Origin of the sequence: Arthrobacter sp. YD4 (assembly GCF_030410515.1) — a bacterium.
Lineage (GTDB): Bacteria > Actinomycetota > Actinomycetes > Actinomycetales > Micrococcaceae > Arthrobacter.
In genome coordinates, this window is record NZ_JAUHHD010000007.1 from 1 (window position 1) to 57041 (window position 57041).

At 69.1% G+C, this 57041-nt stretch carries 51 protein-coding genes (1 of these 51 running past the window's edge); 22 read left to right on the forward strand and 29 right to left on the reverse strand.

Annotation, left to right across the window (positions count from 1 at the left end; all coding sequences use genetic code 11):
* Positions 1-149: 149 nt before the first annotated feature.
* Positions 150-1100, reverse strand: a complete 951-nt coding sequence (locus tag QWJ39_RS15620; protein WP_290258806.1) for a family 16 glycosylhydrolase — start codon at positions 1098-1100, stop codon at positions 150-152.
* 326 nt (positions 1101-1426) lie between these two features.
* On the opposite strand from QWJ39_RS15620, the gene QWJ39_RS15625 reads away from it, so the two are divergent.
* Positions 1427-2257 carry an SDR family NAD(P)-dependent oxidoreductase gene (locus QWJ39_RS15625; RefSeq protein ID WP_290258807.1) on the forward strand — a complete coding sequence of 277 codons (831 nt, stop codon included), beginning with the start codon at positions 1427-1429 and terminating at the stop codon, positions 2255-2257.
* A gap of 51 nt (positions 2258-2308) precedes the next feature.
* On the opposite strand, the gene QWJ39_RS15630 is transcribed toward QWJ39_RS15625, so the two are convergent.
* The 8 genes from QWJ39_RS15630 to QWJ39_RS15665 all read right to left on the reverse strand — a co-directional run bounded on the left by QWJ39_RS15630 (position 2309) and on the right by QWJ39_RS15665 (position 13365).
* Positions 2309-4123 carry an EAL domain-containing protein gene (locus QWJ39_RS15630; protein WP_290258808.1) on the reverse strand — a complete coding sequence of 605 codons (1815 nt, stop codon included), beginning with the start codon at positions 4121-4123 and terminating at the stop codon, positions 2309-2311.
* 154 nt (positions 4124-4277) lie between these two features.
* A complete protein-coding gene (locus tag QWJ39_RS15635) occupies positions 4278-6377 on the reverse strand; it encodes a bifunctional diguanylate cyclase/phosphodiesterase (protein ID WP_290258809.1) in 2100 nt (699 codons plus the stop codon).
* A gap of 92 nt (positions 6378-6469) precedes the next feature.
* Positions 6470-8257, reverse strand: a complete 1788-nt coding sequence (locus QWJ39_RS15640; RefSeq protein WP_290258810.1) for a GGDEF domain-containing phosphodiesterase — start codon at positions 8255-8257, stop codon at positions 6470-6472.
* Positions 8258-8347: 90 nt separating this feature from the next.
* Positions 8348-9718 (reverse strand): UDP-glucose/GDP-mannose dehydrogenase family protein, encoded by a 1371-nt coding sequence (locus QWJ39_RS15645; RefSeq protein ID WP_290258812.1) that lies wholly within the window; start codon positions 9716-9718, stop codon positions 8348-8350.
* A complete protein-coding gene (locus QWJ39_RS15650; RefSeq protein WP_290258813.1) occupies positions 9715-10884 on the reverse strand; it encodes a glycosyltransferase family 1 protein in 1170 nt (389 codons plus the stop codon). Before QWJ39_RS15650 ends, QWJ39_RS15645 begins: the two co-directional genes overlap by 4 nt.
* A gap of 81 nt (positions 10885-10965) precedes the next feature.
* Complete coding sequence (locus QWJ39_RS15655) at positions 10966-11214, reverse strand: hypothetical protein (RefSeq protein WP_290258814.1); 249 nt, start codon at positions 11212-11214, stop codon at positions 10966-10968.
* A 9-nt stretch (positions 11215-11223) separates the two neighbouring features.
* Entirely contained in the window at positions 11224-12711 is a 1488-nt protein-coding gene (locus QWJ39_RS15660; protein ID WP_290258815.1) for a flotillin family protein, read from the reverse strand.
* Positions 12712-12897: 186 nt separating this feature from the next.
* Complete coding sequence (locus QWJ39_RS15665) at positions 12898-13365, reverse strand: DUF4383 domain-containing protein (protein WP_290258816.1); 468 nt, start codon at positions 13363-13365, stop codon at positions 12898-12900.
* 131 nt (positions 13366-13496) lie between these two features.
* On the opposite strand from QWJ39_RS15665, the gene QWJ39_RS15670 reads away from it, so the two are divergent.
* A complete protein-coding gene (locus tag QWJ39_RS15670; RefSeq protein WP_290258817.1) occupies positions 13497-14840 on the forward strand; it encodes a DUF6350 family protein in 1344 nt (447 codons plus the stop codon).
* A gap of 17 nt (positions 14841-14857) precedes the next feature.
* Here QWJ39_RS15670 and QWJ39_RS15675 read toward each other — a convergent pair whose 3' ends face one another.
* Positions 14858-15250, reverse strand: a complete 393-nt coding sequence (locus QWJ39_RS15675) for a hypothetical protein (protein ID WP_290258818.1) — start codon at positions 15248-15250, stop codon at positions 14858-14860.
* Positions 15251-15289: 39 nt separating this feature from the next.
* On the opposite strand from QWJ39_RS15675, the gene purN reads away from it, so the two are divergent.
* The gene (purN, locus tag QWJ39_RS15680) at positions 15290-15859 is read left to right on the forward strand and encodes a phosphoribosylglycinamide formyltransferase (protein ID WP_290258819.1); all 570 of its coding nucleotides are present in this window, start codon (positions 15290-15292) and stop codon (positions 15857-15859) included.
* A 379-nt stretch (positions 15860-16238) separates the two neighbouring features.
* Entirely contained in the window at positions 16239-17120 is an 882-nt protein-coding gene (locus tag QWJ39_RS15685) for a hypothetical protein (protein ID WP_290258820.1), read from the forward strand.
* Between the two features lie 91 nt (positions 17121-17211).
* Here QWJ39_RS15685 and QWJ39_RS15690 read toward each other — a convergent pair whose 3' ends face one another.
* On the reverse strand, positions 17212-18564 hold the full coding sequence (locus QWJ39_RS15690) for an MFS transporter (RefSeq protein ID WP_290258821.1): 1353 nt from the start codon (positions 18562-18564) through the stop codon (positions 17212-17214).
* Positions 18565-18752: 188 nt separating this feature from the next.
* On the opposite strand from QWJ39_RS15690, the gene purH reads away from it, so the two are divergent.
* Positions 18753-20438 (forward strand): bifunctional phosphoribosylaminoimidazolecarboxamide formyltransferase/IMP cyclohydrolase, encoded by a 1686-nt coding sequence (gene purH, locus QWJ39_RS15695; RefSeq protein ID WP_290258822.1) that lies wholly within the window; start codon positions 18753-18755, stop codon positions 20436-20438.
* A 241-nt stretch (positions 20439-20679) separates the two neighbouring features.
* Here purH and QWJ39_RS15700 read toward each other — a convergent pair whose 3' ends face one another.
* A complete protein-coding gene (locus QWJ39_RS15700) occupies positions 20680-21681 on the reverse strand; it encodes a hypothetical protein (RefSeq protein WP_290258823.1) in 1002 nt (333 codons plus the stop codon).
* A gap of 261 nt (positions 21682-21942) precedes the next feature.
* Between QWJ39_RS15700 and QWJ39_RS15705 the strand changes: the two genes are divergently transcribed.
* On the forward strand, positions 21943-24162 hold the full coding sequence (locus QWJ39_RS15705; protein WP_290258824.1) for an NADP-dependent isocitrate dehydrogenase: 2220 nt from the start codon (positions 21943-21945) through the stop codon (positions 24160-24162).
* A 96-nt stretch (positions 24163-24258) separates the two neighbouring features.
* Here QWJ39_RS15705 and QWJ39_RS15710 read toward each other — a convergent pair whose 3' ends face one another.
* From QWJ39_RS15710 to purU, 12 genes are all read right to left on the reverse strand, one after another.
* A complete protein-coding gene (locus QWJ39_RS15710; protein ID WP_290258825.1) occupies positions 24259-24876 on the reverse strand; it encodes an SRPBCC family protein in 618 nt (205 codons plus the stop codon).
* Between the two features lie 127 nt (positions 24877-25003).
* Positions 25004-25540 (reverse strand): mucin-associated surface protein, encoded by a 537-nt coding sequence (locus QWJ39_RS15715; protein WP_290258826.1) that lies wholly within the window; start codon positions 25538-25540, stop codon positions 25004-25006.
* Positions 25537-26829, reverse strand: a complete 1293-nt coding sequence (locus tag QWJ39_RS15720) for a serine/threonine-protein kinase (protein WP_290258827.1) — start codon at positions 26827-26829, stop codon at positions 25537-25539. Before QWJ39_RS15720 ends, QWJ39_RS15715 begins: the two co-directional genes overlap by 4 nt.
* 536 nt (positions 26830-27365) lie before the next feature.
* Positions 27366-28634, reverse strand: coding sequence for a hypothetical protein (locus tag QWJ39_RS15725; RefSeq protein WP_290258828.1), 1269 nt, complete (start codon positions 28632-28634; stop codon positions 27366-27368).
* Positions 28635-28777: 143 nt separating this feature from the next.
* The gene (locus QWJ39_RS15730; protein WP_290258829.1) at positions 28778-29854 is read right to left on the reverse strand and encodes a Gfo/Idh/MocA family oxidoreductase; all 1077 of its coding nucleotides are present in this window, start codon (positions 29852-29854) and stop codon (positions 28778-28780) included.
* A 254-nt stretch (positions 29855-30108) separates the two neighbouring features.
* On the reverse strand, positions 30109-31209 hold the full coding sequence (locus QWJ39_RS15735) for a sugar-binding protein (protein WP_290258830.1): 1101 nt from the start codon (positions 31207-31209) through the stop codon (positions 30109-30111).
* Between the two features lie 63 nt (positions 31210-31272).
* Complete coding sequence (gene mmsB / locus QWJ39_RS15740; RefSeq protein ID WP_290258831.1) at positions 31273-32541, reverse strand: multiple monosaccharide ABC transporter permease; 1269 nt, start codon at positions 32539-32541, stop codon at positions 31273-31275.
* 43 nt (positions 32542-32584) lie between these two features.
* Positions 32585-34141, reverse strand: coding sequence for a multiple monosaccharide ABC transporter ATP-binding protein (gene mmsA, locus QWJ39_RS15745; RefSeq protein WP_290258832.1), 1557 nt, complete (start codon positions 34139-34141; stop codon positions 32585-32587).
* A gap of 130 nt (positions 34142-34271) precedes the next feature.
* Entirely contained in the window at positions 34272-35462 is a 1191-nt protein-coding gene (locus QWJ39_RS15750; protein WP_290258833.1) for an ROK family transcriptional regulator, read from the reverse strand.
* Between the two features lie 120 nt (positions 35463-35582).
* Positions 35583-36101, reverse strand: coding sequence for a gamma carbonic anhydrase family protein (locus QWJ39_RS15755; RefSeq protein WP_290258834.1), 519 nt, complete (start codon positions 36099-36101; stop codon positions 35583-35585).
* Positions 36102-36165: 64 nt separating this feature from the next.
* Entirely contained in the window at positions 36166-36591 is a 426-nt protein-coding gene (locus QWJ39_RS15760; RefSeq protein ID WP_290258835.1) for a class I SAM-dependent methyltransferase, read from the reverse strand.
* 54 nt (positions 36592-36645) lie between these two features.
* A complete protein-coding gene (gene purU / locus QWJ39_RS15765) occupies positions 36646-37506 on the reverse strand; it encodes a formyltetrahydrofolate deformylase (RefSeq protein WP_290258836.1) in 861 nt (286 codons plus the stop codon).
* Positions 37507-37748: 242 nt separating this feature from the next.
* Here purU and glyA point away from each other — a divergent pair, with 242 nt between their 5' ends.
* From glyA to QWJ39_RS15815, 10 genes are all read left to right on the forward strand, one after another.
* Entirely contained in the window at positions 37749-39050 is a 1302-nt protein-coding gene (gene glyA, locus QWJ39_RS15770) for a serine hydroxymethyltransferase (protein ID WP_290258837.1), read from the forward strand.
* A gap of 17 nt (positions 39051-39067) precedes the next feature.
* Positions 39068-39961 carry a bifunctional methylenetetrahydrofolate dehydrogenase/methenyltetrahydrofolate cyclohydrolase gene (locus QWJ39_RS15775; protein ID WP_290258838.1) on the forward strand — a complete coding sequence of 298 codons (894 nt, stop codon included), beginning with the start codon at positions 39068-39070 and terminating at the stop codon, positions 39959-39961.
* Positions 39962-40213: 252 nt separating this feature from the next.
* The gene (locus QWJ39_RS15780; protein WP_290258869.1) at positions 40214-41089 is read left to right on the forward strand and encodes an ATP-binding cassette domain-containing protein; all 876 of its coding nucleotides are present in this window, start codon (positions 40214-40216) and stop codon (positions 41087-41089) included.
* A 10-nt stretch (positions 41090-41099) separates the two neighbouring features.
* A complete protein-coding gene (locus QWJ39_RS15785; RefSeq protein ID WP_290258839.1) occupies positions 41100-41972 on the forward strand; it encodes an ABC transporter permease in 873 nt (290 codons plus the stop codon).
* Positions 41969-42820, forward strand: coding sequence for an ABC transporter permease (locus tag QWJ39_RS15790; protein WP_290258840.1), 852 nt, complete (start codon positions 41969-41971; stop codon positions 42818-42820). The genes QWJ39_RS15785 and QWJ39_RS15790 overlap by 4 nt, the downstream gene beginning before the upstream one ends.
* Before the next feature lie 109 nt (positions 42821-42929).
* Positions 42930-43499, forward strand: coding sequence for a hypothetical protein (locus tag QWJ39_RS15795; protein WP_290258841.1), 570 nt, complete (start codon positions 42930-42932; stop codon positions 43497-43499).
* A gap of 10 nt (positions 43500-43509) precedes the next feature.
* Positions 43510-44343 carry an exodeoxyribonuclease III gene (locus tag QWJ39_RS15800; protein WP_290258842.1) on the forward strand — a complete coding sequence of 278 codons (834 nt, stop codon included), beginning with the start codon at positions 43510-43512 and terminating at the stop codon, positions 44341-44343.
* A gap of 16 nt (positions 44344-44359) precedes the next feature.
* Positions 44360-45457: a tryptophan--tRNA ligase gene (trpS, locus tag QWJ39_RS15805; protein ID WP_290258843.1), complete on the forward strand. Its 1098-nt coding sequence runs from the start codon at positions 44360-44362 to the stop codon at positions 45455-45457.
* A 4-nt stretch (positions 45458-45461) separates the two neighbouring features.
* On the forward strand, positions 45462-46139 hold the full coding sequence (locus QWJ39_RS15810) for a 2'-5' RNA ligase family protein (RefSeq protein ID WP_290258844.1): 678 nt from the start codon (positions 45462-45464) through the stop codon (positions 46137-46139).
* 55 nt (positions 46140-46194) lie between these two features.
* Positions 46195-47238, forward strand: a complete 1044-nt coding sequence (locus QWJ39_RS15815) for a YihY/virulence factor BrkB family protein (RefSeq protein WP_290258870.1) — start codon at positions 46195-46197, stop codon at positions 47236-47238.
* On the opposite strand, the gene QWJ39_RS15820 is transcribed toward QWJ39_RS15815, so the two are convergent.
* The 5 genes from QWJ39_RS15820 to sdhC form a co-directional block, all read right to left on the reverse strand.
* The gene (locus QWJ39_RS15820; RefSeq protein WP_290258845.1) at positions 47195-47965 is read right to left on the reverse strand and encodes an alpha/beta hydrolase; all 771 of its coding nucleotides are present in this window, start codon (positions 47963-47965) and stop codon (positions 47195-47197) included. The two genes, QWJ39_RS15815 and QWJ39_RS15820, sit on opposite strands and share 44 nt — an antisense overlap.
* Before the next feature lie 128 nt (positions 47966-48093).
* On the reverse strand, positions 48094-48876 hold the full coding sequence (locus QWJ39_RS15825; RefSeq protein WP_290258846.1) for a succinate dehydrogenase iron-sulfur subunit: 783 nt from the start codon (positions 48874-48876) through the stop codon (positions 48094-48096).
* A 1-nt stretch (position 48877) separates the two neighbouring features.
* Positions 48878-50677 carry a succinate dehydrogenase flavoprotein subunit gene (sdhA, locus tag QWJ39_RS15830; protein ID WP_290258847.1) on the reverse strand — a complete coding sequence of 600 codons (1800 nt, stop codon included), beginning with the start codon at positions 50675-50677 and terminating at the stop codon, positions 48878-48880.
* 117 nt (positions 50678-50794) lie between these two features.
* Positions 50795-51277: a succinate dehydrogenase hydrophobic membrane anchor subunit gene (locus QWJ39_RS15835; RefSeq protein ID WP_290258848.1), complete on the reverse strand. Its 483-nt coding sequence runs from the start codon at positions 51275-51277 to the stop codon at positions 50795-50797.
* 2 nt (positions 51278-51279) lie between these two features.
* Complete coding sequence (sdhC, locus tag QWJ39_RS15840; RefSeq protein WP_290258849.1) at positions 51280-51660, reverse strand: succinate dehydrogenase, cytochrome b556 subunit; 381 nt, start codon at positions 51658-51660, stop codon at positions 51280-51282.
* A 256-nt stretch (positions 51661-51916) separates the two neighbouring features.
* Here sdhC and QWJ39_RS15845 point away from each other — a divergent pair, with 256 nt between their 5' ends.
* From QWJ39_RS15845 to QWJ39_RS15870, 6 genes are all read left to right on the forward strand, one after another.
* Positions 51917-53071, forward strand: a complete 1155-nt coding sequence (locus QWJ39_RS15845; RefSeq protein WP_290258850.1) for a mannose-1-phosphate guanylyltransferase — start codon at positions 51917-51919, stop codon at positions 53069-53071.
* A 130-nt stretch (positions 53072-53201) separates the two neighbouring features.
* On the forward strand, positions 53202-54410 hold the full coding sequence (locus QWJ39_RS15850) for an amidohydrolase (RefSeq protein WP_290258851.1): 1209 nt from the start codon (positions 53202-53204) through the stop codon (positions 54408-54410).
* 209 nt (positions 54411-54619) lie between these two features.
* A complete protein-coding gene (locus QWJ39_RS15855) occupies positions 54620-55090 on the forward strand; it encodes a MarR family transcriptional regulator (RefSeq protein WP_290258852.1) in 471 nt (156 codons plus the stop codon).
* A 64-nt stretch (positions 55091-55154) separates the two neighbouring features.
* Entirely contained in the window at positions 55155-55586 is a 432-nt protein-coding gene (locus QWJ39_RS15860) for an organic hydroperoxide resistance protein (RefSeq protein WP_290258853.1), read from the forward strand.
* Positions 55583-56608 (forward strand): NADP-dependent oxidoreductase, encoded by a 1026-nt coding sequence (locus QWJ39_RS15865; protein ID WP_290258854.1) that lies wholly within the window; start codon positions 55583-55585, stop codon positions 56606-56608. Before QWJ39_RS15860 ends, QWJ39_RS15865 begins: the two co-directional genes overlap by 4 nt.
* 322 nt (positions 56609-56930) lie before the next feature.
* Positions 56931-57041, forward strand: the beginning of a protein-coding gene (locus QWJ39_RS15870; RefSeq protein ID WP_290258855.1) for a BMP family ABC transporter substrate-binding protein. Its footprint extends 1002 nt past the window's final position; only the first 111 of its 1113 coding nucleotides appear in the window; it begins with the start codon at positions 56931-56933; its stop codon lies off the right edge, out of view.

Below are 57041 nucleotides of genomic sequence, written 5' to 3' on the forward strand. Positions count from 1 at the left end.
TAAGACCCACAGCGCCGATGGTACTGCACCCGGGAGGGTGTGGGAGAGTAGGTCACCGCCGGAACATCATTTAGGTCGAGAGCCTCCAACCACCAGGTTGGAGGCTCTCCCACTTTAACCACCCATACAGGGTTCAGACAGAGCGCCGGTTACTCCCACACCCGTACGTAGTCCACCCGCATCGCCCCGGCCTCACCGAGAATCCTGGCCCCCCGCCACACCCCGATGTTCAGCAGCAGGTAGTGCGGGCTGACGTTGTCGCTGGTGGCGTAGGAGTGGACCAGCACGCCGTCGTAGTACACCTCGTTGGCACCCGGCTTACGCAGTACCCCGTACGTGTGATAGCCGCCGGCCCAGCACCCGGGAACGATCCGGCTCTTCTTCCACGCCGCGGAGTGGTACACGCTCCACATGTCCCCGGCGAGCGGTTCGGCGATATCGATCTCCCCGGTAGAGGGATAGGCCTGGCCGGCGGTCCACCAGGCGCCCCAGTTCCTGATGCTGGTCTCGCAGGTGCCCGGGAAAAAGATCCGGGCCTCCGCGTAGCCGGTGGTGAACTGGAAACCGGTGTGCCCGGCCACGCCGTCGTTCGGATTGGTGGAGAGCAATGCCCCCGAGGAGACGTCGCTGAGCTGCAGCACGGCCTCGCCGTTGGCGACGCGGACATTGCTGGAGCAGGTCTTCACATTGTTCTTGACCGACTTGAGGTCGCAGTCATCGAACCAGTACGGCGTCCAGGCCGCGGTGTTCAGGGAGTTGAAGTCGTCGTTGAAGACCAGGTTCCAGCTCCCGGGCACACCCACCGGGTTCGGGGGAGGGGGAGCGGCTACCGCCGGGGCGGCCATGGAGTCCGCCGCGGGAGCCTTGATGGCCGCGGGGGCGGGCGGCACCACGGCCGGCGCCGCGCCGACGGCCTGGGGCGCGTCCGGTCCGCCGCCGAGCGCGCCGCTCATGGGTGCGGGCGCGTTCGCTCCGGCGTCGCTGGAGACCTCGGGCGGCGGAGCGGCGGCGGGACCCGGCGCGGCGGTGGGCAGGGCACTGCTGGAGAGCACGGCGGCGGCGACCAGGCAGACGATCCAGGGGACTGAGCGGTGCTTCATGGGACCACCCTCTCGAGGGTGAGGGCAGCGACAGACAGCTGCCGGTGACGTTTTGCCCTGACGACCGGTGTCCCCCCAGTCAGACCGAGCAATGTGAGGGCTGAGCGCACGATGATCCCTTCTCTCGTGTCCGGGCCGGCCCGGTACTCCCACTAGCCTTCAGGCTATGAGCGGATCGGCCCTACGTCAGGCGTACCGACTACTTGCCCCGCACGGCGGACCTCTTGGATCCACCGCCCGGACTACCTGCCCCGGAACAGCTCAGAAGCCCCGCGCGTTGACTACCCTTGAGTAACACCAGACAGCAGCAGCCACGGGAGGCCATCTTGAGTGCACGGACCATTATCATCACCGGCGCCAGCGACGGGATCGGCGCGTCCGCGGCCCGCACCTTGGCGGCGCAAGGCGAGAACGTCGTCGTCGTGGGGCGTTCCGCCGCGAAAACGGCGCAGATCGCCGGGGAAATAGGTGCCGACCACTTCGTGGCCGACTTTGCCGAGCTGGCCCAGGTCCGCCGGCTCGCCGCGGAGCTGAAAGAGAAATACCCGCGGATCGACGTGCTGGCCAATAACGCCGGTGGCATCATGGGAGACCGGCAGCTCACCGTGGACGGCCACGAGAAGACCTTCCAGGTCAACCACCTGGCGCCGTTCCTGCTCACCACCGAGCTGCTGGACGTGCTCACCGCCAGCCGCACCAAGGTCATCAACACCTCCAGCGTGGCCAACTCAATCTTCGCCCGCTTCGACATCGACGACCTGGACGCGGCGCGCAAGTATTCGACCAACCGGGCCTACGGCAACGCCAAGCTCGCCAACATCCTCTTCACCAGCGAACTGCACCGCCGCTACCACGAGGCCGGGATCTCGACGGCGGCCTTCCACCCCGGCGGGGTCGCCACCAACTTCGCGGCCGAGTCCACCAGCCCCATGCGCGTCGCGTACACGAGCTTCCTGAAGCGCTTCATGCTGACCCCGGAGCAGGGCGCGGACACCCTCGTCTGGCTCGCCAACGGCACCCCGGGCACGGACTGGACCTCCGGCGGGTACTACGCCAAGCGGGCGCTCTCCAAGGCCAACAAGCTGGCGTACGACGGCGGGCTGGCGCAGCAGCTGTGGGACCGCAGCGAGGCCATGGTGGCCCCGAAGGGCGACTGACCCGTGCGGCGGGCCTAAACCGGAAGGCGCCTAAACCGGCTCCGGGGAGGTTTACCCGGCCGCCTCGACGGTGTCGATCGCGTCCAGGGCGCTGCCCATGGTGCCGGCCAGGTCGCTGGCCGGGGCGGGCTTGGCGAACAGGTAGCCCTGCAGCGCATCGCAGCCCAGATCCATCAGGTACTTGGCCTGCGCGGGAGTCTCGATGCCCTCGGCCGTGACCTTCAGGCCCAGACCCTGCGCCGCGTTGATCATGGTCCGGAAGAACGGCAGGTGTTCCTTGCCGGTCTTGATCATGGCCACGAAGGACCGGTCGATCTTGACCTGGTCCAGCGGCAGCTCCCGGAGCCGGCCCAGCGAGGAGTAGCCGGTGCCGAAGTCGTCCATGGCGATCCGCACGCCCGCCTCGCGCAGCTGGTGCAGCTGGCGGATGACGTCCGAGTCGGCGTCGAAGAACACGCTCTCGGTCAGCTCAAGCATCAGCTGGCGCGGATTCACCCCGGTGGACGCGGCAATGCCGAGCACATCGCCGGCGAAGTCGCGCTGCTGGAACTGCAGGCCTGACACGTTCACGGCCACGCTGTAGGCGGCGTCGCCGGCCAGCCACGGGCGGATCTCGGCGCAGGCGCGGCGCATCACCTCGTCCCCGATCTCCCGGATCAGGCCGCTTTGTTCGGCCACCGGCAGGAACTGGTTGGGCGGCACCAGCTTGCCGTGCCGCTCCCAGCGGGCAAACGCCTCGAACTGGACCACGGCGCCGAGGCCGGGGGAGACCACCGGCTGGTAGTGCACCGAGATCTGGCCCAGCTCCACCGCCTGGCGCAGCCCGGTCTCGCCGCCGGACTGGTGCGTGGGCGTCGCGAGCATCTCCGGCCGGAACTCCAGCCAGGTGTTCTTCCCGGCGGCCTTCGCCGCGCTCAGGGCCGAGTCGGCCTGCCGCAGCAGCTCCGCCCCGTCCTGCGTCTGCGCCGTCCGGGACGCCAGGCCCATGCTCGCCGCCGGCCGGACCGTGGACCCGCCGATCCGTGCCGGGGCGTACAGGGAGTCGGAGATCCGCTTGGCCACCGCGGAGATGCTGTGGCAGTCCGTGAGCAGCACAACGAACTCGTCGCCGCCGAGGCGGGCCACGGTGTCGTGCGGTCGGATGCAGTTCCGCAGCCGGCTGGCGACCTCCACCAGCAACTCGTCCGCGGCGGAGCGGCCCAGCATGTCGTTGTAGGTGCGGAAGTCGTCCACGTTGATGATCACGACGTCCACGGAGTCCTCGCGGCGCAGTGCCGCGGCCAGGCGCTCGTTGAACAAGGTGCCGTTGGGCAGGCCGGTCAGGGTGTCGCGGAGAACGGCGGCCTTCAGTTGGTCGTCATGTTCCACCGGCGTGAGCCGCGGCAGGACCCCGGTGGTGCCGGGCACCAGCTGGGACTCCAGCGTGCCCGGGCGGCCGGCAACGGCCTGGCCCGGCGCCAGCGGTGCGGGCCGTGCCGTGGTTGCTCGCGGTGCGGCGGCGCGGGCGGAGAGGGCGACGGCGGCCGGGCCGCCGCCGGGAAGCGCGGCGACGGTGATCTCCACCGGGAACTCGGAGGCGTCCGCCCGGCGGCCCGCGCCGGCGAACACCGGGACCGTAACGTTGGCGCCGGCCGTGGCGCCGTCGTCGTGCGCTGCGCCGAGCACCCCGGACACGGTGGCGTGCAGGCCCTCACGTGCCGCCTCGGCCAGCAGCAGGCTGTAATCCGCGCCCAGCAACTGGGCCCGGGGGTAGCCGAAGAGCCGCTCCGCGGCGCGGTTCAGGAAGGTGACGGAGCCGTCGGGGGCAAGCAGCAGCAACGCGTCCGGGATGTGGTCCAACACGGTGTGTGCGAATGCTGAGTCCATAGTGGTGCTGTCCCCCCGGAAGCAAGTGTTTCGATGAATATCCGCCCCATCATATGCGCCAGCCGGCATACCAGCCCCGCGCCGCGGCACTTATTTCCAAAGCCCCCGAATGTGTCGTCCGGAGTACCGGACAAGGGGCCGTGGCGGGCCGTCCTCAGTACGCGACGAGCGGTTCCAGCAGCGCCTCGATGGCCTCCACAGACTGTGCCAGTGCCGCCCCGCGCTGCACCCCGGGCGCGGGCCGGGAGAACAGGTAGCCCTGCAGCGCGTCGCACTCGTGCTCGATCAGGTACCGGCCCTGGGCGGGCGTCTCGATGCCCTCCGCGGTGACCCGCAGGCCCAGGCTGTGCGCCATGTGGATCATGGAGGTCAGGATGGGTAGCCGCTCTTCGCCGGTGCGGAGCATGGAGACGAACGACTTGTCGATCTTCACCGCGTCCACCGGCAGTTCCTGCAGCCGCCCCAGCGAGGAGTAGCCGGTGCCGAAGTCGTCCAGTGCCACGCGGATGCCGGCGGCGCGGAGGTGGCTCAGCTGGGCGATCACGTGCGAGGCCGGGTCAAAGAAGACGCTCTCGGTGACCTCCAGGACCAGCTGGTGCGGGTCCACGTTGCTCCAGGCGGCGATGTCCAGCACCCGTTCGGCGAAGTCCTTGTGCTGCAGCTGCACCCCGGAGACGTTGACGGCCAGGGTCCGGCCCGGATCCTCGGCCAGCCAGGGCTGCAGTTCGGCGCAGCTCTGCCGTAGCACCTCCGCCCCGATGTCCCGGATCAGGCCGCTGCGTTCTGCGGTCTGGATGAAGGTGTCCGGTGCCATGATGACGCCGTCGCGCTCCCAGCGGGCCAGCGCCTCGAACTGCACCACCTCACGCCGGTTGGCGGAGACCACCGGCTGGAAGAACACCTTGATCTGGCCCAGTTCCACCGCCTGGCGCAGCCCCGCGGTTAGCTGGGTGCGTTCCATCAGGGTGGCCAGCATCTCCGGCTGGAAGTGCACGTAGCAGTTTTTCCCGGCCTCCTTCGCCGCGTACATGGCGACGTCGGCCCGGCGCAGGAGTTCTGCGGAGGATACTTTGTCCTCGCCGCGCTTGGCCACGCCCAGGCTCAGGCTGGGTCGCAGCAGCGCGCCCTCGATGGTGACCGGGGCGTTGAGGGTCTTCACGATCCGCTGCGCGACGGCGTCGGAGTCCCCGCAGCCTTCCAGCAGCACCACGAATTCGTCCCCGCCCAGGCGGGCCACCGTCCCGTGCGGGCCCACGCAGTTCTGCAGCCGGCGGGAGATCTCGACCAGCATCTGGTCGCCCGCGTGGTGGCCCAGGATGTCGTTGACTTCCTTGAAGTCGTCCAGGTCCAGCAGCAGCACGGCCACGGAGCCGGGGGAGTCCAGCGCGGCGGAGGCCCGCTCGTTGAAGAGCATGCGGTTGGCCAGGCCCGTCAGCGGGTCCTGGAAGGCCAGGGCCTTGAGCTGGTCCGCCTGCTGCGCCAGTTCCTCCAGCGCGCGCCGGGCCTGGTCCTCCGCCAAGGCCCGGGAGGTGATGTCCCGGAAGTTCCAGATCCGGCCCACCACCTCGCCGGCCACCCTCTGCGGGCGCGAGTCCAGCTCCACCGTCCGGCCGTCCTGGAATTCCAGGACGTCCTGGCTGTGGAGCTCATGGTTGGCGTAGAGCTCCGCGACCTTGGCCTTGAAGCAGTCCGGGCGCTGCAGTTTCGTGGCGATGAACTTCACCAGCGCGTAGGCGTCGTTCTCGGCCAGGATCTCCCTCGGCATGCCCCAGAGGCGCAGGTACTGTTCGTTGACGCCGGTGATCTGCCCGGAGTTGGAGACCACTACGATGCCATCCGCCGTCGTCTCCAGCGTCGCGTCCAGCATCGAGACGGCATGCCGCCGCCCGGCGTCGGCGTCCCGGAAGGCTGTCTGCCGGACCGCGACGGCCACCGAGGTTTTGGTCCCGGTGGTGACCAGCGAGCAGGTCAGCTCCAGCTGGATCTCGCTGCCGTTCCGGTGCAGCCCGATGCCCGGGAAAGGTTTCGTGCCGAAGGTGCTGTCTCCGCCCATCCGGCCCAAGGTGCGCAGGAAGCCGCCGCGGTCGTCCTTGGCCAGCAGCATGGTGTGTTCCTGGCCCACCAGGTCACAGGCCTCGTGGCCGAAGAGCTTCTCGGCGGCGGGATTGACGTAGGAGATCATCCCCGAGGTGGTCAGCAGCAGCAGCGCATCCGGACCCTGCGTCAGCAGGGTCTCTGCGAGTCCTTGTTCCACGGTGATGCCAGCCCCCAGGCTTTTGATGTCAAGTGCCGCCGGCCGCGCGGTGGCCAACAACTTTCAAGCATCATAGGGCCATGAGAGCCAAATCACAGTAACGGGGACCTCCGGGCCGCGGTGTCGCCGCGCAGGGCGGCCGCGGCGGCCTCCGCCAGGGCCAGCGCCGCGGGCAGGTTCGCCGCCGGCTGCGGGGTGGAGAGCATGTAGCCCTGCAGCGAATCGCAGCCCCGCTCCACCAGGTACCGGGCCTGCTGCAGCGTCTCGACGCCCTCCGCGGTGACGGTCAAGCCCAGGCCGTGGGCCATGCTGATCATGCAGTTGAGGATGGGCAGGTGCTCGGTGCCGGTACGGATCATCTGGACGAAGGACTTGTCGATCTTCAGGGTGTCCACGGGCAGGTCCTGCAGCCGGCCCAGCGACGAGTAGCCGGTGCCGAAGTCGTCCAGGGCCACCCGGACGCCGGCGCCACGCAGCTCCACCAGCTGGCGGTGGACCTGGCAGTCGTCGTCGAAGAAGACACTCTCGGTCACCTCCACCACCAGCTGCCGCGGGTCCACCCCGCACGCGGCCGCGGTGGAGAGCAGTAGCTCCGGGACGTTGCCCTGCTGCAACTGCACGCCGGAGACATTCACCGCCAGGGACCGGGCCGGGTCCGCGGCCAGCCAGGGCTGCAGTTCCGTGCAGCCGCGCAGCAGCACCTCGGTGCCGATCTCCACCACCAGGCCGCTGCGTTCGGCGGCGGGGATGAACTGCTGCGGCGGCACCAGGACCCCATTGCGCTCCCAGCGGGCCAGCGCCTCGACCTTGACCACGCGGCCGAGGCGGGCGGCGACAATCGGCTGGTAGTGGACGGTGATTTCCCCGCGTTCGACGGCGGCGCGCAGCCCGGCCTCGAGGTCCGCACGTTCCAGCAGCGCGGTCATCATCTCCGGCTGGAAGCGCAGGTAGCGGTTCTTGCCGGCGGCCTTCGCCGCGTACATGGCGATGTCCGCCCGGCGCAGCAGCTCGGAGGCGTCGTAGGCATCGGCGCTGATCGAGGCCAGGCCCAGGCTGAGGCTGGGCCGCAGCATGGACCCGTCCACCCAGAGCGGCTCCTTCAGCGACTCGACGATCCGGGCCGCCGCGGCGTCGGCGTCGAGCGATCCCACCATCAGCACCACGAACTCGTCGCCGCCCAGCCGTGCTACAACGTCGGAGGGGCGGACGCAGGCGCGGAGCCGGCGCCCCACCTCGATCAGCATCTGGTCCCCGGCGTGGTGGCCGTGGATGTCGTTGACTTCCTTGAAGTCGTCCAGGTCAAGGAGCAGCACGTCGACGGCCGTGCCGCATGGGCCGGCCAGGGCGTGGGCCAGCTGGTCGTTGAAGAGCTGGCGGTTGGAGAGCCCGGTCAGCGGATCGTTGAAGGCCAGGGAGCGCAGCTGGCCGGCCTGCGCGGCGAGGTCCGCCATGGCCTGGGTGATGCGTTCCTGGTCGCGGCGTGCCTGGCTGACGTCGCGGAAGCTCCAGACCCGGCCGGCCACCCGGTCGCCCACCTTCTGCGGGCGTGAGTAGCGTTCGAAGGTCCGGCCGTCGCGGAAGGAAAGCACGTCGTGGCTCTCGGCCTCGGGGTCCGCGTAGAGGGCGGTGACCTTGGCCAGGAACGCCCGCGGGTCCGAGAGCTGGCCCAGCACGAAGCCCATCACGGCCTCGTCGTCGCCGGTGTCTACCAGGGCCCGGGGGACGCCCCACATGGAGAGGAACTGGTTGTTGACGGAGGTGATCCGGCCGTCACCGCTGACCACCAGGATCCCGTCCGCCGTCGATTCGAGGGTGGCCGCGAGCAGCGACATGGCCTCGCGGAGCCGGGCGTCCTCCTCGGAGCGCGTTGAAATGGTCATGCGGCCGGGACCGCGCGACTGTGAGACCGACGTTGGTGCAAAGTAGTTCCTCCCCTCAGTGATCATAGGGGCCGACGACGGTCCCGGCCGTCAGCGGGGCAGCGCGGCGCCGTGTGCAGACCCGGCCCCGGCACGGCCGAGCCCCCGCACCGTCCAGCCGGCCGCGGTCCAGGCCCCGGCGTCGAGCGCGTTCCGGGCATCCAGCAGGACCCGGCGGCGGACCCGGTCCCCGGCGGCACGGGGGTCCAGGGTCCGGTACTGCTCCCATTCGGTCAGCAGCAGCACCAGCTCGGCGCCGTCGAGGGCCGCGTCCGTGCCGGCCTCGAAGCGCAGCTGCGGGTGGTGCAGCCAGGCGTTGTTGACGGCCGCGGGGTCGGTGACGGTGACGTGGGCGCCGTCGTCGGCGAGCCGTCGGGCGACGTCCAGGGCGGGGGAATCCCGGATGTCGTCGGTGTCCGGTTTGAACGCCGCCCCAAGCACCGTGACCCGGCGTCCGGCCACGCTGCCGCCGCACAGCTCCCGGGCCGCGGCCACCGTCCGGGAGCGCTGGTTGCGGTTGATCCCGTCCACCGTGGCCATCCAGTCGTCCACCGAGTCCACGCCCAGCTCCCGGGCCTGGACGCGGAGCGAGCGGATGTCCTTGGGCAGGCAGCCGCCGCCGAAGCCCAGGCCCGCGTGCAGGTACCGGCCGCCGATCCGCGGGTCCAGGCCCATCGCGGCGCCCAGCTCGGTGACGTCCCCGCCGGCGGCCTCGCAGAGCTCCGCCATGGCGTTGATGAAGCTCAGCTTCGTGGCCAGGTAGGCGTTGGCGGCGGACTTGATCAGCTCGGCCGTGGCGAAGGTGCAGACCAGCCGGGGGATCCCGGCCGTCAGCAGCGGGGCGTAAACCGCGTCCAGGGCCGCGGTGACGGCGGCCGCTGCGCTGTCCGGCTGCTCCGCCGCGTGCGCCCCGCCGGGGACGCCGTACACCAGCCGGTCCGGGACCAGGGAGTCCTTGACCGAGGTGCCCTGGCGCAGGAACTCGGGGTTCCAGCCCAGCAGCACGTCCGGCCGGCCCGCCAGCACCCCGCCGAGCATGTCCACGGTGCCCACCGGGACGGTGGATTTGCCGACGACGGCGGACCCCGGGGCGAGGAACGGCAGCAGGGCCTCGGTGGCGGCGATCAGGTAGCTGAGGTCGGCGCCGTCGGAGGTCTTCGACTGCGGGGTGCCGACGCAGAGGAAGTGCAGCTGCGCCCCGGCGGCGTCGGCGAAGCTGGTGGAGAACGTGAGCCGGCCGTTGGCCCGCCCGTCGCGCAGCAGCTCGTCCAGTCCCGGCTCGTGGAAGGGCGCGGTGCCGCGATCCAGCTGGGCGACCTTGGCGGCGTCGACGTCGATCCCCACCACGCTGTGGCCCATCGAGGCGAGGGTGGCGGCGTGCACGGCGCCGAGGTAGCCGCAGCCAATCACGGAAATTTTCACAGGGTTGCTCCTCTTCCGGGGCGGGTGGCGGAGGCGGCGCCGGCGGGTGCCGGTGCGCCGGTGGAGACCTCGCGGTAATGGGTGACGAGTTCCTCGCCGAGGGCGTGCCAGGTCCGGCCCTGGACCGCGGCGTGGGCGGCCTCCGCAAAGGCCCGGCGCTTGGCGCCGTCGCCTGCCAGGTCCGCCACCCGTGCGCGCAGCCCGGCGAGGTCGCCGGGCTCGTACAGCCAGCCGGTGCGGGAGTTCTCCACCAGGTCCAGCGGGCCGCCGCGGCCGGTGGCGACCACCGGCACGCCGGACGCCATGGCCTCCTGGATGGTCTGGCAGAAGGTTTCGAATTCGCCGGGGTGGACGAACAGGTCGAAGGAGGCCACGGTCCGGGCGAGGTCCTCGCCGCCCAGGAACCCGGTGAACAGGGCGCCCGGCAGCGCCGCCTCGAGGGCCGCCCGCTGCGGGCCGTCGCCCACGATCACCAGCCGGGTGCCGGGGAGGTCCGCCAGCACTGCCAGGTCCTCCACCTGCTTTTCGGCCGCGAGCCGGCCCACGTAGCCGATGATGCGCTCGCCGGCCGGGGCGACGGCCGCCCGCCAGCCGTCGTCGCGCTTGGCCGGGTGGAACCGTGCGGTGTCCACGCCCCGGCGCCACATCTGCACCCGGGGGATGCCGCGCCCGCGGAACTGCTGCAGCGCGAAGGTCGAGGGAACCAGGGTCCGGGTGGCCAGCAGGTGGATCTGCTCCACCCGGTTCCACGCCCAGTTCTCCAGGTAGGGCACGCCGTACCGGGCCGCGTAGCCGGGGACCTCGGTCTGGTAGATGGCCACGGTGGGGATGCCGAGCTGGTGTGCTGCCTGCACCGCCCGCCAGCCCAGAACGAACGGGGAGGCGAGGTGGACGACGTCGGGCGCGTAGCCGGCAAGGATTCGCTTGACCCGGGCCACGCCTCCCATCGCCACCCGCACGTTGGAGTAGCCGGCCAGGGGGAGCGCGGGGAGCCGGTGGATCCGGGCCCCGTAGACCTCGTCCGGGACGCCGGTGTCCTGTCCGGAGGGGCAGATCACCAGCACCTCGTCGCCGCGGGACTGGAGATGCTCCAGGACCCGCAGGATGGAGTGGGTGACCCCGTTCATCTGGGGCAGGAATGATTCGGCGACGAGTGCGATCCTCACCCCTCCACCGTGGGTGCCGCGGCTGACGGCCCGGGGTGGCGGGCGTGGCGTGCGGGGGAAGACTGGGTTAACAGGCGGGGATCAGGGCCGGCTGCCGCCGCGGAGCACGTCGGGGAGTTCGTCCACGTAGACCGTCTGGGGAGGCTCGTAGTAGATCACCAGGACCTCCTCGCCCACCGCGAAGCTGCTTTCCTTGTCGAAGGGGTGGGCGTGGAAGGCGCTGATGCCGCCGCGGAACGGCAGCATCACCTCACCGAGAGTCCCCGGGCCTACCCGGCCGGAGACCCGGCCGATCCGCCCGGTCAGGCTCCGGTCGACGTTCCTGGGCATGCTGCGTTCCTAGCTGCCCGGCGTCGGCTGCTTCGGGGCGGTGCGGCCCTGGGGTCCCGGTGTACCGTCCGCCCGCGTGCCGTCCGCCCGGGCGCCGTCGCGGCCGTTCTTCAGCGAGCTCCGCAGCGCCGGGAGGTAGTCGCCCACCTGGGCGAGGATGCCACCGACCATCCGGTTCAGGCCTTCGCCGCCGTTGAGCACCGTCAGCTGCCCGACGTGCGCGAACGGCTCCGCGGCCGCGGCGACAATGCCGGGCATGTTCTCCGCGAGTTGCTGGGAGATGACCGCGTCCTGGTTGGTGCCCAGGGCCTCGCCCCGGGCCTTGATGCCCTCTGCCTCGGCGAGGGCCTTGGCCTTGATGGCCGACGCCGCCGCGTCACCGCGGGCCTTCGTGGCCGCTGCCTCCGCCTCGCCGGTCACCCGGGTGGCGCCTGCGGCGGCGGCCGCGGCGTTGGCGTTGGCCTGCGCCTGCAGCTCGGTGCGCCGGGCGTTGGCCTGGGCCTCGAGTTCGGTGCGGCGGGCCAGGGCCTCGGCGGCGCTGATGTCCGCGGACTTCTGGCCCTCCGCCTCGGTCCGTTTGGCGTAGGCCTTCGCGTCCGCGGGTTTGCGGATGGTGGTCTGCAGCTTCTGCTCCTCCCGGTCCGCCTCCAGCTTGGCCACCTCGGTCTCCTGCACCACCACCTGTTGCCGGGCGGTGGCGTCCGCGAGTGGCCCGGCCTGGGCGGCGTTGGCGCGGGCGCGTTCGGCGTTGGCCTGTGCCTCGGACTGCTTGATGGCGGAGAGGCTCTGGGCGTCCGCGATCTGGGCGGCGGCCTCGGCCTCCCGTTCCGCGGCCTCCCGGTTGCGGGTGGCCTCGGCGATCCGGGCCTCCATTTTGACCTGGGCGATGTGCGGCTTGGCGATGTTCTGGATGTAGCCGGTGGGGTCCTGCAGGTCCTTGATCTGCAGCGAGTCCACCACCAGGCCCAGCTTCTCCATCTCCACGCCGCTGGCGCTGCGGACCTGGGAGCCCAGCTTGTCCCGCTCGCGGATGATCTCCTCCACGGTCATGCTGCCGATGATCGAGCGCAGGTGGCCCTCGAAGACGTTGTAGACCTGGCTCTGCATCTTGGGCTGCTGTCCGAGGAAGCGGCGGGCGGCGTTGGCGATGAAGGGAGGCGCGTCGCCGATCTTGTAGATCACCACGCCCTCGACGATCACCTGGATGCCCTGGGAGGTTACGCAGGAGACCTTGAGTTCGGTCTCGTTCAGGGTCAGCGAGAGGGCCCGGACGGTCTGCAGGCCGGGCACCACCAGAGCGCCCTTGCCGGTGACGATCTTGAAGTCCATGCCGTCCCGGGTTTCCAGCGTTCCCCGGGTCAGCCCGGAGATGATCAGCGCCTCATTCGGCTCCGCCACCTTCCACATCAGCTTCACCGCCACCCAGATGAGGGCGACGACGACGATCACCCCCGCGACGACGGCGAAGAACGGGATGAGGGACGTGAGATCAGGCATGGCCAACCTTTCGCGACGGTGCGTCAGGCCAGTCTGGGGTGACGGCGCCGGGTAAGTCCAGCATTTGGGCAAAAGAAGGCTGGTGCGGGCTTCGGGACGCTGCCCGGGCCCGCACCAGCGGGTACTACGACTTATCGGATTAGTTGAACTCGCTCCTCATTCGCGGCTCCCTTTCCCGGTGGTGGTTTACCGGGTATCTGCGTCTTCGGCCAGGTGCCGTGAGAGCAGCCAGCCGGCGCCAATCATCGCCACGCCCAGCACCATGTGGGTCCAGTTATCCATGGTGTTGAAGGCCAGGAAATTGGCCGCCGAGCCGACGCCCACGATCAGCCCGTAGACGGCGAAGATGATGTACAACAGGCCAAATCCCATCAGGTAATTCCGGGCCCCCATGCTGTTGCGGGACATGACGTATCCGGTCCCGCCGATCGCGAACTGCACGATGTTCAGCAGCATCGACACCTGGAACAGATTGAGGAACATGGCATTCGAATCCGGTCCCAGGAACCGGAGTTCGCCGTAATGCGTGGTGATGCCCGGAATGAATCCCAGGACACCCACGACCATGAGGACAATACCCACACCCATGCCGACGTTCTGGACGTCTGTCCGTCCGAAATGGACGCCGTGTGCATGTGGGGATGCGGTAGTCATTTTCTGCCTCCAACCACTGATTGCGGACAGTTCAATTTTACGGCGGAGGGGCCAAAAAAGCGCCGGGAATCGGGCCCCGGACGCCTGTCGGAACCCGGCTCCGAGGCCGCCGCGTGGCACGATGGATCACGATGAAACTGCGCGCTGATCAGACCGGGGACCGTGGCCTTCCGATGCCGTTGTGGCTGCAGGGGGCGCTCGAGTCCGCGCAGGCCGCGGTGATCTCCGCGTTGGTGGTGATCGCCCCGATCGTGGCCGTCTGGGCCGGCGCCGGATTCCGCGAGAACGGCTTCGAGTTCCTGGCCCGCCTGGCCGGCCAGGCCTGGCTGCTGATCCACGGGGTCCCGCTGCTGCTGAACGGGGTCGGGGCCGACGCCGCCGCCCGCCCGGACGCCGGCACCCTCACCCTGATCCCGCTGGGCCTGACCCTCATCCCGTTCCTGCTCGCCTGGCGGGCCGGCCGCCGGCTGGCCCGGGCCTCCTACACGGACCAGCTCTGGCAGGCACTCGTCGGGTCCTGGCTGACCTACGCCGCGTTCGGGTTCGCCACCGGCTTCCTCTGCCGCACCGCCGAGGTGGGGGTGAGCCTCTGGGCCGCCTCCGCCGTCCCGCTGATTCCCTACGCCCTCGGCATGGTGGTGGGTGCCCGCCGCGAGGCCGGGTCCTGGAGCCGGCTGATCGGCGTCGACGCCGTGGCCTGGATCAGCCGCACCAGCCAGCACTCACGCTGGGCCGGGTCCTACCTGGGCTCCGCCATCAAGGCCGGGTTCGTCGCCGTGATGGCCACCCTGGCGATGGCCGCGGCGCTGCTGGCCGTGGACCTGCTGATCCACTGGAACCTGATCATCGACGTCTACGAGGCCCTGAATGCCGGGCCGGTGGGCGGGGCTGCCCTGACCATCGCGCAGCTGGGCTACCTGCCCAACATGGTGGTCTTCGCCCTCGCGTGGGCCTCCGGGGCAGGCTTCGCCCTCGGCGTCGGGTCCCAGGCCGGGCCGCTGGCCACCGCCGTCGGGCCGCTGCCGTCCATCCCCGTGTTCGCCGCGCTGCCCTCCGGCCCGCTGGACTACGCCCTCGTGGCGCTGGTAGTCCCAGTCCTGGCCGGAGCCCTGGCCGGCTGGTGGTTCCTGCGCGAGGGGGAGAACCACTTCGACGAATGGCTCTCCATCAAGGTCAAGGCCCGCTGGTTCACCGCCACCTTCTCCACGCTGGTCCTCGGCGCGCTGATCGGCGTCGTGGCCGGGGCGCTCGCGGCCGGGCTGGCGTGGCTGGCCCGCGGTTCTGCCGGGATCGGGCGGCTGACGGACATCGGGCCGGACCCGGTGGTGACGGCGCTGTTCGTCGCCTCCGAGGTGGGCGCCGGCGTCGTCATCGGCTACGCCGCGGGGCCGTGGCTGGAACGCCGGCAGCGGCTGCAGGAAGCTGACCTCTCGGCGTCGACCGCCTCTTCGTCCTCGTCAGCCCGGAGCAACTGAGCCCGGACGCGGGTGTCCTAGCGGAGCGGGGCCGGCAGGGATTTCTCCAACGTCACCCGGCAGGTGGAGGCCGCCTGCTCGGTCAGGGCGTGCCGCGCGCACTGCTGGTAGTCGCGGATCTGGGTGTAGAACACTGAACTGACCAGCAGCATCAGCACCATTACGGTGGAAACCACCAGCCCGGAGATCGTCCCAAAGAGCACCATCCGGGACTCCCGGAGTTTCAGGGCCCGCACCAGCAGGACGACGCCGAGCACCACCCCGCAGAGGGTGAGCAGCGCGGCCAGCCACAGGTAGGCGACGTCGAGCTGGAAGACGAAGAACGAGCCCAGGACCACGACGATAAAAGCGCGGAAGAGGTTCAACGTTCGCAGCCGCGACTCGGCCTTACCGCCCTGGGGAAAACTCATGGTTTCCAGCGTACGCGAGCGGCCGCCTAAGCTAAGTCAATGCGCATCGTAGTCCTTGTTTCCGGCACCGGTTCGAACCTGCAGGCCGTCATCGACGCTGTCCGGGCCGGTGACCTGGACGTGGAGCTCGCCGCGGTCGGCGCGGACCGTCCCGGGACCTACGGAGTGGAGCGCTCGGCCGCCGCGGGGATCCCCACCTTCGTGGTGGACTTCAAGGCCTACCCGGACCGTGCCGCTTGGAACGCGGCCCTGACCGAGGCCGTCGCCGCCTTCCGGCCCGACGTCGTCGTCTCCTCCGGGTTCATGCGGATCGTCAGCGCCGACTTCATCGCGGCGTTCGACGGCAAATACCTCAACACCCACCCGGCGCTGCTCCCGGCCTTCCCCGGAGCACACGGCGTCCGCGACGCCCTGGCGTACGGGATCAAGGTCACCGGCTGCACGGTGCACTGGGCCGACGCCGGCGTGGACACCGGCCCGATCATCGCCCAGGAGGCAGTCGCGGTGGAGGACGGGGACACCGAGGAGACCCTGCACGAGCGGATCAAGACCGTGGAGCGGCGCCTGCTGGTGTCCACCCTCCGCGACCTCGCCGCCGCCAAGCAGTAACGCCCCCCACGGATACAGATGCCCTATCACTTGTGGTTGCCAACGGACCGGAATGGCAACCGCAGGCGATAGGGCATTCGGCGTCTGAGGGGAGAGAAGGCGGCAGTCCCGGCGGCGCCGTCTGCCTTTCGAGGCCAAGTAGCGCGGGGCGCAAGAACGAGTACACCGCGAAAAAGACGGGTAGCGGAAGGGTAAAGACGAGTACAGACGACCCGGTTTTCGGCGCCTACCGGACCGTAGGCTGACGCCGTCTCATCCGCTTCTTCCGTCTCTGGGGGTCCTCTTGTCACGCTTCAGCTTTGCTAAAACCAGTCCCAAAGTCCTTGGCTTCACCGCGGCGCTCGTTCTCGGAACGGGTGCCGTTTCTGCCGCCTATGCCGTGACGACAACGTCCGGCAGCGGCGAGATCAACGGCTGCTACAACGTCAACAACGGCGGCCAGCTCCGGGTCCTGTCCGCGGGGCAGAGCTGCGACCCCAAGAAGGAAACCCCGATCACGTGGAATGTGCAGGGCATTCAAGGCGTGGCCGGACCGGCGGGACCCATGGGCGCGGTCGGCGCCCAGGGCATCCAGGGTTTGCCCGGCGTCCAGGGCGACAAGGGTGACCAGGGCATCCAAGGTCTCCAGGGGGCAACGGGCGATACCGGCGCCGTCGGCCCGCAGGGCGACAAGGGGGACACCGGTGATATCGGTGCCACCGGCGCCAAGGGGGATAAAGGCGACACCGGCGCCACCGGTGCGCAGGGTGAGAAGGGCGACACCGGGGCCACGGGTCAGCAGGGTGAGAAGGGGGACACCGGCGCCACGGGCGCCACCGGCCTGCAGGGTGAGACCGGCCCGATGGGTCCCCAAGGTCCCCAGGGCGACAAAGGGGATAAGGGTGACGCCGGCACCGTCGGCCCCCAGGGCGAGAAGGGCGACACCGGGGCGACCGGCGACACAGGAGCCGCGGGTCCGCAGGGCGCTCCGGGCGAGAAGGGGGCTACCGGTGATACGGGTGCCACCGGCGCTACGGGTCCCGCAGGGGCCACCGGCGCCGCGGCGTCAACCAGCGTGAGCGTGACGACGGCCAGCGGAACGACGGCCACCTCGGTGACGGCGACGTGCCCGGCCGGGAAGGTCGCCGTCGGTGGGGGATTCTCTTCCGTCTCCACCAGCGGCAACCAGGTTCTGTCCAGTCAGCCCTCCGGCGCCAACGGTTGGACGGTGACCCAGTCCAGAGGGACGGCGCTGACGGTCTACGTGACCTGCATCCAGTAGCACCACCACAAATGCCCTATCGCTTGCGGTTGCCTCCGGGCAGGAAAAGCAACCGCAAGTGATAGGGCATTCGGCGTGCGAGGGGTGGGCGTCAGTCCAGCCGGCGCTGCTTGGTCTCCGGGGCGAAGAACGCCATCCACAGCACCGAGACCAGCACCAGCCCGCCGGCCAGGGCGAACGAAGTTGCCAGCCCCAGCTGCGGCCAGAGCACCGCGGCGAACAGCAGCGGCCCGAAGCCGGCACCCACCCGGGAGAAGGTCGAGGCCCAGCCGAAGCCGGTGCCGCGCAGCTCGGTCGGGTACAGCTCGGAGACGTAGGCGTACAGCACCGGGATGGCCACCTGCACCACAAAGCCGAAGAGCAGCAGCCAGAACACGGCGGCGGTGGGGATGTCCACGACGACGGCGACCACCACCAGGATCAGGGCCGAGAGCGGGCCGGTGACCGCCAGAATCCATTTGCGTCCCGTCCGCTCCACCAGCAGGGCCGCCACCACCACGCCCAGCAGCCCGACGGCGGCCATCGAGGCCGTGGTCAGGAACGCCTTGTACTCCTCAAATCCGGCGCCGATCAGGATCCGCGGCATCCAGGTCAGGGACAGGTAGTAGACCAGCAGGATTGAGAAGAACAGTGCCCAGGCCGCGGTGGTGATCTTCCAGTCGTAGCGCCACAGCGCCCGCAGCTGGGTCCAGGCGCTGCCGGCGGAGAGCCGGGGGACGTCCTGCGGCTCGGGCAGGCTGTACGCCCGGGCCTGCCCGCCGGTGGCCGCCACCAGGGAATCGATCACGGCGGCCGCCTCCTCGCGGCGGCCCTTCCGGATCAGGAACAGCGGCGACTCCGGGACGCTGCGGCGGACCCAGACCACCAGCAGCGCCGGCAGCACCATGATCAGCATGGTCAGGCGCCAATCCGCGAACGCTGCCACCAGCCCGGCGGAGACGAAGCCGCACAGCGCGGCCCCCACCGGCCACCAGCCGTCCATCGCGGTGAGGACCCTGCCGCGCTGCTTCCGCGGCGTGAACTCACCCACCAGCGCATAGTCCACCGGGATGCAGCCGCCCAGGCCGAACCCGGCCAGGAAGCGGAACACCACGAACCAGGTGAAGTCGGGGGAGAGGGCGCCGAGCACCGTGAAGATGGAGAAGATCAGCAGCGTGGCCGAGAAGGCCTTCTTCCGGCCGATGGTGTCCGCGATGGTGCCCCAGACAAAGGCGCCGAGAGCCATGCCGATGAGGTTGGAGGTACCGATCCAGGCGGCGTCCCCCGGCCCGAGCGACCAGTGCTTGGACAGCAGCGGGATGAGGATGCCGTTAAGCGTGACGTCCCAGGCGTCGAACATGAAACCCAGCCCGCCGATCAGGAAAATGCGGCCCTGGACCTTCCACCGCCACGGCAGTTCCTGGACCACCTGTTCGCCGCTGGGCACCGTGGTGTATGTGTTCATATCTGGCCTCCTGCAAGAACTCTACGTGCCCGGACCGACGGCCGGGGAGGTCGCCGTCCCCGGCACGCGGGGCCGCTTCACACTCGGCCCGGACGGCGGCTCCGGGAAGGGGAAGTCCGGGGCGACGCGATAAACTGGCCGCATCCCCACCCGCCGCGGCCGCGCCGCGATATAAGACGGAGACTTTTGTGAGCTTTACGCAGCATGAGCGTGTGTCCATCGACCGTGTCCCCATTCGCCGGGCCCTCATCTCGGTCTACGACAAGACCGGCCTGGAGGAGCTCGCCCAGGGCCTGCACAACGCCGGCGTCCGGATCGTCTCCACCGGCTCCACCGCCAAGAAGATCGCGGCTGCCGGGATTCCCGTGCAGGAAGTCGAAGAAGTCACCGGCTCCCCGGAAATGCTGGACGGCCGCGTCAAGACGCTGCACCCGCGCGTCCACGGCGGCATCCTCGCCGACCGCCGCGTTCCCGCCCACATGAAGACCCTCGAGGACATGGCCATCGAGCCCTTCGACCTCGTCGTCGTGAACCTCTACCCGTTCGTGGAGACCGTGAAGTCCGGTGCCGCGCAGGACGACGTCGTCGAGCAGATCGACATCGGAGGCCCTGCCATGGTGCGCTCGGCCGCGAAGAACCACGCCGCCGTCACGATCGTGGTTGACCCGGCCGCCTACGGTTCCGTCGTCGAAGCCGCCGCCGCCGGCGGCTTCGACCTGAAGACCCGCCGCCGGCTGGCCGCCAAGGCCTTCGCGCACACCGCGGCGTACGACACCGCCGTCGCCACCTGGACCGCCAGCCAGTTCCTGGACGAGGACGGCGACGGCGTCATCGACTGGCCCGCGTACGCCGGCCTGGCGCTGGAACGCTCCGAGGTGCTGCGCTACGGCGAGAACCCGCACCAGCAGGCCGCCCTCTACGTGGACAAGGCCGCCCCGGCCGGCATCGCGCAGGCCGACCAGCTGCACGGCAAGGCCATGAGCTACAACAACTTCGTCGACGCCGACGCCGCCCTGCGCGCCGCGTTCGACTTCGACCAGCCCGCCGTCGCGGTCATCAAGCACGCCAACCCGTGCGGCGTGGCCGTGGGCTCCGCCGACGCCGCGGACCCCATCGCCGACGCGCACGCCAAGGCCCACGCCTGCGACCCCGTCTCCGCGTTCGGCGGCGTGATCGCGGCCAACCGCACCGTCACCGCGGGCATGGCCCGGACCGTGGCCGGCATCTTCACCGAGGTTGTCATCGCCCCGGGCTTCGAGGATGAGGCGGTGGAAATCCTCTCCAAGAAGAAGAACATCCGCCTGCTGACCCTGCCCGAGGGCTACGGCCGCTACCCGACCGAGTTCCGCCAGGTCTCCGGCGGCATGCTGGTCCAGGCCACGGACAAGGTCGACGCCGACGGTGACAACCCCGCCAACTGGACCCTCGCCGCCGGTGAGGCCGCCGACGAGAGGACCCTCGCCGACCTCGCCTTTGCGTGGACCGCGTGCCGCGCGGCCAAGTCCAACGCCATCCTGCTGGCCGCCGACGGCGCCGCCGTGGGCATCGGCATGGGTCAGGTCAACCGGCTCGACTCCTGCCGCCTCGCCGTCGAACGGGCCAACACCCTGGGCGTCTCCGTGGAGTCGGATGTCGACGGCGCCGGCGGGGCCTCCAATGCCGATGCCACCAACGCCCCGGAGCGGGCCCGCGGCGCCGTCGCGGCGTCGGACGCGTTCTTCCCGTTCGCCGACGGACTGCAGATCCTGATCGACGCCGGCGTCCGCGCCGTCGTCCAGCCCGGGGGCTCGGTCCGGGACGAGGAAGTCATCGCCGCGGCCAACGCCGCCGGCATCACGATGTACTTCACCGGCGCCCGCCACTTCTTCCACTAGGAACCTCCGCCCGAGAGACGGGGCGGCTCTGGACCCTGGATAAGACCCGGCATAAGAACAGCTGCCGTGCCCTGCCCCGACGGGACGGGCACGGCAGCTGTTTGTTTTGTCCGCGTACGGCGGCGGGCGCGGGAACGCGGGGTCCCGGTGCCGGCCTGTCGAGGGGGATGGCCGGCGGTGGAACCCCGCGTTGCCCTGTCTTTTCCTTTCCCTTGGGCGCGGATAGCCGGGGAACTGGTGCTTAGGACGCGGCGGCGGTGCTGTAAGCCTGCTGGATGACCGAGCCCCAGTACGGGCCGTACATGGTGGTGGAGTTGCTGCCGTAGCCGTAGCTGTTGATCGAGTTCTGGTAGCCGGAGGAGCTGGTGCCGATGAACCACGGGCCGCCGGAGGAGCCGCCGGTCATGTTGCACGGGATGCCCTGGGTGTTGAACTGCGGGTTGTAGGGATCGTTCTTGGCGGTGCCGCTGCAGCTCTTGAGCGATTCGCCGTTGAACGGGGCGGCGGCCGGGTAGCCGAAGGACTTGTAGCTCAGGCCGCGGGCGGCGTTGAACTGCACACCGGAGGCGCCGACCACGTCGGAGAGGGTCTTCCCGTTGAGGGTGTTCATCACGGCGAAGCCGGTGTCGTAGGTCATGTCGCCGCCGGAGCTCCACTGGGTGGGGGTGTAGAGGGCCTTGGCCGTCCACTTCCCGTAGGGTGCCGAGCCGTTGAGGTAGGCCGGGACGAAGGTGAAGTTGGTGGCGAAGGCGCCCGGGCCCTCGTTGACGCAGTGTCCGGCGGTGGACACCGTGCTCTTGTTCGCCGAGGTCACCGAGTTGCCGGAGCAGACGTAGTTGGCGCCGGCCAGGGTGAAGAAGACCTTGCCGATGTGCGGGACGGGGTTCTCGCTGGCGTTGGCCTTGGTCTGGACCTGCTTGGACTGCAGCGTCGGGGTGGTTCCCTCCACCTTCGCCGGCGCACCCACCTCAACGGGCTTGCCCGCATCGGCCTTCGCGGCACCGCGGTTCACGGCCTTAGTGGCCAGCACGTCGCCGGGGATCGCGTTGCGCATCCGTTCGGGCGTCCAGTAGTCCGCGGCGGCGGCCTCGGTCACGGTGTGGCTGGCCACGTCCGGAGTGCCCGAGGGCGCGCGTACGGCACCGCCGGGAGAGGCGGTGGCGCTGCCGGCGGCGACGACGGCGAGCAGGGCTGCGGCGGAGAGGCTGAGCAGGCTGGTGCCCAGGGATTTGCGTGTGCGCATGGGGATCCTTTTGCGTGCGGGTGCGGTGCGGCCCTCGGGGACGGGCCGCGGTGATGGCATCGAACCTACGGCACTATGACGAACCTGTAAAGCATCTTGTCAAAACTTGTCATATCGCTTTTCGGCGGCTACCCGCCGTCGTGCCCGCTTCACCTGACTGCCGCCGGCCGTCCCGAACAAGCGCCGAGGCCGCCACCTCGGGTAAGTTAGAGCCGTTGAGATAACAAAGATTTCCGCAGACTTTCAGGGAGACGCCCAAGCATGGCCAAGATTATCTATACCCACACCGACGAAGCGCCGATGCTGGCTACCTATTCGTTCTTGCCGATCATTGAGGCCTACGCCTCGACGGCCGGTGTGGAGGTAGAGACCCGCGACATTTCGCTTGCCGGCCGCATCATCGCCGTCTTCGGCGACTACCTCACCGAGGACCAGCGCATCGGCGACGCGCTCGCCGAACTCGGCGAACTCGCCAAGAAGCCTGAAGCCAACATCATCAAGCTGCCGAATATCAGCGCCTCCGTGCCGCAGCTGAAGGCCGCCATCGCCGAGCTCCAGGGCCAGGGCTACGCCCTCCCGGACTACCCGGACAACCCGGCCTCGGACGAGGAGACGGACATCCGCTCCCGGTACGACAAGATCAAGGGCTCCGCCGTGAACCCGGTGCTGCGCGAGGGCAACTCGGACCGCCGCGCGCCGCTGTCGGTGAAGAACTACGCGCGCCAGAACCCGCACAGCATGGGTGCCTGGACCCCGGAGTCCAAGACCAACGTGGCCCACATGGAGGCCGACGACTTCCGCTCCAACGAGAAGTCCGTGGTGATCCCGGCCGACACAAACCTCAAGATCCAGCTGGTCAAGGAAGACGGCACCGTCAAGGTCCTCAAGCGTGCCTTCCCGGTCCTGGCCGGCGAGGTCATCGACGGCACCGTGATGCGCGCCGCCGCCCTGGACGAGTTCCTCAAGGCCCAGGTGGCCCGCGCCAAGGAAGAGGGCGTCCTTTTCTCCGCCCACCTCAAGGCCACCATGATGAAGGTCTCCGACCCGATCATCTTCGGCCACGTGGTCAAGGCCTACTTCGCCGACCTCTTCGCCACCTACGGCGAGCAGATCGCCGCCGCCGGCCTCAGCCCCAACAACGGCTTGGCCTCCATCCTCAACGGCCTGGAGGACCTCCCCGAGGAGATCCGCGGCGACGTCGAGGCCGCCATCACCAAGGGCCTCAACGAGGGCCCCGAGCTGGCCATGGTCGACTCGGACAAGGGCATCACCAACCTGCACGTCCCCTCCGACGTGATCGTGGACGCCTCCATGCCGGCCATGATCCGCAGCTCCGGCCACATGTGGGGCCGCGACGGCCAGGAGGCGGACACCCTCGCCGTCCTGCCGGACAGCAGCTACGCCGGCATCTACCAGGTGGTCATCGATGACTGCCGCGCCCACGGCGCCTTCGACCCCACCACCATGGGCACCGTCCCGAACGTCGGCCTGATGGCCCAGGCCGCCGAGGAATACGGCAGCCACGACAAGACCTTCGAGATCACCGCCTCCGGCACCGTCCAGGTGGTCGACGACGAGGGCACCGTCCTGATCGAACACCAGGTCTCCCCGGGCGACATCTGGCGCGCCTGCCAGACCAAGGACGTGCCGATCCGCGACTGGGTCAAGCTGGCCGTCACCCGCGCCCGCGCCTCCGCGACCCCGGCCGTGTTCTGGCTGGACAAGACCCGCGCGCACGACGCCCGGATGATCGCCAAGGTCGAGGAATACCTCAAGGACCACGACACCGAGGGCCTCCAGATCGAGATCATGTCCCCGGAGGAGGCCACCGCCTTCACCCTGGAGCGCATCCGCAAGGGCGAGGACACCATCTCCGTCACCGGCAACGTGCTCCGTGACTACCTCACGGACCTGTTCCCGATCCTCGAACTGGGCACCAGCGCCAAGATGCTCTCGATCGTTCCGCTGATCAACGGCGGCGGCCTGTTCGAGACCGGCGCCGGCGGCTCCGCCCCGAAGCACGTCCAGCAGCTGCTCAAGGAAAACCACCTGCGCTGGGACAGCCTGGGCGAATTCCTGGCCCTGGCCGTGAGCTTCGAGCACCTGGCCACCACCACCGGCAACGCCCGCGCCCAGATCCTCGCGGACACCCTGGACCGCGCCACCGGCACCTTCCTGCTCGAGGACAAGTCCCCGAAGCGCAAGGCCGGCGAGCTGGACAACCGCGGCAGCCACTTCTACCTGGCTAAGTTCTGGGCCGACGAGCTGGCACGCCAGAGCGACGACGCCGAACTCGCCCAGGCCTTCGCCGAGGTCTCCAAGACCCTCAGCACCGACGAGGAAGCCATTCTCGGCGAGCTGCTGGCCGTCCAGGGTTCCCCGGTGGACCTCGGCGGCTACTACCGCCCGGACGAGGCCAAGGCCTCTGCCGTGATGCGTCCCTCCGCCACCTTCAGCAAGGCCCTGTCCCTGCTGGGCTAGGCACCTGAGGCGATAAACGCCGACGGCGCACCGGGTATCCGGTGCGCCGTCGGCGTTTAAGCTGTTGTATTCGCGCCCGCTGCTGGTCGTCCGCCGCTAGTCGTCGGCGCGGCGGCCGCCCGCGGCGGTGGCGTCGTCAGCGTCCGCGGCGGGTCCTGTCGCCGGCTCCGTGGCCAGGTCCGGGTCCGTGTTCTGCGGGGCGCCCGTGCCGATCACGTCGTAGTCGGGGTCCGTCACCGGCGTCAGCCCGGAGTCGACCTCCCCGTTGTTGACCCGTTCGCGCCAGGCGCCGGTCTCGAAGTCGCGGTCCTCGATGAACCTCTTGAACCGCTCCAGATCCGCGGCCACCTGCCGGGAGTCCAGTCCCGCTGCGGCGCCAAGCTTCTCCGCCGCACCCTCGGGCTCCCAGCTGAGTTCCACGTCGACCCGCACGGAGCCCGGCGTGAGCTCGGTGAAGCGCACCGTGCCGGCGTTCCGCGGGGCGTCGATGCTTTCCCACGCCACCAGCCGGTCCGGTTCCTGCGCCGTGATCCGGGCATCGTAGGCGCGCTGGACGCCTCGGATGCTGGTCTCAAAGTGGACGGTGGTGTCATCGAGCTGCCGGATGCTGTCGACGCCCGTCATGAACTGGGGAAAATCCTCGAACTGGGTCCACTGGTTGTAGGCCTGCCTGACGGGGACGTTGACGTCGATGGATTCCTGCACTGTTGCCATGCGCTCTGTACTCCTCTGGTCGGATAAAACCCGGCTCTCTGCGGCCTGACTCACAAGCTATCCGCAACGGGGCATCCGGCAAAGTCCGGGCACGCAGGCCGGTGCGGCGTCGGCGAAGTCCGGCGGCCTAGCCGCCCTTCTTGCCGCCCTTGGCCTTGCCGGGTCCCTGCTGCTGTGCCTGCTGGGCAGCCTGTTGCTGTGCCTGCTGGGCGGCGGCCTGGTCTGCGGCGGCTTGGTCCGCGGCCGCCTTGGCCGCCGCGTCGCGGGCGGCCTGCGCGGCCTTCTCCTCTTCCGCGGCCTTGGCGGCTGCATCCTTGGCGGCCTGCTGCTGGGCGATCCGGGCGTTCAGGTCGTTCCGGACGGCGTCGATGGAGGATTTGATGCTCTGGTGCCGCTTGAAGGAGACCTTGCCGTCCGCGGCGGCGGTGTCCAAGGCGGTGGTCAGTTCATCCAGCTGTTTTAGGGCGCCCGGGGAATCCTCGGCGGCCGCGGCCTGGGTGACGGCGAGGACGCGCGACTGCAGCTGGCCGGCTGCGGCGGCGTCCAGGTCGGGGGAGACGGAGGCGCAGCCCGCCAGCGCGCCTGCCCCGACGATCAGGGCCAACGCGGCGCCGGCGACACGGCGGTTCACGCGGCGCGCGCCAGTGAAAGACAGTCCGGTCATGGGTTCACGCTTTCCTGCAGCTGTTTCAGGTGCTCACCGATGTCGCCCGTCACGGCCGGGTACGGGACCGGCGGCGGTGCGGCGGGCGCCGCGGTCAGGGAGAGCACCACGGCGGCGGCAACCGCGAGCAGCACGACGACGGCGAGGCCCAGCAGGAGCTTGGCCCGCCGGCCCAGCGGCCGCCGGGCGGCGCCCCGGCCCGCCACTGCTGAGAGACCCGGCCGGGAGGTGGGCAGTGCGGCCGTCGACGGGATGGACGGCAGCGCGGCGGTGCCCGGCGTCGTAGTCCGCGCCGTCGAGGCTGCGTCTGAACCCGCGGCCGCTCCCTTGGCCGCATTCCGCGACCAGCCCCGGGCCGGACCCCTCGCCGACCTGGGCGGCCGGGCAGGGGGCGCGGGCAGCACGCGGGTCTGCTGCTCGGCCAGCGGGCCGGGCAAGTGATCCGGCGAGACCAAGGCCTGGCGCAGGGACGGCTCGAGGTCGGCGGCGGCCGGGCGCTCCAGCGGGTCCAGTGCCGTCATTGCCCGGATCAGACCGGCCCAGGCGGCGGGCATATCGTCGGGGATGGCGGGGGCCCGGTGCAGCCTGGCCACCGCCGATTCAACGGCGCTTCCCGGGTATTCCACGGTGCCCTTGATGCACTCCAGAAGCACCAGGCCCAGGGAGTAGATGTCGCTCGCCGGGCCCATGTCCGCACCGCGGGCCTGTTCGGGGCTGAGGTAGGCGGCGGTGCCCACCATCGTCCCGGTGGCGGTGAGGCGGGTCCCGTCGGCGATCCGGGCGATGCCGAAGTCGGTCAGCTTGGGGCGGAGCGGCTCGCCCGGCCGGGTCCGGACCAGCAGGACGTTGGCGGGTTTGAGGTCCCGGTGGATGATGCCGAGGGAGTGGACGTAGGCGAGGGCGTCGGCCAGGCCGGCGCCGATCACGGCCACCTCGTCCAGGGAGAGCGGGCTGTGCCGGATGCGGGTGCGGAGGTCCTGTCCGTCAACCAATTCCATGGTCAGGAACGGCCGGGGCTCGCCCGGGACGCGGGTGTCGGTGCCGGCGTCGAAGAGGGTGACCAGGCTGGGGTGGTTGAGGGTGGCCAGGAGCTCGATTTCGGCCTGCTGCCGGCGGAGTTCGTCGGCGTCGGAGGCCTGGGGTGCGAAGAGCTTCAGCGCCACGTCGCGGCCCAGATTCTCGTCCCTGGCGGTGTAGACCGAGGCCATTCCGCCCCGGCCGATGACCTCTCCCAGTCGGTAGCGGCCGCTGAGAATCTCGGCCGTGACCTCGTTGGGCGACGTGTCCACGGGTACCCCCTGTTGCTTCCGACGCCGCGGTGGCGTCCTAAGGAAATGATACGGGTATGGGTATCGCGGTCCGGCGCGGGGACGGAATGGCCCCCATGGTGGTGCTGGTACATGACTGGTGCTGTGCGCTCGTTCCTGGTCTGGACCTTTCTGACAGGGGCAACGCCGCGGACGACTGAGCTGTGCGGCGACGGCGCCTTGCTGGCACGGGATTGAAGGGTTCCGCCGGGGCCTGCGGGGCCGTTGGATCCCCCAGCGGACCCAACGACCACGCCCCGGCGCTCACGAGAACCTGCGCGGGGCGGCCGGTGTCACGGCGGGCGTTCCGCAGTGGCCGGGAGGACGCGGCTGCGGCGGCGCGGGACCTGCTGGCGGCGTGGCGCGACGGCGGGATGCTGGGTGAAGCGGGAAATGGGTGCCAGGGTCCGGCGGGGGGTGGGGCACATGGAAACTTCTCCTGACGAGCTGGTGGCGGGCGCAAGGGGGCGGCCCGCGGGACGGTTCTCTGCACAGCGATGCTGCAGAGGACGGTCCAGCTAGTCGGGAGAAGAGCCGGGATCCGCGGTGACGGCGCGGTAGGCGTGCTGGAGCGGGCCGCTGATGGGCTCGAAGCCCTGCGGCGGTACGACGAGGAAGGCATCAGGCAGCCAGGCGGCGGTTCCGGCCGCGCTGCCGGCGGTGGGGCCGCCGCCGGACCCCGAGCCGGGGGCGGGTGGGAGCGCGGTGGGAGCCGGGAAGCCGGTTCCCCCGCCCCAGGGGTGCGGCAGGTCGGTGTTGCCGGCGGGCGCGGCGGGGGCGCTGTCTCCTGCGGGCGCGGCGGTGCCCGCCGACCCTGCCGGCGCGGTGCCGGGCGCGGGCGCGGGCAGATTCGGCTCAGGCAGGACCAGTGCCGGGGTAAACGACGGGTGTGTGGCAGCGTAACTGGTGATGCTGCCGACGTTCGGGCGCGCGACCACGGGGGCCGGACTGCAGGAGAGCGTCGGGTCGACGGCGGCGACAGTTACCGCGGGGGCCGGGCTGGCGGGGCCGGTGGGCTGGCCGGAGACGGAGGGCCGGGCCGGCGATGCGGCCTCGGCGGCCTGGGGAGAGGCTGCCGGGGCCGACTGCGCGGGTGACTGGGTGGCAGGGGTGGTGCCTGTGGATCCGGCCAGGGGGTCGATGACGGGCAACACCGGAACGGGCGGCGCCGGGACACCTACCACGGGAACGGTGACCACCGGCGTGGGAGCAGGAGCCGGAGCCGTGGCTGAGGGTGTCGGCGCCGGGGTGGTGGGGGCCGGGGCGGGCGTGGGAGTCGGCGCCGGGGTGGCCACGGGCGGCACCGGAACCGGGGGTGTGACCACGGGAACGGGCACGACGACGGGGTCTGCGGGCTGCACGGGTGCCGGGACGGCGGGAGTGGGATCGGGAGCCGGAGCAGGTTCCTGCACTGGTGGATCTTGTACGGTCGGCTCCGGGGCGGTGACGGGAGCGGGGGCCGGGTCCGGCTGGGGGTTGCTGACCGGAGGGGCCGATTCGGTGGGCGCGGGTGCCGGAGACACCGGCGTTGCCTGGGTGGCGGGAGCCGTGGCCGTCGGCGTCGGATCCGGGGCGGGTGTAGCGGCGGCCTCTAGAGCCTCGTCGGTCATGGGCAGTTGGATCATGGTGCCCAGCGAGGTTTCCAAGTGGCCGGCGGTGATGGCGGCCGGTTCGTCTGCGCTGGCAGCGGCGGCGCTCAGCGTCAGCCAGGCACAGACTGCCAGCAGCGCCAGGAGCAGCCGCCGGAGCCGGAGGCGCAGGGAGGAAGGGCCCGCCGCTTCACGCATGCGCAACACCCCTCCCCGGAAAGGCTCGATGATTGGCCTATAGCGTAGATCCAGGGGTAGTAGCGCGTCCAGAGCGGGAGGACACTATTAGTCCCGGATTCCGGGTTCCTGCTCCGCGGGCCGGCGTCGGCCAGGGTCCGGCGTCAGCGGACCTGCACGTCGTTGGGGTAGCTGACCCCCAGCTGGGCGCGGACGCCGTCGAACAATCGCATGGTGTCGAGGGAGTCCTGCAGCGGCATCACGGGGCTCTCGGTCAGCCCCTGCTGGATGCAGCGGGTGACCTCGCGCAGCTCGTAGCTATAGCCGCGGCCCACCGTGGTGAACTGTTCCGTCCGCGGGTCGTCGAAGCCCACCCGGACCAGCAGCTCCCGGGGGTTGTTGATGGATCCCAGGCTTTGCAGGAACCCTTTGTTCCCGGCGACCGTGGCGGTGCGCGGCCCGTGCGCCAGGAGTGAGGAGGTCAGCTGTGCCTGCGCCCCGTGGTGGTAGCCGAGCGTCAGGGCGTTCTGGGCGTCGACGCCGTCGTCGTTGACGAAGCCGGTGGCGGTGACCGTCTGCGGGAAGCCCAGCGTGCCCAACGCCCAGAGCAGCGGGTAAATGGTGATGTCCAGCAGGGCGCCGCCGCCGTCCCGCGGCGCCCAGAGCCGTGAAGTGGGGGAGTAGGGGGCCGGGAAGCCCAGGTCTGCGCCGACCCACTGGACCTCGCCGATCTCGCCGGACGCGGCGATTTCAAAGGCCCTTTGTATCGCCGGCAGGAACCGGCTCCACATGGCCTCCATCAGGAAGAGTCCGTTGGCGCGGGCCAGGTCGACCAACTCGGCCGCCTCGCGGGCATTGACGGTGAGGGCCTTCTCGCAGAGGACGTGCTTGCCGGCCATGAGGGCGGCCTTGGCGATAGCGTGGTGCTGGGCGTGCGGGGTGGCGACGTAGACGACGTCGACGGCGTCGTCGGCCAGCAGGTGCTCGTAGCCCGGAACCCCGTCCCGGTCCCCGTAGGCGCGGGCGAAACCGTAGTCCGCGGCGAAGGCATCCGCGGCGGCCTGGCTGCGGGAGGACACCGCGTACAGCTGGGCGTCCGCGAGCAGCTCCAGGTCCCGGGTGACAGTGGCCGCGATCCCGCCGGTGGCGATGACGCCCCAGCGCAACCGGGCTCCGGTGGCGGTCCGGGGATCCTGGTCGGGTTGGTCAAAGAGCCAGGGCCTGGCGATCGGGGCGTTCATGCTGCCATCCTCTCACCCGGGCCGCCGCCGTCGTCGTGCGTGCCGTGCGTGACGCGCGGGCCCGGCGCCGGTTCCGGAAAAGCGCGCCGGTTCCGGACACCCGCACCCCGGACCCGGGCCGCGCCCGTCCGGAAGCGCCGCGGAAAACGGGAACCGCCGCGAAAACCGGTGCCACCCCCGGACGCAGCAGGGCCCCGACCCTCCCGCAGCGAAAACTGCGGGGGAGCCGGGGCCCTGAAGTGTGAAGCGGAAGACTACTTGGTGATCGGTCCGAGTACCGGATCGTCAACGTAAGCGGTCTTGACGTTCTCCTTGGTCACGATGACCGGCTCCAGCAGGAAGGCCGGAACGGTCTTGACCTTGTTGTTGTAGGACTTGTCGTCGTTGATCTCAGGCTTCTTGCCGGCCTGGATGTCCTTGACCATGGTGATCGCGTGCTCAACGAGCTTGCGGGTGTCCTTGTTGATGGTGGAGTACTGCTCACCGGCCATGATCGACTTGACGGACTCAACCTCGGAGTCCTGACCCGTGATAACCGGCAGCGGCTTGCCTGCGGCCTTGACCGAGGTCAGGACCGCGCGGGCCAGCGTGTCGTTCGGGGACAGGACGCCGTCCAGGGTGGCGCTGCCGTAGCTGCCGCTGAGCAGGGTGTCGGCACGACGCTGGGCGTTCTCAGCCTTCCAGCCCTGGGTCACGGCCTGCTCGAAGGAGGTCTGGCCGGAAACGACCTTGAGGGTGCCGTCGTCCAGCTTCGGCTTCAGCACGCTCATGGCGCCGTCGAAGAAGACCTTCGCGTTGGCGTCATCCGGGGAACCGGCGAACAGTTCGATGTTGTACGGGCCCGTCGGCTTCTTGGCCTTCATGCCGTCCAGCAGGGCCTGGCCCTGCAGCACGCCAACCTTGAAGTTGTCGTAGGCGACGTAGTAGTCGACGTTCTCGGTGTTCAGCAGCAGACGGTCGTACGCGATGATGGTCGCGCCGGCGTCCTTGGCCTGCTTCAGCTGGGTACCCAGCTGCGCACCGTCGATGGCACCGACGATGATGACCTTGTCACCCTTGGTGACCATGGCGCTGATCTGGTTCTGCTGCTCGGAAACGCCACCGTTGGCGAACTGAACATCAGCCTTGAAGCCTGCACCGTTGAGGCCATCGTTGAACAGCTTCTCGGCCAGGACCCAGTTCTCACTGGTCTTCTGCGGGAGGGCGACGCCGATCGGGGAGTTCTTGGGGAACGCCTCGCCGCCGCTGCTCGCGGAACCGGACGATCCGCTGTCGGCACGGCCGCAGGCTGTCAGCGCCAGTGCCGCAATAGCAGCGATTGCTGCTGCCTTTCCTGCTTTACCAATCATTTGCATTGCTTGGTTCACTTTCTTTTTGGTGGTGTGTGGAGACTCGGTGGTAACTGGGAAGGGATCCGGTCAGGATTCCTTGGCGATGACCTCTTTGGTGGAAGTGGTCTCGTCGGCCTTGATCTCGTTGCTGCGGCCGAAGTTCTTCATCATCATGCCGATGATCGATTTCTTGCCCTGCGACTTGTTGTAGACGTCGAAGGCGACGGCGATCAGCAGGACCAGGCCCTTGATGATCTGGGTCAGGTCGGCGCCGACGCCGAGCAGCTGCAGGCCGTTGTTCAGGACTGCCATCACCAGGCCACCGACGATCGAGCCGATCACGGTGCCGACGCCGCCGGTCACGGCCGCGCCGCCGATGAAGACTGCCGCGATCGCGTCCAGCTCCCAGCCGACGCCGTCGAACGGGCCGGAGGCGGTGGAGCGGCCGACGAAGATCATGCCGGCCAGGCCGGCCAGGATGGACATGTTCATCATGACCAGGAAGTTGACCTTCTTGGACTGGACGCCGGAGAGTTCGGCCGCGTGGCGGTTGCCGCCGACGGCGTAGACGTGGCGGCCGATGACCGTCTTCGAGGAGATGAAGCCGTAGAGCAGGACCAGGACGGCCAGGATCAGGCCGGGGATGGGGAACGAGGTGCCCGGGCGGCCGGTGGCGAAGAGGTACGTCGCGTAGAGGATGGCCGCGCAGATCAGGACCAGCTTGGTGATGGTCACCCAGCTCTCGGTCACATCGGCGCCCAGGGACTTGGCTTTGCGGCGGGCGCGCAGTTCGCTGAAGACGACGTAGGCGACGCCGAGCAGGCCGAGCAGCACGGTCAGGTTGTTGTAGCCGGTGCTGGGGCCCACCTCGGGCAGGTAGCCGGAGCCGATGTACTGGAAGTCGTTGGGCACCGGGATGGTGTTTGACTTGCCGACGTACTGGTTGAAGCCGCGGAACAGGAGCATGCCGGCAAGCGTCACGATGAAGGCCGGGATGCCGACGTAGGCGGTCCAGAAGCCCTGCCAGGCGCCGATCAGCGCGCCCAGGAGCAGGCCGAAGAGGATGCCGAGGTACCACGGGATGCCCCAGTCGCGGATCATCAGGGCCACGCTGACACCCACGAACGCGGCCACGGAGCCGACGGAGAGGTCAATGTGGCCGGCGATGATGACCAGCACCATGCCGATCGCGAGGATCAGGATGTAGGAGTTGCCATTGAAGAGGTTGATGACGTTGCCCGGGGTGAGCGTGCGGCCCTCGGTGAAAATCTGGAAGAAGACGATCAGCGCAACCAGGGCGAAGATCATGCCGAATTGGCGGGTGTTGCCGCCAAAGAGCTTCTTGAGCGCGTTCATTGTGTCAGTCCTTGTAGTCCGGATTGTTCTGGATCGCCCGGGGTCAGGCAGTCTTGCGGGCGGAGGTCATCAGCTTCATCAGGCTTTCCTGGCTGGCTTCCTCTTTGGTCAGCACGCCGGTGATGGCGCCTTCGAAGATGGTGTAGATGCGGTCGGAGAGGCCCAGCAGTTCCGGCAGTTCCGAGGAAATGACGATCACGCCCTTGCCCTGGTTGGCCAGCTGCTGGATGATGCCGTAGATCTCGTACTTGGCGCCGACGTCGATGCCGCGGGTGGGCTCATCGAGGATCAGCAGGTCCGGGTCGGTGAACATCCACTTGGCCAGGACGACCTTCTGCTGGTTGCCGCCGGAGAGCTTCGCGACGCCTTCTTCCACCGACGGGGTCTTGGTGCGCAGCGACTTGCGGTACTGCTCCGCGACCGTGAACTCCTGGTCGGCGTCGACCACGTTGTGCTTGCTGATCTTCTTCAGCGCCGCCGAGACGGTGGTGGCCTTGATGTCGTCGAGGAGGTTCAGGCCCAGAGACTTGCGGTCCTCCGTGACGTAGCCGAGGCCGGCGTTGATGGCCGCCTTGACCGTCTTGAGCTGGATTTCCTTGCCGTCCTTGTAGACGTGGCCGGAAATGAAGCGGCCGTAGGAGCGGCCGAAGAGGGAGCGGGCCAGTTCGGTGCGGCCGGCGCCCATCAGGCCGGCGAAGCCGACGATCTCGCCGCGGCGGACGTAGAAGCTGGAGTTCTTGCAGACCAGGCGGTCCTGGATCTGCGGGTGGCCCACGGTCCAGTTCTTGACCTCGAAGAAGGTCTCGCCGATGTTCGGGGTGTGGTCCGGGAAGCGGGACTCCAGGGTCCGGCCCACCATGCCCTTGATGATGCGGTCCTCGTCGACGCCGTCGGCCTTCACATCGAGGGTCTCGATCGATTTGCCGTCGCGGATGATGGTGATGGAGTCCGCGATCTGCTCGATCTCGTTGAGCTTGTGGGAAATGATGATCGAGGTGATGCCGCGGCCCTTGAGGCCCAGGATCAGGTCCAGCAGGTGCTGGGAGTCGGACTCGTTCAGGGCTGCGGTGGGCTCGTCGAGGATGAGGAGCTTGACCTTCTTGTTCAGCGCCTTGGCGATCTCGACCAGCTGCTGCTTGCCGACGCCGATCTCCTTGACCGGGGTGTCCGGGTCCTCGCGCAGGCCCACGCGGGCGAGCAGTTCGGTGGAGCGGAGCCGGGCCTCGGCCCAGTCGATCACGCCGCGCTTGGTGGGTTCGTTGCCCAGGAAGATGTTTTCCATGATGGACAGTTCGGGGATCAGCGCCAGTTCCTGGTGGATGATCACGATGCCGGCGTGCTCGCTGGCCCGGATGTCCTTGAACTCCTGGACTTCGTTCTGGTAGACGATGTCGCCGGTGTAGCTGCCGTGGGGGTAAACGCCCGAAAGGACCTTCATCAGTGTGGATTTGCCGGCGCCGTTTTCACCGCAGATGGCGTGGATTTCGCCGGCCTTCACCCGCAGGTTCACCTCGGCCAAAGCTTTAACGCCGGGGAACTCTTTGGTGATGGAGCGCATCTCGAGAATTACGGGATCGCTGTGCGTGTCGAGGGACGTCATCTGCCCTTACGCCTCCAATGCATGACTTCGTTGTCCGCCCCTGCAAACCGCAGGGCCGTCTGATGGAAAAGTAAACTGGATCACGTCGTTGTCGTCAAGTCTTTAACGCAACGGACGGATAACGGTGGAGCTAGTTGCGCCGGATTCCGGCCTGCTGGAAGACCAGCGCGGTTGCCCCGAGGGCCTCGGCGCGGTCGCCCAGGGAGGACATGGTGAGGGTGGTGGTCTCGCCGATCACGGGCACGGCGTGCCGGATCAGGCCCCGCCGGATGGGGTCCAGCAGGAGCTCGCCGAGGCCCGCCAGCGGCCCGCCGACGACGATCACTTCGGGGTTGATCAGGTTGGCTACGTTGCCCAGGGCCCGCCCGGCGGCGAGGCCGGCGTCGTCCACCACGCGCAGGGTGGCGGAGTCCTTGGCGAGGGCCTTGCGGACGATGTCCTCGCTGGTCATGGGCCGGTCGTCGCCGCGGCTGAGCAACTCCAGCATGGTGGTGGTGGAGGCGACGGTTTCCAGGCAGCCGCGGTTGCCGCAGCGGCAGACAAGGCCGTGTTCGTGGATGGTGGCGTGACCGATTTCGCCGGTGATCCCGACGTTGCCGTAGTAGGGCATGCCGTTGATGATCAGGCCCGCGCCGATACCCGAACCGATCTTGAGGAAGAGCAGGTTACTGGTGCCGCTGTGCGGTCCCCACGTCACCTCGGACAGGGCGCCGAGGTTGGCGTCGTTGTCGACGAAAATCGGCAGATCCAGGGCTTCTTCGAGGCGTTCCAGGATGTTGATGCCGACCCATTCCGGCAGGATGGCGCCCTGCGCGACGGTGCCGGAACGGCGGTCGATGGGGCCGGGGATGCCGACGCCGGCACCCACCAGGGCGCTGCGCTCGACGCCGCTGGTATCGAGCAGCCGGTCAAGGACGGCGACGGCGGCGGCGATCCCGTCCTCGGCGTGGTGGCCCAGCGGCAGGAGCACCGCCTCCTCGGCCAGGACGTGGTAGCTCAGGGAGGCCAGTACCACGCGCAGGTGCCGGCGGCCGAAGTCGATGCCCACGGCCACGGCGCCCTGGCTGTTGAGCCGGACGTTCAGGGCGCGGCGTCCGGAGCTGGTGGTGGGTTCGGTGGAGGCGAGCCCGGCGTCCTGCATGATCTTGACGATGTTGGACACCGTGGCCGTGGAGAGCCCGGTCTGCCGGGCCAGTTCAGCCTGCGTGGACGGGCCCGCGAGCAGGCATTCGATGATCCGTTGCTGGTTCAAATGGCGGAGCGCGGACTGCGACCCGGGGTTTTTCGTGCGGCTCCTCGTTGAGCGCGTTGGTGAGGGCATGCAAAGAAGCGTGCACCATCAGGGGTTTGTAGTCAAGAAGTTAACGCAAGCCTCGGCGCGCCCGCCCCCGGATCAGCCCACGAACCAGACCACGGATCAGCTTACGGATCAGCTTACGGATCAGCGGTGCAGCTCGCGGTGCGCCCGCGCGAGCTCGCGGTAGTGCGCCGCGTTGTGGCGGACGCCGTCGAACTCCTCCTCCGTCAGTTCCCGGCGCACCTTGGCGGGCACGCCCGCAACCAGCGACCGGGGCGGGATGACGGTGCTCTCGAGCACGACGGCGCCCGCCGCCACGAGCGAGCCGGCGCCGATCACGGCGCCGTTGAGGACCGTGGCGCCCATGCCGATGAGGCAGTCGTCCTCGACCGTGCAGCCGTGGACCACGGCGCCGTGGCCGATGCTGACGCCCGCGCCCACCGTGCAGGGGAAGTCCGGGTCCGCGTGCAGCACCACGTTGTCCTGCAGGTTGCTGCCGGCGCCGACGCTGATGGCGGCGGTGTCCGCGCGGACCGTGACGCCGTAGAAGGCGCTGGAGTCCTCGGCGAGGGTGGCGTTGCCGATGATCGAGGCGCTCGGGGCAACGAAGGCGGAGTCGTGGACGGCCGGGGTCTCGCCGGCGAAAGCGTAAACGGGAGTCATGGACCCCAGCCTAGGACAGTGGCCGGACCTGCGGGAGCGCCGGGAGGCTCGGATCAGGCACGAATCACGCGCGGAGAACCGTGAAGCCGGGTCCGGGACCGGCGTCCGGGCCGCCCTGCGGGAGGACGACGGCGATCGGTGCGCCGGGTTCGGCCACGCGCCGGAGTTCGCGGAGGGCGCCGTCCGATGCCTCGGCGTCGAGTCCGGCCAGGGCGTCGGGGGCCCAGACGGCCGGGAAGGCTGCGTCCGCGAACGGCAGGGCCGCGGCGGTTGCAACCGAGGCGGAGAGGCCGTGGGCGCGGGCGGCGTGGATGTTTTCTTCGGAGGCGTCCACGCCGGTGAAGTGGAGCCCGGCGCGGACGAAGGCGAGGCCCTCGGCACCCGTGCCGCAGTCCAGGCCCAGCACGGCGTGCCGGCCCTCCTCCTTGAGCAGGGCCACGAAGTCGTCCAGCCGCTGCGCCCCGTTGTTTCTGGTCACGGGTGTGGTCATGGCTCCAGTAAAGGGCCCCGGCCGCGCACGCGGCAAGGGCCCTCCCGGAAACGGCTAGCTGAAGACGACCGTCCGGTTGCCGTCCAGCAGCACCCGGTGCTCGGCGTGCCACTGCACGGCCTGGGCCAGGGTGCGGCCCTCGACGTCGCGGCCCATCTGCACGAACTGCTCGGCGGTGCGCCGGTGGTCCACGCGGATGACCTCCTGCTCGATGATCGGGCCCTCGTCCAGGGCGGCGGTGACGTAGTGCGCGGTGGCGCCGATCAGCTTCACGCCGCGGGCGTGCGCCTGGTGGTACGGCTTGGCGCCCTTGAAGGAGGGTAGGAACGAGTGGTGGATGTTGATGGCCTTGCCGGTCAGCTCGGTACAGAGCTCGTCCGAGAGGATCTGCATGTAGCGGGCCAGGACGGTCAGTTCGACGTCGTGCTCGGCCATCAGGGCGCGGAGGGCGTCCTCGGCCTGGACCTTGGTGTCCTTCGTGACGGGGATGTAGTGGAAGGGGATGCCGTAGAACTCGGCGAGGCCGGCGAGGTCGCGGTGGTTGGAGACGATCGCCGGAATCTCGATCGGCAACGTGCCGGACCGCTGCAGGAACAGCAGGTCATTCAGGCAGTGCGCCGAGGTGCTGGCCATCAGCAGGGTGCGGAGCTTCCGGCCGGCCGGGTTCAGGCTCCACCGCATGCCGAAGGCCTGTGCCACCGGCTCCAGCGCGGCGAGCAGCTCCGATTCGGGGGCCGCCGTCGTCGCCTCCACCCGCATGAAGAAGGTGCCCGTGCCCTCGCTGCCGTACTGCTGCGAGTCCGTAATATTGCAGCCCGCCACCAGCAGTGCGCCGGCCACCGCGTGCACGATGCCGGGCCGGTCCGGGCAGGAGAGGGTGAGGATATAGGAGGCAGTCAGCTGGTCGTCAGTCACGATAGAACAGCCTACCCGCGGCTGGGATAGGCTTAACCTGTCGCAACTGGCGTTGGGTGGCTTACCACCAGGGAGCGGCACGCACGCAGACCACGGATCGTACGCCTGGGCCGAGGGTCATGTTTTTCCGGTTGGCAGCCCCGCGCTGCCCTCCCGCGGGCACCGTCATCTAGCGGCGCTGGCGCGGACCAGCCGGTAACCTGACCTCACAGCAGTGACCGTTGCCAAGCCAGGAGTTCTTCGTGACTACTTCCCTTCGCCTTTCTTCAGCAGCCATAAGCAACCAGCCCCTCGCTGAACTCGATCCCGAGATCGCCGCCGTCCTGGACCAGGAGCTCGGCCGCCAGCGCGGCACCCTGGAAATGATCGCCTCCGAAAACTTCGCCCCCCGCGCCGTCATGGAGGCCCAGGGCTCCGTGCTGACGAACAAGTACGCCGAGGGTTACCCGGGCCGCCGCTACTACGGCGGCTGCGAATACGTCGACGTCGCCGAGCAGCTCGCGATCGACCGGGTCAAGGCCCTCTTCGGTGCCGAGTTCGCCAACGTCCAGCCGCACTCCGGCGCGCAGGCCAACGCCGCCGCCCTCTCCGCGATGATCACCCCGGGCGATAAGATCATGGGCCTGTCCCTGGCCCACGGCGGGCACCTCACCCACGGCATGAAGCTGAACTTCTCCGGCAAGCTGTACGACGTCGCGGCCTACCAGGTCGAGGAGGACACCTTCCGGGTGGACATGGACAAGCTCCGCGAGCAGGCGCTCGCCGAGAAGCCCCAGGTCATCATCGCCGGCTGGTCCGCCTACCCGCGCCACCTCGACTTCGCCGCCTTCCGCTCGATCGCCGACGAGGTCGGGGCCCTGCTCTGGACCGACATGGCGCACTTCGCCGGGCTGGTGGCCGCCGGCCTGCACCCGAGCCCGGTGCCGCACTCCGACGTCGTCACCTCCACCGTGCACAAGACCCTCGCCGGCCCGCGCTCCGGCGTGATCCTGGCCAAGCAGGAGTGGGCCAAGAAGATCAACTCCAACGTCTTCCCCGGCCAGCAGGGCGGCCCGCTCATGCACGTCATCGCGGCCAAGGCCGTGGCGTTCAAGATCGCGGCGGGCGAGGAGTTCAAGGAACGCCAGGAACGCGTGCTTGAGGGCGCCCGGATCATCGCCGACCGGCTGAACGCCGCCGACGTCGCCGAGGCCGGCGTCTCGGTCCTCACCGGCGGCACCGACGTGCACCTGGTCCTGGTGGACCTGCGCAACTCCCAGCTGGACGGCCAGCAGGCCGAGGATCTTCTGCACTCCGTGGGCATCACCGTGAACCGCAACGCCGTTCCGTTCGACCCGCGCCCGCCGATGGTCACCTCCGGCCTGCGCATCGGCACCCCGGCCCTGGCCACCCGCGGCTTCGGCGCCGAGGAATTCACCGAGGTCGCCGACATCATCGCCACCGCCCTCAAGGCAGGCACCGGCGCCGACGTCGAGGCCCTCCAGTCGCGAGTGGACAAGCTCGCCGCCGACTTCCCGCTGTACCCGCAGCACGAGCAGTGGTGATCCGGTTGACCAACGACATGACTGAAACCCGCACCGCTCGCATCCTCGACGGCAAGGCCACCGCGGCCGCCATCAAGGCCGAATTGACCGAACGCGTCGCCGCCCTCAAGGCCCGCGGCGTCGTCCCGGGACTGGGCACCATCCTCGTCGGCTCCGACCCGGGCAGCACCTGGTACGTCGGAGGCAAGCACAAGGACTGCGCCGAGGTGGGCATCACCTCGATCCGCCGCGACCTGCCCGAGGAGACCACCCAGGAGGAACTGCTGGCCGTGGTCCGGGAACTGAACGAGAACCCGGAATGCACCGGGTACATCGTCCAGCTGCCACTGCCGAAGCACATCAACCAGGACGTCATCCTCGAGGCGATGGACCCGGACAAGGATGCCGACGGCCTGCACCCGATGAACCTTGGCCGCCTGGTGGCCAACGTGTCCGGGCCGATGACCTCCCCGCTGCCCTGCACGCCCAAGGGCTGCATTGAGTTGCTGACCCGCCACGGCATCGACCTCAAGGGCAAGCGCGTCCTGGTGGTGGGCCGCGGCGTCACCATCGGCCGGCCCGTGGGACTGCTGCTGACCCGCAAGGACGTCAACGCCACGGTCATCCTGGCGCACACCGGCACCGTGGACCTGCCCGCCGAAATCCGGCAGGCCGACGTCGTCATCGCCGCCGCCGGCCAGCCGCACATGATCAAGGCCGCGGACCTCAAGCCCGGCGCGATCGTGCTGGACGTGGGCGTCAGCCGAGTCGACGACGGCAACGGCAAGGCCGTGGTGACCGGGGACGTGGAGCCCGCCGCGGCCGGCGTCGCCGCCTGGATCTCCCCGAACCCCGGGGGAGTGGGACCGATGACCCGCGCCATGCTGCTGGCCAACGTGGTGGAGACCGCCGAACGCCAGCTCCAGGACTAACCACCGCAACTGACTCGCAGCTGAGGCCGTTTTCAGCACCCAAAACGGCCCCAGCTGCGAGTCAGTTGGGTTTCCCGGCCCGAAAAGTCCCAAGAATTTACGAAAAGACTCTTTCATGGTTTGCCCGGATGGACTAGCGTGTTTCGGGTGCCTGAACTCGCCGCAAAAGAATCGCCCGTGGAAAGCGCCGCCGAATCCGGCCCCGCCCAGTACGTCATCACCGCCGAGAACCTGACCAAGAGCTACGGCGACATGACCGCCGTGGACGGGATCAGCTTCCGCGTGCCAGCCGGCGAGGCCTTCGGCCTGCTGGGCCCCAACGGCGCCGGCAAGTCCACCACCATGCGGATGATCGGCGGCGTCTCCCAGCGCACCTCCGGCTCCCTGACGATCATGGGCCTGGACCCGGAGCAACACGGCCCCGAGGTCCGCGCGCACCTGGGCGTGGTTCCGCAGCAGGACAACCTGGACGAGGAGCTCAAGGTCCGGGACAACCTGCTGGTCTACGGCCGCTACTTCGGCCTGCCGATGAGCTACCTCAAGCCCAAGGCCGACGAACTGCTGGAGTTCGCGCAGCTGACCGACAAGGCAAAGGCGAAGGTGGACGCGCTCTCAGGCGGCATGAAGCGGCGCCTCACGATTGCCCGCTCCCTGATCAATGAGCCCAAGATCCTGCTGCTGGACGAGCCCACTACGGGCCTGGACCCGCAGGCCCGCCACATCCTCTGGGACCGGCTGTTCCGGCTCAAGGAACAGGGCGTCACCCTGATCCTCACCACCCACTACATGGACGAGGCGGAGCAGCTCTGCGACCGGCTGATCGTGGTGGACAAGGGCCGGATCATGGCCGAGGGCTCCCCGGCCAGCCTGATCCGCGAATACTCCACCCGCGAGGTGCTCGAACTGCGCTTCGGGTCCGCCCGCAACGCCACCGTCGGCGCCGAGCTCGAGGGCATCGGCGAACGCGTCGAAACCCTCCCGGACCGCGTCCTGATCTACGCCAACGACGGCGAGGCCGCCCTGGAAGAGGTCTCCGCCCGCGGCCTCCGCCCCGTCACCTCGCTGGTGCGCCGCTCCTCGCTGGAGGACGTCTTCCTGCGCCTGACCGGCCGGAGCCTCGTTGACTAGGAATCCGGCCGTGACCGAGCCGGGACAGACGACGGCGGCCAGCCCGAAGCCGCAGACCGGGACCGGACGCGCCCACGCGCCGGAGGTCTCCGCGGCCAAGGCCCGCCGCTGGGGCGCGTTCTACTACGCCGAGCAGGTCCTGCGGGTGATGAAGGGCTACGGCTGGACCATCGTCATGTACGGCGTGGGCCAGCCCGTCGCCTACCTCTTCGCCATGGGCGTGGGACTGGCCACGCTGGTGGACTCAAACTCCGCCGCGGCCTTCGGCGGCGTCAGCTACCTGACCTTCATCGCCCCGGCCCTGCTGATCTCCGCCGCCGTGATGACCGCCGCAAACGAGTTCACCTTCCCGGTGATGGACGGGTTCAAGTGGCGCCGGGTCTACTACGGCCCGCACGCCTCCCCGCTGACCCCGGAACAGATCGCCGCCGGACAGATCATCGCCGTGACAGTCCGGTTCCTGCTGCAGTCAGCCATCTACTTCGGCGTGGTGACCCTGTTCGGGGCCTCACCCAGCGGCTGGGGCTGGGTCTCGATCCTCATCGCCACCCTGGCCGGCCTCGCCTTCGGCCTGCCCCTGATGGCGTATGCGGCCCGGATCAAGGAGGACAAGGGCCAGTTCGCCATGGTGATGCGCTTCATCGTCATGCCGCTGTTCCTGTTCTCCGGCACCTTCTTCCCGCTGGACACCCTGCCGCTGGGGGTGCGCTGGGTCGGCTGGATCTCCCCGATCTGGCACGGCACAGAACTCGGCCGGGTGGTCACGTACGGTTACCCCGAGCCGGCCTGGCTGAGCGCCGTCCACCTGATTGTCCTGGCCGGCCTCACGGTCCTCGGCTGGGTCCTGACCCGGCGCCAGTTCGCCACGAGGATGGGTGCATGAGCACGTTCGCCACCGCCGGACACCACGACGGCGCCCCCAGCGTCGCCGACGCCGCCCGCGCCCGCCGCTTCGGCCCGCTGTACTCGCGCAACGTGCGCGCCGTCGTCGCCCGCGGGCTGATGGCCACCAAAAGCAGCAACTGGATGGTGATGCTCTCGGGCTTCTTCGAACCCGTGCTCTACCTGATTTCGATGGGCGTGGGCCTCGGCGCGATCGTCGGCACGGTGCAGGGCCCCGGCGGCCAGGAGATCTCCTACGCCGCGTACATCGCTCCGGCGCTGCTGGCCGTCTCGGCGATGAACGGCGCCGTGTACGACTCCACCTGGAACGTCTTCTTCAAGATGAACTTCGCCAAGCTCTACCAGGGCATGCTCTACACCTCGCTGGGACCGATCGACGTCGCGATGGGGGAGATCTTCCTGGCCCTGCTTCGCGGCCTCATGTACGCCACCGGGTTCACCGCGGTGATGGGCGTGATGGGCCTGATCACCACCCCGTGGGCCATCCTGATGATCCCGGCCTCGGTGCTGATTGCGTTCGGCTTCGCCAGCTTCGGCATGGGCATCACCAGCTTCATGAAGACCTTCCAGCAGATGGACTGGATCAACTTCATCATGCTGCCGATGTTCCTCTTCAGCGCCACCTTCTACCCGCTGAGCGTCTACCCGGGACCCATCCAGCTGCTGATCCAGGCCATGCCGCTCTGGCACGGGGTGGAGCTGCTCCGCCAGATCAGCGTGGGGGCCTTCGACGCTTCCACGGCGCTGCACATCGGCTACTACCTGGTGATGATCGTGCTCGGCGTCGCCCTCACCACCGGCCGCCTGCGCCGGCTGTTCCTGAAGTAGCGGCCCCGGCGGCGGCCTTGCCGTGGGCCCTGCAGGCTCGGACGACGGCCGCCGTTCGCCGGGGGTGGAAGCGCCGCGTGTGGTGCGCGCCGTTTGCGATAATGGACCCATGCGATCCCTCGGCAACCCTTCCTCCACCACGTCCCCGTTCGCCGCCGCCGGCAAGAACCCGATGTTCCGCATCGGCGGCCTCGGCATGACGGTGTTCATCATCGCCTTCCTGGTGGCCGTGATCTTCGCGGCGAACCAGAACGACGTCGTGGGCTGGGTTGTCGCCGTCATCGCCTTCTTCTGGCTGGCGCTGGCCTCCTTCGTGGTCTTCAGCATTCAGAAGGCCGCCAAGCGCGCCGGGGCCAAGCTCAACGAGGCGCAGAACGCCTTCAACTCCGCCGTAGGCCGGGCGCCGTCGGCTGGCAGCGCCGACCACGGTGGCACCCGCGTCGTCGGGGAGCGCCGGGAAGCCGACGAGGTCCGCGACATGAAGCTGGACCACTCCTTCAAGATCGTCCAGGTGCAGGTCCGCGTCGTCGAGCAGGAACGGGCAAAGGGCGAGGCCTCGGACCAGGACACCATCCGCCGCGCCCTCGAGACGATCGAAATCACCGCCACCAACGCCCGGGACATGATCAAGTCCGGCGGCTCCTCCGACGAGCCGGTGAGCGGAACCATCATCGACTAGAGTGGATCGGGTGAGCTCGGCATTGGAGAAGGACCACCTTCGCATCGCAACGGTCAACGTCAACGGCCTTCGCGCCGCCTACAAAAAGGGCATGGCGGAATGGCTGGCGGCGCGCGAGGTGGACATCCTCTGCCTGCAGGAGGTCCGCGCGCCCGACGCCGTGGTCCGGGACCTGCTCGGCGACGACTGGCACATCCTGCACGCCGAAGCCGAGGCGAAGGGCCGCGCCGGCGTCGCCATCGCCTCGCGCACGGAGCCGACGGCCACCCGGGGACACATCGGCCACGATTACTTCTCGACGGCGGGCCGCTGGGTGGAGGCGGACTACATCGTCCGCGACGCCGCCGGGAACCCCGCCACGCTGACCGTGGTCAGCGCCTACGTCCACTCCGGCGAAGCCGGGACCCCGAAGCAGGACGATAAGTTCCGCTTCCTGGACCTCATGCTGACCCGGCTGCCGGAGCTGGCCAAGCACAGCGACCACGCCGTGGTCGTGGGGGACCTGAACGTGGGCCACACGGAGCTGGACATCAAGAACTGGAAGGGCAACGTCAAACGTGCCGGCTTCCTGCCCGAGGAGCGTGCCTATTTCGACCGCTTCATGGGCGAGGAAATTGGCTGGAAGGATGTTCACAGGGGCCTGGCGGGTACCGTCAACGGCCCCTACACTTGGTGGTCGCAAAGGGGACAGGCCTTCGACAACGACACGGGCTGGCGGATTGACTACCACCTCGCCACCCCCGCCCTCGCCGCCGCAGCGGTGCAGGCCGTCGTTGACCGGGCGCCGTCCTGGGATACCCGCTTCTCCGACCATGCCCCGCTGGTAGTGGACTACCGGCTCTAGTTTTAAGGCTTTCCCCATGACCTCTCCCGCCACCGCGTCGCTGATCCCCGACGCCACCCCCTCCACCGACGCCGCACTGGCGGCTGCCCCCGGCACCCGCCAGCGGATCCTCTCCGGAATGCAGCCCTCCGCCGACTCGCTGCACCTGGGCAACTACCTCGGCGCCCTGGTGAACTGGGTCCGGATGCAGGACGAATACGACGCCGTCTTCTTCATCCCCGACCTGCACGCCATCACCGTGCCCCAGGACCCGGCCGAGCTGGCCCGCCGCACCCGGGTGACCGCCGCCCAGTACATCGCCGGCGGCGTCGACGTCGACAAGTGCACCCTCTTCGTCCAGTCCCAGGTGCCCGAACACGCCCAGCTGGCCTGGGTGCTGAACTGCATCACCGGCTTCGGCGAGGCCTCCCGGATGACCCAGTTCAAGGACAAGGCGCTCAAGCAGGGCTCGGACCAGGCCAGCGTGGGCCTGTTCACCTACCCGATCCTGCAGGCCGCGGACATCCTGCTGTACAAGCCGCACGGCGTCCCCGTCGGTGAGGACCAGCGCCAGCACGTCGAGCTCAGCCGCGACCTTGCCCAGCGCTTCAACTCCCGCTTCGGCGAGACCTTCACCGTGCCGCAGCCCTTCATCCAGAAGGGAACCGCGAAGATCTACGACCTGCAGAATCCGACGGCGAAGATGTCCAAGTCGGCCGAGTCCCCGGCCGGCCTGATCAACCTGCTGGATGAGCCGAAGTTGATCGCCAAGCGGATCAAGTCCGCCGTGACCGACACCGGCACCGAGATCCGCTTCGACCGGGAGAACAAGCCGGGCGTCTCCAACCTGCTGACCATCTACTCGGCCATCACCGGGCAGTCCATCGAGCAGCTCACCGCGGCCTACGAGGGCAAGATGTACGGCCACCTGAAGGTCGACCTGGCGGAGGTGGTGACGGCACACCTGAGCCCGATCCGCGACCGCGCCAACGAACTCCTGGCCGACCCGGCCGAGCTGGACCGCCTCCTGGCGGTCGGCGCGGACAAGGCCCGGGAAGCCGCGGCGGCCACCCTCAAGGACGTGTACGCCAAGGTGGGCTTCCTGCCGTACGCCGGGGCACGGGGAGACATCTAGGGCAATGTCCTCCGCCAGCAACGTCACCGCGAGCGAAACCGGCACGTCCACGGGCCTCTCCCGGGACACCGGCGGCACCGCCCCCTCGGCGGCCGCGCCCGCGGGCCAGGACGCGCACGCTCCGGAGGACGGCATCAGCATCGGCGTGATCCTGGGCTTCCCGCCCAGGATCGCCGAGGAGCTGCGGCGCTGGCGGGCCTCCTTCGGGGACCCGCTGGCCGCTACGGTGCCCGCCCACATCACGCTGGTCACCACCACCACCACCCGGGACTGGGAGGCCACCCGGCGGCACGTCCGCGAGGTCGCCGGCCGGCAGGAGCCCTTCACCGTCACCATCGCCGGCACCGGATCGTTCCGGCCCGTCTCCCCGGTGGTGTTCCTGAAGGTGGAGGAGGGGTTCGGCGAGTGCGTGGACCTGCACCGGCAGCTGCAGCGCGGCCCACTGGAGCGCGAGCTGCCCTTCGCCTACCACCCGCACGTCACCGTGGCCCACGACGTCGCCCCGGAAAGCCTCGACGAGGCCGAAACGGCGCTGAAGGATTACAGGGCCAGCTTCCCGGTGGCTAGCATGGGTCTTTACGAGCACGATGACAACGGCATCTGGCAGCTACGGGAAGAACTGGACTTTGGCAGCGAACGTGACCACCACCGAGGCGAAGGCGCCCCAGAAGGCCCCCGCTAGCCCACCCGCACCCACGGACCTGCCCGGGCTGCGCCTGGAGGTCATCCACAAGCGGATGGACTGGGTCAAAGCCCGCCGCTCCGGTGGCAACGTCCTGGCGGGCATGCCGCTGCTGTTCGCGAAGATCAACACCTTCCGGCCGCAGCGTGCCTTCATGCACTACAACCTCCAGCGCGGCCCGCTCCTGAGCGCGGGCATCGGCTTCCGGATGTTTTTCTCCATCACCGGCCTGCTGGCCACCGGATTCTCCCTCGCCGGGCTGATCCTCAACGGCCAGCCCGCCCTGCTGGAACAGATCATCCGCAGCGTCGCCGGCGCCGCCCCCGGCCTGCTCAAGGTCAACGGCGGCCCGGGACTGGTGGACCCGCACCAGCTGCTCAACCCGTCCAACCTCGGCTGGACCGCCCTGATCGCCGCCGCCGTCACGGTGTTCACCGCGCTCGGCTGGATCAGCGGGGTCCGCGACGGCGTCCGCGGCATGATGCAGCTGGGCCCGCGGCCCATCCTGCCCGTGCTGCAGATCCTGCGCGACGCCGGGACCCTGCTGCTTCTCGGTGCCGCCCTGGTGGTCAGCGCGGGCGCGTCCCTGGTGTTCGGCACGGCCGCCGACTGGGTTGCCGGCCTGCTGCACCTGGACCCGCTGCTGGCCGGTCCGCTGACCACGTCGGTGACCATCGTGGTGCCCCTGCTGCTGGCATGGGGGACCGCCCTGATCATGTTCCGGGTGGCGGCCGGGGTGCGCCTGTCGCGGCGGGCGCTGCTGGAGGGCACCATCATGGCCGCCGCAGGCACCACGGTGCTGCAGTTCTTCAGCACCCAACTGCTGGCCAGCTCGGGCCGCAACCCGATCCTGGCCCCGTTCGCCATCATCATCGGGCTGCTGGTCTGGTTCAACCTGGTCAGCCAGGTCTACCTGGTCTCCGCCTCCTGGTCCGCCGTGCGCGAATCAGACCGGTCCGCCGGCCCGGTGGACAAGACCCTCGGCTGGGGTGCCCGCCAGGTCCAGCCCGGCCGGACCCCCGCCGAGCCGCGCGTGCGCCCGCGGCGGGCGCCGGCTAGTTTCCGGCGTCGAGGTACTGATCGGCCCACGCCGAAATAATCTTCGCCGCCCGGGCCGCCTGCCCCTTTCCGGTGAGCAGGTGGTCCGAGCCCTCCAGCGAGACGAAGTTCCGCGGGTGCCGGGCGGTCTGGAAGATGCTGCTGGCGTTCTCGATGCCCACCGTGGTGTCCGTGGGGGAGTGCAGTACCATCAGCGGCTTGTGCAGCCGGCGGATGCAGTCGGTGAGGTCCGCGTTCTCCAGGTCCTCCACGAAGTGCCGGCGGATCTCCACCCGCTTGCCGCCCAGGTCCACCTCGGCGCTGCCCTTGCTGAGGATGCGGTCCAGGGCCGCGTCGAAGACGTGGGCCACGTGCTTGGGCGAGAAGGGCGCGCCCACCGTGGCCACCGCGTCCAGCTCCGGGATGCTGTGGGCCGCCGCCAGCACGGCGGCACCGCCGAAGGAGTGGCCCACCAGCAGCGACACCGGCCGCCCGGAGGCGCGCATGAACTCCGCAGCCCGGACCGTGTCCGCCACCTTGTGGCTGAAGGACCCGGCCGACCATTCGCCCGCCGAGCCGCCCAGGCCCAGGTTGTCGAAGCGCAGCATGCCCACCCCGTTGTCCGCCAGCGCCTTGCACATCCGGGAGGCGGCCGGGCTGTCCTTGCCCAGGGTGAAGCCGTGCGAGAACACGCCCCAGCCCTTCACCGGCCCCTCGGGCAGGTCGATGATCCCGGAGAGCAGTTCGCCGGTGGAACCTTCGAAGGTGACTTTTTCGGAGCGGGACACGGGGGCCTTTCGACGGAGACAGTGGGGCGGCGGAGGGGTATGGGAGGGGAACACGACGACGGCGCCCCCACCCAAGGGTGGAAGGCGCCGTCGTCGTGGTGCTGTGCCCGTGGAGGGCTCAGCGGTGCTTAGACCTTGCGGGACAGGATAGCCTGCTTGACCTCAGCGATGGCCTGCGTGACCTGGATGCCGCGGGGGCATGCCTCGGTGCAGTTGAAGGTGGTGCGGCAGCGCCACACGCCTTCCTTGTCGTTGAGGATCTCCAGGCGCATGTCGCCGGCATCGTCGCGGGAGTCGAAGATGAAGCGGTGCGCGTTGACGATCGCGGCCGGGCCAAAGTACTGGCCGTCGGTCCAGAACACCGGGCAGGACGAGGTGCACGCGGCGCACAGGATGCACTTGGTGGTGTCGTCGAACCGCTCGCGGTCCTCGGCGGACTGCAGGCGTTCCTTGGTGGGCTCGTGGCCGCGGTTGATCAGGAACGGCATGACCTCACGGAAGGACTGGAAAAACGGCTCCATGTCCACGATCAGGTCCTTTTCGACCGGCAGGCCCTTGATCGGCTCGACCGTGATGGGCTTGGTGGTGTCCAGGTCCTTGAGCAGGGTCTTGCAGGCCAGGCGGTTGCGGCCGTTGATGCGCATGGCATCGGAACCGCAGACGCCGTGCGCGCAGGACCGGCGGAAGGAGACGCTGCCGTCCTGCTCCCACTTGATCTTGTGCAGGGCGTCCAGCACGCGGTCGGTGCCGTACATGGTGACCTGGAAGTCGTCCCAGGTGGCCTCCTCGGAGACCTCGGGGTTGTAGCGGCGCACGCGCAGCGTCACGTCGAAGGACGGGATTTCCCCGCCGCCGCCGACGCCGGCGGGCAGTTCGATCTTGGAGGCTGGCTCAGCGAGTTCAGCGGTCATCTTAGTACTTCCTCACCATCGGCTCGTAGCGCGTGAAGACCACCGGTTTGGTAGCCAGCCGGATGCCAGCGATCGCCTCGGCGGAACCGTCCGCCGGAGCGTGCTCATCCTTGTACGCCATGGAGTGCTTCATGAATTTTTCGTCGTCGCGCTCGGGGAAGTCCTCGCGGAAGTGTCCGCCGCGGGACTCCTCGCGGTGCAGGGCCGCCACGGTCATGACCTTGGCAAGCTCCAGCAGGAAGCCCAGCTCCACGGCCTCGAGCAGGTCAAGGTTGAAGCGCTTGCCCTTGTCCTGAACGTTGATCCGCTGGTAGCGCTCCTCGAAAGATGCGATGTCCGCCAGGACCTGGTTCAGCGTATCGGCGGTGCGGAACACCTGCATGTTGGCGTCCATGGTGTCCTGCAGTTCCTTGCGGATCTGGGCCACCTTTTCGGTGCCGTTGGCGGTGCGGACGTGCTCCAGCAGGTTCAGCGTGTAGGCCTCCGGATCCGCGGGCAGTTCCACGAAATCGGCGGTCTTGGCGTACTCGGCGGCGGCGACGCCGGCGCGCTTGCCGAAGACGTTGATGTCCAGCAGCGAGTTGGTGCCCAGGCGGTTGGAGCCGTGGACGGACACGCAGGCAACCTCACCGGCGGCGTAGAGGCCCGGGACGATCGTGTCGTTGTCCTGCAGGACCTCGGCGCTGATGTTCGTGGGGATGCCGCCCATGGCGTAGTGCGCGGTCGGGAAGACCGGCACCGGCTCGGTGTACGGCTCCACGCCCAGGTAGGTGCGGGCGAACTCGGTGATGTCCGGGAGCTTGGCATCGATGTGCGCCGGCTCCAGGTGCGTCAGGTCCAGGAGGACGTAGTCCTTGTTCGGGCCGCAGCCGCGGCCCTCGCGGACCTCGTTGGCCATGGAACGGGCCACGATGTCACGGGGCGCCAGGTCCTTGATGGTGGGGGCGTAACGCTCCATGAAGCGCTCACCCTCGGAGTTGCGCAGGATCGCGCCCTCGCCGCGGGCCGCCTCGGAGAGCAGGATGCCCAGGCCGGCCAGGCCTGTCGGGTGGAACTGGAAGAACTCCATGTCCTCCAGGGGGATACCGCGGCGGAACGCGATGCCCATGCCGTCACCGGTAAGCGTGTGGGCGTTGGAGGTGGTCTTGAAGACCTTGCCGGCGCCGCCGGAGGCGAACACGACCGACTTGGCCTGGAAGACGTGCAGTTCGCCGGAGGCCAGGTCGTAGGACACGACGCCCGCAACGCGCTTCTGCTTGTACGGGGTGCCGTCCTCGCGGACCGCGTCTTCCTCAACCGTCAGCAGGTCCAGCACGTAGTACTCGTTGTAGAACTCAACGTTGTGCTTGACGCAGTTTTGGTACAGGGTCTGGAGGATCATGTGCCCGGTGCGGTCGGCGGCGTAGCAGGCGCGGCGGACCGGGGCCTTGCCGTGGTCGCGGGTGTGGCCACCGAAGCGGCGCTGGTCGATCCGGCCCTCGGGCGTGCGGTTGAACGGCAGGCCCATCTTCTCGAGGTCCAGGACGGCGTCAATCGCTTCCTTCGCCATGACCTCGGCGGCGTCCTGGTCAACCAGGTAGTCGCCACCCTTGATGGTGTCGAAGGTGTGCCATTCCCAGTTGTCTTCCTCGACGTTGGCCAGGGCGGCGCACATGCCGCCCTGTGCCGCGCCGGTGTGGGAGCGCGTGGGATAAAGCTTGGTCAGTACCGCTGTTCGGGCGCGCTGACCGGATTCGATCGCTGCGCGCATGCCCGCGCCACCGGCGCCGACGATGACGACGTCGTACTTATGGACCTGCATACCAGATGCTCTTTCTCTCAAAATTCGCTGTGAACACCGCCGGCGAGACCAGGACGGTGGGGCCCGCTGTTCCTGCCCGCCGGGCAGGCAGGACTCAGCGGCCGGGGACCGGGGCGGCTACGGGGCGGGGCAGAACCCGCCGGGCAGCTGCACGCCGTCGACCACGGGGCAGGGGTTGAAGGTGAAGATCACCAGGGTGCCGAGGATGACGATTGCCGCGGCGGCCGCGTACAGCACGATCTTCAGCCACAGGCGCGTGGCGTCCCTCTCGGCGTAGTCATTGATGATGGTGCGGACGCCGTTGCTGCCGTGCAGCATGGCCAGCCACAGCATCGCCAGGTCCCAGACCTGCCAGAACGGGTCGGCCCACTTGCCGGCGACGAAGCCGAAGTCGACCGCGTGGATGCCTCCGCCGACCATCAGGTTCACAAACAGGTGACCGAAGATGAGGACCACCAGCACGACACCGGAGAGCCGCATGAACAGCCATGCCAGCATCTCGAAGTTGCCCTTCGAGGAACCGTTGCGGTTGTACTTCGGGGCGACGCGGCCCGCGCCGACCTTGCCGGAGCGCGGGGTCTGGATCTGCGTTGCACTCATGGCTAGTGACCTCCGAGGGCGAGGGACAGGTGGCGGATGGAGAAGCCGACCATGACGATGACCCAGAGGGCCAGAACCGTCCACAGCATCTGGCGCTGGTACTTGGCGCCCTTCTTCCAGAAGTCGACGGCGATGATCCGGAGGCCGTTGAAGGCGTGGAAGACGATCGCCGCGACGAGGCCCGTTTCACCCAGGGCCATGAGGGGGTTCTTGTAAGAGCCGATCACGGCGTTGTATGCCTCCGGGGACACACGCACCAACGACGTGTCCAGCACGTGGACCAACAAGAAGAAAAAGATCACTACACCGGTAACGCGGTGTCCAACCCAGGACCACATGCCTTCACGGCCGCGGTACAAGGTGCCAGCTGGTTTTGTCGGCACTGAATAAACCTCCCTGCAACACAGCGGCGCTGGCATGGGATCCACGCGGGGGGAACGCCTGCTGCGAGAGCACTCGTAAGCTCAAGCCTAAATCTAGGCTTCGCTGTCAGCTTATTCAATTCAGGGCGGCGGTACGGCGGGGAGCTTCCGCGGTTTTTGCCCGGTTTTGAGACGAACGCCACATTCGCTGGCATTGCCGGTCAATTTGGTGTGCACTTTCCGGGGCTCCGGGGCCCCGTCCGTTAGAGTGGCCGTGATGAATACTGATAATGTGACCGGCCTCGAGCCGCATGATGCCGCCGCGGATTCGCCCCTGGACCGTTTCATTGCGGTGATCCCGGCCGGGGGTGTCGGCACGCGCCTCTGGCCGCTGTCCCGCGCCGCGGCCCCGAAGTTCCTGCACGACCTCACCGGGTCCGGCAGTACCTTGTTGCGCGCCACCTACGACCGCCTGGAGCCATTGGCCGGCAGTCGGATGCTGGTCGTCACCGGCAACGCCCACCGCGAGGCCGTCTGCCGCCAGCTGCCGGAGATCCACGACGCCGACCTGGTGCTGGAGAGCGAGCCGAAGGATTCCGGCGCCGCGATCGGCCTGGCCGCCGCCATCCTCTACGAACGCGACCCGGACACCATCATGGGCTCCTTCGCCGCGGACCAGGTCATCAGCCCCGACGAGCTGTTCCAGGATGCCGTCCGGGAGGCTATCTACACGGCCGCCTACGGCAAGATCGTCACGATCGGCATCAAGCCGACGCACCCCTCCACCGGGTTCGGCTACATCCGCGCCGGTGAGCAGCTCAGCGTCCCGAATGCCCCCAGCGCCCACACGGTGGTGGAGTTCGTCGAGAAGCCCAGCGAGGACGTCGCCCAGCAGTACGTGGACAGCGGTGAATACGTCTGGAACGCCGGCATGTTCGTCGCCCCCGTGTCCCTGATGCTCAAGCACCTCGAGGCCAACCAGCCGGAGCTGTTCGCCGGCCTGCAGGAGATCGCCAAGGCGTGGGACACCCCGCTGCGTGACGAGGTCACCGCCCGGGTCTGGCCCACTCTGCCCAAGATCGCCATCGACTACGCCGTGGCCGAGCCCGCCGCCGAGGCCGGGGACGTCGCCGTCGTGCCCGGCACCTTCCGTTGGGACGACGTCGGGGACTTCGCCTCCGTGGGCCGGCTCAACAGCGCCAAGGAGGTCGACGAGGTCACCGTGATCGGCGCCGGCGCCCGGGTCTTCACCGAAAACGCCAGCGGCGTGGTGGTCACCGACACCAAGCGCGTCATCGCCCTGATCGGCATCAAGGACGTCGTGATCGTGGACACCCCGGACGCCCTGCTGGTCACCACCAAGGCCCACTCGCAGCGGGTCAAGGCCGCCGTCGACGCCCTCAAGGCCAGCGGCGACACGGACGTCCTCTAGCCCGGCCACGCTTAACCGCCGCTGACCTGCGCTTTCACCGCCGCCCGGGACCCGATGGGTACCCGGGCGGCGGTGCGTAATGCGCCGTCCGGGATGCCGCTATTTTTTGGACTGTGGCTACAGTGATTGAGTGCGCAATTACACTACCGAGGCCGAGCCCACCACCCGCGTGGAACCCTGGCTGGAGCCCCTCCTGCCGGAATTGATCGACTTCCGCCGTGACCTGCACGCGCACCCCGAGCTGTCCTTCAAGGAATTCCGCACCACGGACAAGCTCGCGAGCCGGCTGGAGGCCGCCGGACTGAAGCCGCGCCGCCTGGAAGGCACCGGCCTGACCGTGGACGTGGGGGAGGGACCCATCGCCACCGCGCTGCGCGGCGATATCGACGCGCTGCCGATCATCGAGGAAACCGGGCTGGAGTTCGCCTCCAAGAACCACGGGGTCACGCACGCCTGCGGCCACGACGTGCACACCACCACCATGCTCGGCATTGCCCTGGTGCTGCAGCGCATGCACGAAGCCTCCCCGCTGGGCGGGACGGTCCGGATCATCTTCCAGCCGGCCGAGGAAACCATGCCCGGCGGCGCCCATGCCTGCATCGAACAGGGCGTCCTCGAGGGAGTTCCCCGGATTCTGGCGCTGCACTGTGACCCGCGGATCGAGGTGGGCAAGATCGGCACCCGCATCGGCGCCATCACCTCCGCCTCCGACACCATCAAGATCGAACTCTCCGGCCGCGGCGGCCACACCTCCCGCCCGCACCTGACCGAGGAGCTGGTCTTCGCCCTCGCCCAGATCGCTATCAACGTCCCCGCCGTCCTGTCCCGCCGGGTGGACGTGCGCAGCGGTGTCTCCGTGGTGTGGGGCCACATCTCCGCCGGCGCCGCCCCGAACGCCATCCCGGCCAGCGGCTACATGGCCGGCACCATGCGCTGCCTGGACCGGGACGCCTGGCACAGCGCCGGCCGGATCCTCGACGAGGTGGTCCAGCAGATCGCCGCGCCCTATGGCGTCGACGTTCACCTCGAGCACACCCGCGGCGTCCCGCCGGTGGTCAACTCCGAGCACGAGACCGCACTGATCGAGGCCTCCGCCCGCGCCGAGATCGGCGAGAGCTCCGTGGTGCTCACCCCGCAGTCCATGGGCGGGGAGGACTTCGCCTGGTTCCTGGCAGATCTGCCCGGGGCCATGATGCGGCTGGGCACCAAGACCCCCGGCGGCGAGGAGTACGACCTGCACCGCGGCGACTACATCCTGGACGAGCGCGCCCTGGGCCTGGGCATCCGGGTCCTTACCGCCGCCGCCCTGCGCACCCTCCGCGACCTCGGGCAGCAGTAGCGCCTCCGCCTCACCGCCGGGCTACCCGCCGGACTGCCCGCCGGAATTCCCCACCTTTGCCCCCTGACGCCGCGACGCGCCGTCGGGTCCCGCGGACACGCCGGACGATGACGGCGAACGTGGGGGATTTCCGCACGCCACCACGGCCGGTGCGTTAGGTTGTGCACAACTGAGTTGCGTACAACTGAAAAAATCCGTAGGGTGGAATCATGCCCTCTTCCGCAGAGACCCCCGACGCCGTGACCCGGCCCGAGGCGCCCCGCCTCGACAGGCAATTGTGCTTCGCCATGTACTCGGCCTCCCGCGCCGCGACGGCGGCCTACCGGCCGATGTTGGAGGAGCTGGGCCTGACCTACCCGCAGTACCTGGCCATGATGGTGCTCTGGGAGGACCAGCCACGCAGCGTCCGCGACCTCGGCGAGGAGCTCGGCCTGGACTCGGGCACGCTGTCCCCGTTGCTGAAGCGGCTCGAGGCGCTGGGCTTTGTGGAACGGCGCCGGTCCGCCGAGGATGAGCGGCGCGTCGAGGTCTTCCTGACCGACGCCGGTGCAGCCCTGGGCGCCCGCGCCGCCGGTATTCCGCAGCGCCTGGCCGACGCCGCCGGACTGTCCGCCGCGGAGCTGGACCAGCTCCGCGAGACCCTGACCCGGCTGGCCGCCGCCCTGCATGCCGGCCACTGACGGCGACCGGGCCGCCCGGCGGCCCACACCACAGACTTTCCCCACCCCGACAGATTGGATCCCCATGAAAACCCTGTACACCGCGGAGGCCCTCGCCTCCGGTGAAGGCCGCGACGGCAACGCCCAGACCAACGACGGCAAGCTCAATGTCACGCTCGCCAGCCCGGTGGAGCTGGGCGGCAGCGGCGAGGGCACCAACCCGGAGCAGCTCTTCGCCGCCGGCTATGCCGCATGCTTCCACTCGGCCCTGCGCCTGGTGGGCCGCCAGCAGAAGGCGGACCTGACCGATTCCGCCGTCGCCGCGAAGATCCACCTCGGCGCCCTGGACGGCGGCGCCGGCTACGGCATCGCCGCCGAACTCGAGATCGCGCTGCCCGCCGTCGACCGCGAGACCGCCGAGGCGCTCGTGGCCAAGGCCCACGAGGTCTGCCCCTACTCCAACGCCACCCGTGGCAACATCACCGTAGACATCACCATCATGGAGGTCGCCGCATGAGCATCGAGAACACCACCCTTCCCACCAGCACCCGCGAGATCCAGCTGGCCTCCCGCCCGCACGGCCGCCCCGTGCCGGAGAACTTTCGCCTGGCCGAGTCGGCCCTGCCGGAGCTGCAGGACGGTCAGGTCCTGGTCCGCAACCTCTTCATCTCCGTCGACCCATACATGCGCGGCCGGATGAACGACGTGAAGTCCTACTCCGCGCCGTTCGCCCTGGACGCGGCCATGGAGGGCGGCGCCGTCGGCGAGGTCATCGCCTCCCGCTCCGAGGACCGCAAGGTCGGCGACACCGTGGTGCACAGCCTCGGCTGGCGTGAATACGCCGTCCTGGACGCCGGCGCCACCTCGCCGGCCCGCACGGACATCGCCCCGGCGTCGGCCTTCCTCGGCGCCCTCGGCATGACCGGCCTGACCGCCTACGCCGGCCTGCTGAAGGTTGCCGACTTCAAGCCCGGCGACGCCGTGTTCGTCTCCGGTGCCGCCGGCGCCGTCGGCTCCCTGGTGGGCCAGATCGCCAAGGCCATGGGCGCCTCCCGGGTCATCGGCAGCGCCGGCACCCCGGAGAAGGTCGCCCGCCTGCTCGAGCTCGGCTTCGACGCCGCGTTCAACTACCACGACGGCCCGGTCCGCGACCTGCTCAAGGACGCCGCGGGCGAGAAGGGCATCGACGTCTACTTCGACAACGTTGGCGGCGAGCACCTCGAAGCCGCGCTCTCGGTGATGAACGTCGGCGGCCGCGTAGCCATGTGCGGCGCCATCGCGCAGTACAACTCCACCGAGCCGACCCCGGCCCCGCGGAACCTGATGCTGGCCATCGGCAAGCAGCTGACCCTCAAGGGCTTCCTGGTGGGCGGCTACTGGCAGTACATGGGCGAGTTCGTCGAGAAGGTCTCCGGCTGGATTGCCGACGGCACCATCCGCTACGACGAGACGATCGTGGACGGCCTGGAGAACGCCCCGCAGGCCTTCATGGACCTGCTCGACGGCGCCAACACCGGCAAGATGCTCGTCCGCCTCTAAGCAAGCCTCCAGGCAGACAGCCGACCCGCCCACCGCGTGCGGCTCCGAAAAGGCCCCGGACTCACAGTCCGGGGCCTTTTCGCGCGCCGAGGGCAGGGGAGGGGCAGGCTAGGGGAGCGCGTTGGTAACAACTTCTCAACAATCTGGGAAACCGCTGTGAACTGTGTTACTCGACGTGTTGCAGGCCACTAAAGTAGCTGGCATCAGTGCGCCTCGGCGCAGCGCTGCGAACGCCTCAGTGACAACAGTGTTTCGGGAGCAACACCGTAAGCGGACAGTCATTGAACACCCGTCGCATCGCCTACCCCTTCCTGGAGGAACTTTGAAGAACTCACTGCGCGCAACTCTCAAGCGCGGTTCCATGGCCGGCGTCGCCACCGCGGGTGCGGCCGCCCTGCTGCTGACCGGCTGCGGCGCCGCCCCGTCCTCGTCC

What these genes read in the sequence shown, in the direction of transcription:
- QWJ39_RS15620 (WP_290258806.1), bottom strand. Translation starts at nt 1,100, where the DNA reads ATGAAGCACCGCTCAGTCCCCTGGATCGTCTGCCTGGTCGCCGCCGCC.
- QWJ39_RS15630 (WP_290258808.1), bottom strand. Translation starts at nt 4,123, where the DNA reads ATGGACTCAGCATTCGCACACACCGTGTTGGACCACATCCCGGACGCG.
- QWJ39_RS15640 (WP_290258810.1), bottom strand. Translation starts at nt 8,257, where the DNA reads ATGACCATTTCAACGCGCTCCGAGGAGGACGCCCGGCTCCGCGAGGCC.
- QWJ39_RS15655 (WP_290258814.1), bottom strand. Translation starts at nt 11,214, where the DNA reads ATGCCCAGGAACGTCGACCGGAGCCTGACCGGGCGGATCGGCCGGGTC.
- QWJ39_RS15660 (WP_290258815.1), bottom strand. Translation starts at nt 12,711, where the DNA reads ATGCCTGATCTCACGTCCCTCATCCCGTTCTTCGCCGTCGTCGCGGGG.
- QWJ39_RS15665 (WP_290258816.1), bottom strand. Translation starts at nt 13,365, where the DNA reads ATGACTACCGCATCCCCACATGCACACGGCGTCCATTTCGGACGGACA.
- QWJ39_RS15670 (WP_290258817.1), top strand. Translation starts at nt 13,497, where the DNA reads ATGAAACTGCGCGCTGATCAGACCGGGGACCGTGGCCTTCCGATGCCG.
- QWJ39_RS15675 (WP_290258818.1), bottom strand. Translation starts at nt 15,250, where the DNA reads ATGAGTTTTCCCCAGGGCGGTAAGGCCGAGTCGCGGCTGCGAACGTTG.
- purN (WP_290258819.1), top strand. Translation starts at nt 15,290, where the DNA reads ATGCGCATCGTAGTCCTTGTTTCCGGCACCGGTTCGAACCTGCAGGCC.
- QWJ39_RS15690 (WP_290258821.1), bottom strand. Translation starts at nt 18,564, where the DNA reads ATGAACACATACACCACGGTGCCCAGCGGCGAACAGGTGGTCCAGGAA.
- QWJ39_RS15700 (WP_290258823.1), bottom strand. Translation starts at nt 21,681, where the DNA reads ATGCGCACACGCAAATCCCTGGGCACCAGCCTGCTCAGCCTCTCCGCC.
- QWJ39_RS15705 (WP_290258824.1), top strand. Translation starts at nt 21,943, where the DNA reads ATGGCCAAGATTATCTATACCCACACCGACGAAGCGCCGATGCTGGCT.
- QWJ39_RS15710 (WP_290258825.1), bottom strand. Translation starts at nt 24,876, where the DNA reads ATGGCAACAGTGCAGGAATCCATCGACGTCAACGTCCCCGTCAGGCAG.
- QWJ39_RS15715 (WP_290258826.1), bottom strand. Translation starts at nt 25,540, where the DNA reads ATGACCGGACTGTCTTTCACTGGCGCGCGCCGCGTGAACCGCCGTGTC.
- QWJ39_RS15725 (WP_290258828.1), bottom strand. Translation starts at nt 28,634, where the DNA reads ATGCGTGAAGCGGCGGGCCCTTCCTCCCTGCGCCTCCGGCTCCGGCGG.
- QWJ39_RS15730 (WP_290258829.1), bottom strand. Translation starts at nt 29,854, where the DNA reads ATGAACGCCCCGATCGCCAGGCCCTGGCTCTTTGACCAACCCGACCAG.
- QWJ39_RS15735 (WP_290258830.1), bottom strand. Translation starts at nt 31,209, where the DNA reads ATGCAAATGATTGGTAAAGCAGGAAAGGCAGCAGCAATCGCTGCTATT.
- mmsB (WP_290258831.1), bottom strand. Translation starts at nt 32,541, where the DNA reads ATGAACGCGCTCAAGAAGCTCTTTGGCGGCAACACCCGCCAATTCGGC.
- mmsA (WP_290258832.1), bottom strand. Translation starts at nt 34,141, where the DNA reads ATGACGTCCCTCGACACGCACAGCGATCCCGTAATTCTCGAGATGCGC.
- QWJ39_RS15750 (WP_290258833.1), bottom strand. Translation starts at nt 35,462, where the DNA reads ATGCCCTCACCAACGCGCTCAACGAGGAGCCGCACGAAAAACCCCGGG.
- QWJ39_RS15755 (WP_290258834.1), bottom strand. Translation starts at nt 36,101, where the DNA reads ATGACTCCCGTTTACGCTTTCGCCGGCGAGACCCCGGCCGTCCACGAC.
- QWJ39_RS15760 (WP_290258835.1), bottom strand. Translation starts at nt 36,591, where the DNA reads ATGACCACACCCGTGACCAGAAACAACGGGGCGCAGCGGCTGGACGAC.
- QWJ39_RS15775 (WP_290258838.1), top strand. Translation starts at nt 39,068, where the DNA reads ATGACTGAAACCCGCACCGCTCGCATCCTCGACGGCAAGGCCACCGCG.
- QWJ39_RS15780 (WP_290258869.1), top strand. Translation starts at nt 40,214, where the DNA reads ATGACCGCCGTGGACGGGATCAGCTTCCGCGTGCCAGCCGGCGAGGCC.
- QWJ39_RS15790 (WP_290258840.1), top strand. Translation starts at nt 41,969, where the DNA reads ATGAGCACGTTCGCCACCGCCGGACACCACGACGGCGCCCCCAGCGTC.
- QWJ39_RS15795 (WP_290258841.1), top strand. Translation starts at nt 42,930, where the DNA reads ATGCGATCCCTCGGCAACCCTTCCTCCACCACGTCCCCGTTCGCCGCC.
- trpS (WP_290258843.1), top strand. Translation starts at nt 44,360, where the DNA reads ATGACCTCTCCCGCCACCGCGTCGCTGATCCCCGACGCCACCCCCTCC.
- QWJ39_RS15810 (WP_290258844.1), top strand. Translation starts at nt 45,462, where the DNA reads ATGTCCTCCGCCAGCAACGTCACCGCGAGCGAAACCGGCACGTCCACG.
- QWJ39_RS15815 (WP_290258870.1), top strand. Translation starts at nt 46,195, where the DNA reads ATGGACTGGGTCAAAGCCCGCCGCTCCGGTGGCAACGTCCTGGCGGGC.
- QWJ39_RS15825 (WP_290258846.1), bottom strand. Translation starts at nt 48,876, where the DNA reads ATGACCGCTGAACTCGCTGAGCCAGCCTCCAAGATCGAACTGCCCGCC.
- sdhA (WP_290258847.1), bottom strand. Translation starts at nt 50,677, where the DNA reads ATGCAGGTCCATAAGTACGACGTCGTCATCGTCGGCGCCGGTGGCGCG.
- QWJ39_RS15835 (WP_290258848.1), bottom strand. Translation starts at nt 51,277, where the DNA reads ATGAGTGCAACGCAGATCCAGACCCCGCGCTCCGGCAAGGTCGGCGCG.
- QWJ39_RS15845 (WP_290258850.1), top strand. Translation starts at nt 51,917, where the DNA reads ATGAATACTGATAATGTGACCGGCCTCGAGCCGCATGATGCCGCCGCG.
- QWJ39_RS15855 (WP_290258852.1), top strand. Translation starts at nt 54,620, where the DNA reads ATGCCCTCTTCCGCAGAGACCCCCGACGCCGTGACCCGGCCCGAGGCG.
- QWJ39_RS15860 (WP_290258853.1), top strand. Translation starts at nt 55,155, where the DNA reads ATGAAAACCCTGTACACCGCGGAGGCCCTCGCCTCCGGTGAAGGCCGC.
- QWJ39_RS15865 (WP_290258854.1), top strand. Translation starts at nt 55,583, where the DNA reads ATGAGCATCGAGAACACCACCCTTCCCACCAGCACCCGCGAGATCCAG.